At 36.4% G+C, this 57,671-nt stretch carries 56 protein-coding genes (1 of these 56 running past the window's edge); 22 read left to right on the plus strand and 34 right to left on the minus strand.

Annotation, left to right across the window (positions count from 1 at the left end):
• Nucleotides 1-881: 881 nt before the first annotated feature.
• Nucleotides 882-3,749 (plus strand): M16 family metallopeptidase, encoded by a 2,868-nt coding sequence (locus FW781_RS15625; protein WP_149388294.1) that lies wholly within the window; start codon nucleotides 882-884, stop codon nucleotides 3,747-3,749.
• An 86-nt stretch (nucleotides 3,750-3,835) separates the two neighbouring features.
• On the opposite strand, the gene FW781_RS15630 is transcribed toward FW781_RS15625, so the two are convergent.
• The 3 genes from FW781_RS15630 to FW781_RS15640 all read right to left on the minus strand — a co-directional run bounded on the left by FW781_RS15630 (nucleotide 3,836) and on the right by FW781_RS15640 (nucleotide 8,121).
• On the minus strand, nucleotides 3,836-4,912 hold the full coding sequence (locus tag FW781_RS15630; RefSeq protein ID WP_149388295.1) for a GNAT family N-acetyltransferase: 1,077 nt from the start codon (nucleotides 4,910-4,912) through the stop codon (nucleotides 3,836-3,838).
• Nucleotides 4,909-5,910: a polysaccharide deacetylase family protein gene (locus tag FW781_RS15635; RefSeq protein ID WP_149388296.1), complete on the minus strand. Its 1,002-nt coding sequence runs from the start codon at nucleotides 5,908-5,910 to the stop codon at nucleotides 4,909-4,911. The genes FW781_RS15630 and FW781_RS15635 overlap by 4 nt, the downstream gene beginning before the upstream one ends.
• A gap of 72 nt (nucleotides 5,911-5,982) precedes the next feature.
• Nucleotides 5,983-8,121, minus strand: a complete 2,139-nt coding sequence (locus FW781_RS15640) for a S46 family peptidase (protein ID WP_149388297.1) — start codon at nucleotides 8,119-8,121, stop codon at nucleotides 5,983-5,985.
• 276 nt (nucleotides 8,122-8,397) lie between these two features.
• On the opposite strand from FW781_RS15640, the gene FW781_RS15645 reads away from it, so the two are divergent.
• Complete coding sequence (locus FW781_RS15645; RefSeq protein WP_228720213.1) at nucleotides 8,398-8,886, plus strand: copper resistance protein NlpE; 489 nt, start codon at nucleotides 8,398-8,400, stop codon at nucleotides 8,884-8,886.
• 41 nt (nucleotides 8,887-8,927) lie between these two features.
• On the opposite strand, the gene FW781_RS15650 is transcribed toward FW781_RS15645, so the two are convergent.
• Nucleotides 8,928-9,575: an MgtC/SapB family protein gene (locus tag FW781_RS15650; protein ID WP_149388298.1), complete on the minus strand. Its 648-nt coding sequence runs from the start codon at nucleotides 9,573-9,575 to the stop codon at nucleotides 8,928-8,930.
• A gap of 147 nt (nucleotides 9,576-9,722) precedes the next feature.
• Here FW781_RS15650 and FW781_RS15655 point away from each other — a divergent pair, with 147 nt between their 5' ends.
• The 3 genes from FW781_RS15655 to FW781_RS15665 are packed head-to-tail and all read left to right on the plus strand — an operon-like array spanning nucleotide 9,723 to nucleotide 11,256.
• Nucleotides 9,723-10,280, plus strand: a complete 558-nt coding sequence (locus tag FW781_RS15655; protein WP_149388299.1) for a YdeI/OmpD-associated family protein — start codon at nucleotides 9,723-9,725, stop codon at nucleotides 10,278-10,280.
• Nucleotides 10,281-10,290: 10 nt separating this feature from the next.
• Nucleotides 10,291-10,689 carry an immunity 22 family protein gene (locus FW781_RS15660; protein ID WP_149388300.1) on the plus strand — a complete coding sequence of 133 codons (399 nt, stop codon included), beginning with the start codon at nucleotides 10,291-10,293 and terminating at the stop codon, nucleotides 10,687-10,689.
• Nucleotides 10,690-10,695: 6 nt separating this feature from the next.
• Complete coding sequence (locus FW781_RS15665) at nucleotides 10,696-11,256, plus strand: hypothetical protein (RefSeq protein ID WP_149388301.1); 561 nt, start codon at nucleotides 10,696-10,698, stop codon at nucleotides 11,254-11,256.
• Between the two features lie 159 nt (nucleotides 11,257-11,415).
• Here the strand turns inward: FW781_RS15665 and polA are convergent, their stop codons facing one another.
• The 16 genes from polA to tssO all read right to left on the minus strand — a co-directional run bounded on the left by polA (nucleotide 11,416) and on the right by tssO (nucleotide 30,267).
• The gene (gene polA / locus FW781_RS15670) at nucleotides 11,416-14,250 is read right to left on the minus strand and encodes a DNA polymerase I (protein WP_149388302.1); all 2,835 of its coding nucleotides are present in this window, start codon (nucleotides 14,248-14,250) and stop codon (nucleotides 11,416-11,418) included.
• Nucleotides 14,251-14,528: 278 nt separating this feature from the next.
• Nucleotides 14,529-14,936 carry a type VI secretion system tube protein TssD gene (gene tssD, locus FW781_RS15675; protein WP_047424456.1) on the minus strand — a complete coding sequence of 136 codons (408 nt, stop codon included), beginning with the start codon at nucleotides 14,934-14,936 and terminating at the stop codon, nucleotides 14,529-14,531.
• 469 nt (nucleotides 14,937-15,405) lie between these two features.
• Nucleotides 15,406-15,822 carry a type VI secretion system tube protein TssD gene (gene tssD / locus FW781_RS15680; protein ID WP_149388303.1) on the minus strand — a complete coding sequence of 139 codons (417 nt, stop codon included), beginning with the start codon at nucleotides 15,820-15,822 and terminating at the stop codon, nucleotides 15,406-15,408.
• A 348-nt stretch (nucleotides 15,823-16,170) separates the two neighbouring features.
• Nucleotides 16,171-17,037, minus strand: a complete 867-nt coding sequence (locus FW781_RS15685) for a lytic transglycosylase domain-containing protein (RefSeq protein WP_149388304.1) — start codon at nucleotides 17,035-17,037, stop codon at nucleotides 16,171-16,173.
• A 57-nt stretch (nucleotides 17,038-17,094) separates the two neighbouring features.
• Complete coding sequence (locus FW781_RS15690; protein ID WP_149388305.1) at nucleotides 17,095-19,590, minus strand: ATP-dependent Clp protease ATP-binding subunit; 2,496 nt, start codon at nucleotides 19,588-19,590, stop codon at nucleotides 17,095-17,097.
• Between the two features lie 264 nt (nucleotides 19,591-19,854).
• On the minus strand, nucleotides 19,855-20,526 hold the full coding sequence (locus FW781_RS15695; RefSeq protein WP_149388306.1) for a hypothetical protein: 672 nt from the start codon (nucleotides 20,524-20,526) through the stop codon (nucleotides 19,855-19,857).
• A gap of 96 nt (nucleotides 20,527-20,622) precedes the next feature.
• Nucleotides 20,623-20,952 carry a hypothetical protein gene (locus FW781_RS15700; protein WP_149388307.1) on the minus strand — a complete coding sequence of 110 codons (330 nt, stop codon included), beginning with the start codon at nucleotides 20,950-20,952 and terminating at the stop codon, nucleotides 20,623-20,625.
• Between the two features lie 63 nt (nucleotides 20,953-21,015).
• Nucleotides 21,016-21,636, minus strand: a complete 621-nt coding sequence (locus FW781_RS15705; protein WP_149388308.1) for a DKNYY domain-containing protein — start codon at nucleotides 21,634-21,636, stop codon at nucleotides 21,016-21,018.
• Nucleotides 21,615-22,700 carry a hypothetical protein gene (locus FW781_RS15710; protein ID WP_149388309.1) on the minus strand — a complete coding sequence of 362 codons (1,086 nt, stop codon included), beginning with the start codon at nucleotides 22,698-22,700 and terminating at the stop codon, nucleotides 21,615-21,617. Before FW781_RS15710 ends, FW781_RS15705 begins: the two co-directional genes overlap by 22 nt.
• Nucleotides 22,684-22,830, minus strand: a complete 147-nt coding sequence (locus tag FW781_RS22500; RefSeq protein ID WP_172625742.1) for a hypothetical protein — start codon at nucleotides 22,828-22,830, stop codon at nucleotides 22,684-22,686. The genes FW781_RS15710 and FW781_RS22500 overlap by 17 nt, the downstream gene beginning before the upstream one ends.
• A gap of 28 nt (nucleotides 22,831-22,858) precedes the next feature.
• Nucleotides 22,859-24,784 (minus strand): type VI secretion system Vgr family protein, encoded by a 1,926-nt coding sequence (locus FW781_RS15715; RefSeq protein WP_149388310.1) that lies wholly within the window; start codon nucleotides 24,782-24,784, stop codon nucleotides 22,859-22,861.
• Nucleotides 24,785-24,958: 174 nt separating this feature from the next.
• Complete coding sequence (tssD, locus tag FW781_RS15720; protein WP_034697144.1) at nucleotides 24,959-25,366, minus strand: type VI secretion system tube protein TssD; 408 nt, start codon at nucleotides 25,364-25,366, stop codon at nucleotides 24,959-24,961.
• Nucleotides 25,367-25,782: 416 nt separating this feature from the next.
• Nucleotides 25,783-28,188 carry a VWA domain-containing protein gene (tssR, locus tag FW781_RS15725; RefSeq protein WP_149388311.1) on the minus strand — a complete coding sequence of 802 codons (2,406 nt, stop codon included), beginning with the start codon at nucleotides 28,186-28,188 and terminating at the stop codon, nucleotides 25,783-25,785.
• 46 nt (nucleotides 28,189-28,234) lie between these two features.
• Complete coding sequence (locus FW781_RS15730) at nucleotides 28,235-29,146, minus strand: PKD domain-containing protein (RefSeq protein WP_149388312.1); 912 nt, start codon at nucleotides 29,144-29,146, stop codon at nucleotides 28,235-28,237.
• A 48-nt stretch (nucleotides 29,147-29,194) separates the two neighbouring features.
• A complete protein-coding gene (locus FW781_RS15735; protein WP_047382771.1) occupies nucleotides 29,195-29,719 on the minus strand; it encodes a type VI secretion system transmembrane protein TssO in 525 nt (174 codons plus the stop codon).
• A gap of 11 nt (nucleotides 29,720-29,730) precedes the next feature.
• Nucleotides 29,731-30,267 carry a type VI secretion system TssO gene (gene tssO, locus FW781_RS15740; RefSeq protein WP_149388313.1) on the minus strand — a complete coding sequence of 179 codons (537 nt, stop codon included), beginning with the start codon at nucleotides 30,265-30,267 and terminating at the stop codon, nucleotides 29,731-29,733.
• 179 nt (nucleotides 30,268-30,446) lie between these two features.
• Here tssO and FW781_RS15745 point away from each other — a divergent pair, with 179 nt between their 5' ends.
• The 5 genes from FW781_RS15745 (at nucleotide 30,447) to FW781_RS15765 (ending at nucleotide 35,117) form a co-directional block, all read left to right on the plus strand.
• Nucleotides 30,447-31,118 (plus strand): response regulator transcription factor, encoded by a 672-nt coding sequence (locus FW781_RS15745; RefSeq protein ID WP_149388314.1) that lies wholly within the window; start codon nucleotides 30,447-30,449, stop codon nucleotides 31,116-31,118.
• Nucleotides 31,119-31,434: 316 nt separating this feature from the next.
• Nucleotides 31,435-31,725 (plus strand): HU family DNA-binding protein, encoded by a 291-nt coding sequence (locus FW781_RS15750; protein ID WP_002984212.1) that lies wholly within the window; start codon nucleotides 31,435-31,437, stop codon nucleotides 31,723-31,725.
• Nucleotides 31,726-32,092: 367 nt separating this feature from the next.
• On the plus strand, nucleotides 32,093-33,652 hold the full coding sequence (locus FW781_RS15755; protein WP_149388315.1) for an Rne/Rng family ribonuclease: 1,560 nt from the start codon (nucleotides 32,093-32,095) through the stop codon (nucleotides 33,650-33,652).
• A 133-nt stretch (nucleotides 33,653-33,785) separates the two neighbouring features.
• The gene (locus FW781_RS15760) at nucleotides 33,786-34,253 is read left to right on the plus strand and encodes an OsmC family protein (protein WP_149388316.1); all 468 of its coding nucleotides are present in this window, start codon (nucleotides 33,786-33,788) and stop codon (nucleotides 34,251-34,253) included.
• Nucleotides 34,254-34,466: 213 nt separating this feature from the next.
• Nucleotides 34,467-35,117, plus strand: a complete 651-nt coding sequence (locus FW781_RS15765) for a response regulator transcription factor (RefSeq protein ID WP_228720214.1) — start codon at nucleotides 34,467-34,469, stop codon at nucleotides 35,115-35,117.
• Nucleotides 35,118-35,485: 368 nt separating this feature from the next.
• On the opposite strand, the gene FW781_RS15770 is transcribed toward FW781_RS15765, so the two are convergent.
• From FW781_RS15770 to FW781_RS15795, 6 genes are all read right to left on the minus strand, one after another.
• Nucleotides 35,486-36,997: a carboxypeptidase-like regulatory domain-containing protein gene (locus FW781_RS15770; RefSeq protein ID WP_149388317.1), complete on the minus strand. Its 1,512-nt coding sequence runs from the start codon at nucleotides 36,995-36,997 to the stop codon at nucleotides 35,486-35,488.
• An 11-nt stretch (nucleotides 36,998-37,008) separates the two neighbouring features.
• On the minus strand, nucleotides 37,009-38,376 hold the full coding sequence (locus FW781_RS15775; protein ID WP_149388318.1) for a CsgG/HfaB family protein: 1,368 nt from the start codon (nucleotides 38,374-38,376) through the stop codon (nucleotides 37,009-37,011).
• 23 nt (nucleotides 38,377-38,399) lie between these two features.
• Entirely contained in the window at nucleotides 38,400-38,810 is a 411-nt protein-coding gene (locus FW781_RS15780; RefSeq protein WP_149388319.1) for a curli production assembly/transport component CsgF, read from the minus strand.
• An 11-nt stretch (nucleotides 38,811-38,821) separates the two neighbouring features.
• A complete protein-coding gene (locus FW781_RS15785) occupies nucleotides 38,822-39,556 on the minus strand; it encodes a curli production assembly/transport protein CsgE (protein ID WP_228720215.1) in 735 nt (244 codons plus the stop codon).
• Between the two features lie 7 nt (nucleotides 39,557-39,563).
• The gene (locus FW781_RS15790) at nucleotides 39,564-39,962 is read right to left on the minus strand and encodes a hypothetical protein (RefSeq protein ID WP_149388320.1); all 399 of its coding nucleotides are present in this window, start codon (nucleotides 39,960-39,962) and stop codon (nucleotides 39,564-39,566) included.
• 115 nt (nucleotides 39,963-40,077) lie between these two features.
• Nucleotides 40,078-40,896 (minus strand): RIP homotypic interaction motif-containing protein, encoded by an 819-nt coding sequence (locus FW781_RS15795; protein ID WP_149388321.1) that lies wholly within the window; start codon nucleotides 40,894-40,896, stop codon nucleotides 40,078-40,080.
• A 425-nt stretch (nucleotides 40,897-41,321) separates the two neighbouring features.
• Here FW781_RS15795 and FW781_RS15800 point away from each other — a divergent pair, with 425 nt between their 5' ends.
• From FW781_RS15800 to FW781_RS15815, 4 genes are read left to right on the plus strand one after another with little or no spacing between them, the layout of a single operon-like run.
• Nucleotides 41,322-41,951 (plus strand): NUDIX hydrolase, encoded by a 630-nt coding sequence (locus tag FW781_RS15800; protein ID WP_047373747.1) that lies wholly within the window; start codon nucleotides 41,322-41,324, stop codon nucleotides 41,949-41,951.
• A gap of 27 nt (nucleotides 41,952-41,978) precedes the next feature.
• Complete coding sequence (locus FW781_RS15805; protein ID WP_047373745.1) at nucleotides 41,979-42,785, plus strand: lysophospholipid acyltransferase family protein; 807 nt, start codon at nucleotides 41,979-41,981, stop codon at nucleotides 42,783-42,785.
• A 16-nt stretch (nucleotides 42,786-42,801) separates the two neighbouring features.
• Nucleotides 42,802-43,239, plus strand: a complete 438-nt coding sequence (locus FW781_RS15810) for a hypothetical protein (protein ID WP_149388322.1) — start codon at nucleotides 42,802-42,804, stop codon at nucleotides 43,237-43,239.
• Nucleotides 43,240-43,245: 6 nt separating this feature from the next.
• Nucleotides 43,246-44,583 carry a UDP-N-acetylmuramate--L-alanine ligase gene (locus FW781_RS15815; protein WP_149388323.1) on the plus strand — a complete coding sequence of 446 codons (1,338 nt, stop codon included), beginning with the start codon at nucleotides 43,246-43,248 and terminating at the stop codon, nucleotides 44,581-44,583.
• A 50-nt stretch (nucleotides 44,584-44,633) separates the two neighbouring features.
• Here FW781_RS15815 and FW781_RS15820 read toward each other — a convergent pair whose 3' ends face one another.
• The 4 genes from FW781_RS15820 to FW781_RS15835 all read right to left on the minus strand — a co-directional run bounded on the left by FW781_RS15820 (nucleotide 44,634) and on the right by FW781_RS15835 (nucleotide 48,209).
• Nucleotides 44,634-45,245 carry a hypothetical protein gene (locus tag FW781_RS15820; RefSeq protein WP_149388324.1) on the minus strand — a complete coding sequence of 204 codons (612 nt, stop codon included), beginning with the start codon at nucleotides 45,243-45,245 and terminating at the stop codon, nucleotides 44,634-44,636.
• 74 nt (nucleotides 45,246-45,319) lie between these two features.
• Nucleotides 45,320-46,378 (minus strand): NAD(P)H-dependent flavin oxidoreductase, encoded by a 1,059-nt coding sequence (locus FW781_RS15825; protein ID WP_149388325.1) that lies wholly within the window; start codon nucleotides 46,376-46,378, stop codon nucleotides 45,320-45,322.
• A gap of 146 nt (nucleotides 46,379-46,524) precedes the next feature.
• Complete coding sequence (locus tag FW781_RS15830; protein ID WP_149388326.1) at nucleotides 46,525-47,229, minus strand: DNA alkylation repair protein; 705 nt, start codon at nucleotides 47,227-47,229, stop codon at nucleotides 46,525-46,527.
• Nucleotides 47,230-47,333: 104 nt separating this feature from the next.
• Complete coding sequence (locus FW781_RS15835) at nucleotides 47,334-48,209, minus strand: aldo/keto reductase (protein ID WP_149388327.1); 876 nt, start codon at nucleotides 48,207-48,209, stop codon at nucleotides 47,334-47,336.
• Between the two features lie 210 nt (nucleotides 48,210-48,419).
• On the opposite strand from FW781_RS15835, the gene FW781_RS15840 reads away from it, so the two are divergent.
• Both FW781_RS15840 and FW781_RS15845 read left to right on the plus strand, forming a co-directional pair.
• Nucleotides 48,420-48,854 carry a GNAT family N-acetyltransferase gene (locus tag FW781_RS15840; RefSeq protein WP_149388328.1) on the plus strand — a complete coding sequence of 145 codons (435 nt, stop codon included), beginning with the start codon at nucleotides 48,420-48,422 and terminating at the stop codon, nucleotides 48,852-48,854.
• 1 nt (nucleotide 48,855) lies between these two features.
• Complete coding sequence (locus tag FW781_RS15845; protein WP_149388329.1) at nucleotides 48,856-49,323, plus strand: GNAT family N-acetyltransferase; 468 nt, start codon at nucleotides 48,856-48,858, stop codon at nucleotides 49,321-49,323.
• On the opposite strand, the gene FW781_RS15850 is transcribed toward FW781_RS15845, so the two are convergent.
• Both FW781_RS15850 and FW781_RS15855 read right to left on the minus strand, forming a co-directional pair.
• The gene (locus FW781_RS15850) at nucleotides 49,300-50,196 is read right to left on the minus strand and encodes a LysR family transcriptional regulator (protein WP_149388330.1); all 897 of its coding nucleotides are present in this window, start codon (nucleotides 50,194-50,196) and stop codon (nucleotides 49,300-49,302) included. The two genes, FW781_RS15845 and FW781_RS15850, sit on opposite strands and share 24 nt — an antisense overlap.
• A 40-nt stretch (nucleotides 50,197-50,236) precedes the next feature.
• Nucleotides 50,237-50,983, minus strand: coding sequence for a metallophosphoesterase family protein (locus FW781_RS15855; RefSeq protein WP_149388331.1), 747 nt, complete (start codon nucleotides 50,981-50,983; stop codon nucleotides 50,237-50,239).
• A gap of 630 nt (nucleotides 50,984-51,613) precedes the next feature.
• On the opposite strand from FW781_RS15855, the gene FW781_RS15860 reads away from it, so the two are divergent.
• The 6 genes from FW781_RS15860 (at nucleotide 51,614) to FW781_RS15885 (ending at nucleotide 56,601) form a co-directional block, all read left to right on the plus strand.
• The gene (locus FW781_RS15860) at nucleotides 51,614-52,231 is read left to right on the plus strand and encodes an NAD(P)H-dependent oxidoreductase (protein WP_149388332.1); all 618 of its coding nucleotides are present in this window, start codon (nucleotides 51,614-51,616) and stop codon (nucleotides 52,229-52,231) included.
• The gene (locus tag FW781_RS15865) at nucleotides 52,228-53,112 is read left to right on the plus strand and encodes an NAD-dependent epimerase/dehydratase family protein (RefSeq protein ID WP_149388333.1); all 885 of its coding nucleotides are present in this window, start codon (nucleotides 52,228-52,230) and stop codon (nucleotides 53,110-53,112) included. The genes FW781_RS15860 and FW781_RS15865 overlap by 4 nt, the downstream gene beginning before the upstream one ends.
• Before the next feature lies 1 nt (nucleotide 53,113).
• A complete protein-coding gene (locus FW781_RS15870; RefSeq protein ID WP_047382718.1) occupies nucleotides 53,114-53,401 on the plus strand; it encodes a putative quinol monooxygenase in 288 nt (95 codons plus the stop codon).
• 80 nt (nucleotides 53,402-53,481) lie between these two features.
• Nucleotides 53,482-54,159, plus strand: coding sequence for a type 1 glutamine amidotransferase domain-containing protein (locus FW781_RS15875; RefSeq protein ID WP_149388334.1), 678 nt, complete (start codon nucleotides 53,482-53,484; stop codon nucleotides 54,157-54,159).
• A gap of 255 nt (nucleotides 54,160-54,414) precedes the next feature.
• Nucleotides 54,415-55,398 carry an aldo/keto reductase gene (locus FW781_RS15880; RefSeq protein ID WP_149388335.1) on the plus strand — a complete coding sequence of 328 codons (984 nt, stop codon included), beginning with the start codon at nucleotides 54,415-54,417 and terminating at the stop codon, nucleotides 55,396-55,398.
• A gap of 234 nt (nucleotides 55,399-55,632) precedes the next feature.
• Entirely contained in the window at nucleotides 55,633-56,601 is a 969-nt protein-coding gene (locus tag FW781_RS15885) for a cyclase family protein (RefSeq protein WP_149388336.1), read from the plus strand.
• A gap of 236 nt (nucleotides 56,602-56,837) precedes the next feature.
• On the opposite strand, the gene FW781_RS15890 is transcribed toward FW781_RS15885, so the two are convergent.
• Together FW781_RS15890 and FW781_RS15895 are read right to left on the minus strand one after the other, a co-directional pair.
• Nucleotides 56,838-57,281 carry a carboxymuconolactone decarboxylase family protein gene (locus tag FW781_RS15890; RefSeq protein WP_149388337.1) on the minus strand — a complete coding sequence of 148 codons (444 nt, stop codon included), beginning with the start codon at nucleotides 57,279-57,281 and terminating at the stop codon, nucleotides 56,838-56,840.
• Nucleotides 57,282-57,288: 7 nt separating this feature from the next.
• On the minus strand, nucleotides 57,289-57,671 hold the 3' portion of the coding sequence (locus tag FW781_RS15895) for a DoxX family protein (protein ID WP_228720216.1). The gene runs 49 nt beyond the window's last position; only the last 383 of its 432 coding nucleotides appear in the window; its start codon lies beyond the right edge, outside the window; the stop codon is at nucleotides 57,289-57,291.

The raw sequence follows: 57,671 nt of genomic DNA on the forward strand, positions 1-57,671 counted from the left end.
TACTGAATCTCTCTCGTTTTTCAGTGGGGCAAAGATAGCAACTTATAACAACGCAAAACAACTTTATTTAACATAAATTTTACCTTTACGTAATATTAATCCCTAATCCGCTGGAACGCAGGGAGAAAAATTTTAAACAAATGTTTGGGATTCCGAGTAAGAGAGTTGGAGAGTGGGAGAATTTGAGGGTTTGAGCGTGAAGGGAATCATGGGTAATGGGTAATGGGTAATGAAAGATACATTCTACTATATAGGATGAAAAATAAGTTGGGCTAAAGCCGGAGGAAGGGGGAATGCTTGATGAAAACGGGCTAAAGCCCGTTCCTATTGAATAATATTGGTTTAACCACAGAGGACACGGATTTTCACAGATGATCATGGAGAACTTTTGATGAAAAAGGGTAAAATCATTTCTATTGAACATAATGAGCTTGTTTTTATAATACAAACCCCAGAACACGCAACTCGAACCTCGGAGCTCACAACTCATAATTCATAACTCATAATTTATAATTCGTCTCACCCCTAGCCCTGATAGAAATGGGTACCCCGCAGCTTGTCTTTGAAAGGAATGGGGTTGGATGTGGGAAAGCACGGGCGCGAGGAGTATGAATGGATAGCAGGAAAATGCTCCTGAAAAAGATCATATATATAATAATGTATAGTAAAGGTATACCTATTATATAGTATGAAAGATATTCTATAAAAATAAATTACAAGTAGCAGCCTTCATTTCCTTTCTACAATGGGTATTTCATTCTTATGATTTACCTTTTCAACTACAACAATAGATGTAATAGTGATAAAAAGCGGCTAACATTTTTTTTGATTTCATACATTTGTAGTGCATTCCGGATTCTAAGGAGTGAAATGAGTTTTATATGACAGACAGAAAATATAAGGAAACGGTTCATACTGATAAAAACCACTACGAATATATTACGATAACACATGACGAAAATAACGTCAGAATTTATACTTTGAAAAATGGGTTGAAAGTTTTTCTTGCTCAAAACTTCGATGCTCCGAGGATACAGACTTTTATTCCTGTAAGAACCGGAAGCAATAATGACCCGGCTGATAATACAGGATTGGCCCATTATCTTGAGCATATGATGTTTAAAGGGACTTCACAAATCGGGACTCAAAACTGGGAAAAGGAAAAAGTACTTCTGGACCAGATCTCAGCGTTGTATGAAGAGCATAAAGCACAACAGGATTCTGAAAAGAAAAAGGAGATCTATAAAAAGATTGATGAAGTTTCTCAGGAAGCCAGTCAATATGCTATTGCCAATGAATATGACAAAGCCATTTCTTCTTTGGGAGCTACCGGAACGAATGCGCATACCTGGTTTGATGAAACAGTATATAAGAACAATATCCCGAACAACGAACTTGAAAAGTGGCTGAAAATAGAAAAGGAAAGGTTTTCTGAGATTGTGCTTCGCCTTTTTCATACGGAATTGGAATCTGTATATGAAGAATTCAACAGAGCTCAGGATAATGACACAAGACTTGTAAGCTATGAATTGATGGATGCTCTTTTCCCTACGCATCCTAACGGCCAACAGACAACTCTGGGAAGACCCGAGCATTTGAAAAACCCTTCTATGAAGGCTATTCACAAGTACTTTGATGAGTATTATGTTCCTAATAACTACGCTATGGTGTTGGTTGGTGATCTTGATTTTGAAGAGACCATTCAATTAGTAGATCAATATTTCGGCACTTTACCTTATAAAGAGCTTCCACAAAAGACACCGATTATTGAACAACCTATTACAGAAATTGTAACAAGAACAGTGAAAAGCCCTACTACTCCACGTACTCAACTGGCATGGAGAACAGAAAGCTACGGAACAAGGGATGCCATGCTTGCAGATGTTGTTGCCAATATCCTTAGTAACAGAGGTGAAGCCGGATTACTGGATCTGCATATCAATCAGACTCAAAAAATGCTTTGGGCTCAGGCATTTTCTGTAGGGTTAAGACAATATGGCTATTTTTCTATTGTAGCGGTTCCTAAGGAAACACAAACTCTTGAGGAGGTAAAGAACATGGTCCTGGAGGAAATTGAACTGATAAAGAAAGGCGATTTCCCGGACTGGATGCTGCCAGCCATCATCAATGATTTCAAAATTCAGAGAATGAAAGGCCTTGAAACAGCAGAAGGGCTTGCTACCACTCTGTATGATTCTTATATAAAAGGGATAACGTGGGAGCAGGAACTGAATGAGATGGATGAATACGCAGCTTTTACAAAAGAAGATGTAGTGAATTTTGCCAAGGATTTTTTCAAGGAAAATTATGTTGTTGTCAATAAAGAAAAAGGCGTTAATGACACGTTGATCAGAGTTGAGAATCCAGGTATTACACCCGTTAAAATTAACCGTGATACCCAGTCTGAGTTTTTAAAAGAGATTTTAACGGATAAAACGGAGGATATTAAGCCTGAATTTATCGATTATCAGAAAGAGATTGCCACTGATCAGCTTAACGGAAAGAAATTAAGCTTCGTCAAGAATAAGTATAATGATATTGCACAGCTGCATTTCATTTTTCCTTTTGGAAGTGACAATGACAGAGATTTAGGAATTTCCACTCAATTGCTGCAATACCTGGGTACGGATACTCTTTCGCCTGAAGATTTAAAAAAGGAATTTTTTAAAATCGGCATCAGTAATGATTTCAAAACCACGAATAACCAGTTGATCATTTCTCTGAGCGGACTGGAAGAAAATATAGAAAAAGGGATTGCTCTTCTGCAGCACTGGATGCATGATGTAAAACCAGACCAGGAAATTTATAATCAGTTTGTAGAAACTGTACTGGAAAACCGCCAGGCCATCAAGAAAGACAAAAACCGTATTATGACAGCCCTGACCAATTATACAAAATTGGGTGCTCACTCACGTTTTACAGATATTATTTCCAAAGAGGAACTTGAAGGCAGCAATTCTGAAGTTTTCACTGACAGAATGAAAAAGCTTTTCAAATACCCTTATCAGGTATTTTTCTATGGTAAAAACTTTGAGAATTTCAAGGGGTATATTGGTCAGTATATAGAAACTGAAAGTCTTCAGATCCCTGAAGCCAAACAATATCCGGAGCCTGCCACCGGAGGAAATGTAAATTTCATCAATTATGATATGGTTCAGATGGAAATGAGTAAGATTGGAAAAGGAAATATGGTGAACCCCCTTCATTTTGGAAAGATCAATGTATTCAATGAATATTTTGGGCGGGGATTATCTTCAATTGTTTTCCAGGAAATCCGTGAAAGTAAAAGTCTTGCTTATTCTGCTTATGTTTCTTACGCGGCCAACTCGGAACTCAACCATCCGGATTATGTAACGACTTATATCGGGACTCAGCCTGACAAACTCATGATTGCTGTGGATACGCTGAATGAACTGATGAATGAACTTCCCGAAGTGCCTATTCAGTTTGAGAACGCCAGAAATGCTGCAATGAAACAGATCGCCTCAACAAGGGTCACCAGAAATAATATATTTTTCAACACCTTAAGATTGAAGAAGCTGAATATTTATCATGATTTCAGGAAAGATATTTACACGCAGATCCAGGGTCTGAAATTTGAAGATATCAGACATTTTTATCAGACAGAAGTCAAATCCATAGATTTTAACACCGCCATTATCGGTAAAAAAGAAAATCTGAATATGGAAGCCGTCAATAAAATGGGAACATTTAAAGAAGTAAGTCTGAAAGATATTTTTGGACATTAAAAAACAAGCCGCCCGATAGAATTATCGGGCGGCTTGTTTTTTATAAATGATAAATAATAATGGATCAATGCCCCTTCATCATTTACTTATGTCATCATACAATCTCCGTCTCCATCCTGATAATTGGGATTAAAATTGTCAGGAAGCAATTCCAACAGCTGTTGATGAAACAAATATTCTCTTTTAAAATCGCGTTTATAGATATAAGAAAATATTTTTGATTGTTGTATTGCCTCATTCAGTCTGGTTTGATAACTTGTAAATCCTTTCACTTTATTGGTAACGATGAAATAATTTAAAAACCGGACAACCTCAGCTAAATCAGAAGCTGAAAAGAGGTAAGGTATTTTGAGGTATCCATCGCGAAGCTGCAACAGGAAGCAGGCTTTGATTTGATTATTCTGATCGAAAATCTTAATCCAAAAGTATGTAAATGTATCCGCAAAGCTTGAAAAGAAATACTTTTCATCTTTTTTTCCTTCCAACACCCATGGATTATCTATAAAAGTATTGATTTCATCTGCATTACGCACCCCTGAAAATTCAGTCATGAAATCAGCACTTTCTTTATCAATACAATGAAGGACTTCATATTTGAAATCCGGTTTCTGTACCGGTAAGTTTTTTATGGAGAGTAACAAATTGGCAGCCGTATCCAAAGACTGAAAAAGCGGCTTCAATGGTTGTGTTCCCGGTTTTTTTTCAGGAATCATTTTAGCAGCATCCGTTCTGAAGTAATATCTCCTCCCTTTTTTAGGAAAAACATATTCAAAAACACCCATAATATTGTAAAGGGCTTCTGCTTCTTTGGTAAATTCGGTAATGGCAATTCGCCCTTCGTATTCTTCAAAAACCTTTTTCAACAATGCTTTTGCAGGTCTTTTTTTTCTGTATTCAGGATTTGCATATAGAGTGCTTAGCCAGGCATACTGGATTTCTTTTCCATCAATAGTAATACTGTCCGGGAAACACCCAACATAACCAATAAGTTTTTCTTCAAAGAATGCCAGAATAAGAAGAGTATCTTCTTCTGATGCTTTAGGGTTCTGAATATGTGACAGCGCACGATGTTTTGTAATAGGAAGAAAATCATACTGCAGAAATGTTCCGGATGATATAAAATCTTCCAGTTCTTTTCTGTTGAATGTTTTCAGCGCTATCATTTTCTCAGAATGGTATTTTTATTAATCAGTCTTTTCAGTTTGAAGTAAGCCGTTTCTTTTTTTAATATTTGTTCTCCGCTCTCCCCCATCTCCATTGGAATTCTTTGAAAATTTCTCTTCACACTATCCAGTTTTACCCCTGCGCAGCCAAAGCTGCAGTAGATCTCTTCATTTTTAAAGAGTTCATCAAAAAAGTCTTTCCGAACTTCAAAATCAGTAAACGGAAATGCAAAACTTTCATAGAGGAAATTATTGTCTTTCAAATAAGCAAAAGTTTTATTTGTAGTTTCCATCTGTTCTTTCAAAGACAGATCTCCATATTTAGGGTGATCCCAGCTGTGAGAAGAGATTCCGAAACCTTTCCTGGTAAGTTCTTTTAGCTCTTCTGTACTTAAATAGGGTTTATATTCTTTTGAATAAGCATTAAAATCCACTTCAAGCTTTTCAGCAAGCCCTTCCAGAAGATCTTTTCCCCGATAATTTACCTGTAAAATATTCTTTTGCAAAGTTTCTCTCTCTGCGTGGCTGCCAAGAGAAAACATGCGGTAAACCTCAGGATGTATAGTTTTGTTCTTTTCAACGGCATCCGCAAGAAGGCTGGCCTTGCATCTGAACATCATATCTTTATTATCTATGAAAGCAGGGTTTACAAAATTACAGGCATAAATTCCTTTTCGTTCCAGAATAGGAGCAGCAACATCATAAAATTCTCTGAAACCGTCATCAAAAGTAAGCAGGGCGATTTTTTTCTCAGGCTTAAAATCCCCGGATATATAATCCTTAAACTCCTGCCAGCTTACAAACCGGAAGTTCTTTGCAAGATGATCCAGATCTTCTTCAAACTGTTTTGTATTCTTATAACGGATCACATGTTTTATATGGGGAAGCTCTCTGTCTGAGACACTGTGATAAAGCGGCAAACAGTAATCCAGCGGAAAAGATTTCCCGATATCACCAGATTCAAAAGCTGCCAAAACATTGATAATCCTGTCTTTCATCTTATTTAAAATAAAAAAGAACCTATTCAAAACTCAGTTTAAATAGATTCTTAAAGGTATAACTTTTAAAAATTATTTTATAATCTTCATTTCATCAATAAGCCACTTTGAATCAGCGAACTTTTCGATGATGAAAAGGATATATTTTGTATCTACCATGATGTTTCTGCTGAAACGCGGATCATAGTTGATATCACTCATTGTACCTTCCCACTGTCTGTCAAAATTCAGTCCTACAAGATTTCCGTTGGCATCAAGAGCAGGGCTTCCTGAGTTTCCTCCTGTTGTGTGGTTGGTTGCAGTAAATCCTACAGGGACGTCACCAGTTTTATCTTTATAATTTCCGAAATCTTTTTTGTTGTAAAGATCAATCAGTTTCTTTGGAACATCAAATTCGTAATCTCCTGGAACATATTTCTCCATTACACCAGCCAGGTGAGTCTGGTATCCGTAAGAAACAGCATCTCTTGGCGCAGATCCTTTTACTTTACCATACGTTACACGAAGCGTTGAGTTAGCATCCGGGAAGAATTTTCTGTCTTTATCCGTCTGCATCTGCTGTGCCATGAATTTTTTCTGTAAAGCATCAATTTTTGTCTGCATTGAGATATACTGAGGATCTGCAGTTTTCATATACGTTTCTTTCATAGAAACATACAGCTGGTAAATAGGATCTTTCTTTAAAGTTTTGATCAATTTATCCTGGTTAGAAAACGCTTTATCAATATCAGCCGTTAATGTTCCTCCATTCACAGCAGTTCTTCCTGTAATGATAGAGTTTTTAGACATATCTTCTATTACAGGGATATTCGGGCTTTCATCTTTGTATTTGCTGAACCCTGCCGGTAAAAACTGCGGCGCTGTTTTATTAACGTATAAAGCCAATAATTTGGCGGTTACTTTAGCATCAAGCTCTGCACTGTAATCTTTGTAGAAAGAGGTTAATTTTGTTTTTAACTTTGTAAGTTCCTTTTCATCCATTCTTCCCGCTTCTACAGAAGCTACAAAGTCATAATAATCACCAGCCAGCTTCAAAGTCTCAGCATTTCTTACCACTTCTGTAAAATAAGCATTGTTTAATGCATAAGGAGCCTGATCATTATAAAGTTTATTCAACTGGTCTAAAGTATTCTTGATCTCCGGATTTTTAGCCACTAAAGAACCTTCATACATTACTTTCTTCTCTACAGCATTGGATTTTTTCAATCCTTCTACTTCACCGATCCATTTTTTCCAGTAGTTTGCTACAGAAGCATATTTTGAAGCATATTTGATACGTGTTTCGTTATCAACACGCATTTTTTCGTCTAATGTTTTTAAAGCAACGTCACGTACCGCAATTCTTGCAGGATCAATATCCTTCATGATTTTTTCTACTCCTACCGCAGGAAGATATTCTGTAGTTCTTCCCGGAAAACCGAATACAAAAGTAAAATCGTTTTCATTTTTATCTTTTATAGAAACCGGTAAGTAGTGTTTCGGAACGTAAGGAACATTATCTTTTGAATATTCCGCAGGTCTGTTGTTCTTATCTGCATAGATTCTGAACATAGAGAAATCTCCTGTATGTCTAGGCCAAACCCAGTTGTCTGTATCACTTCCGAATTTCCCGATGCTTTGAGGCGGAGCTCCTACCAAACGGATATCTTTATACGTTTCGATGGTGTAAGCATAGTATTTGTTTCCATAATACATAGGCTTTACCATGATCGACTGGTAAGATTCAATTTTCTGAGAGTTTTTGTACACCTCAATATTGTTGTTGATCCTTTTAGTCAATTCAGGTTCTGTAAGATTATCTGTCCCTTCTAAAATCTGATCAGTAACTTCTTTTATATCTACAATAAAATCTACTTTCACTCCCGGATTAGGAAGTTCTCCCTGTGTATTTTTTGCCCAGAATCCGTTTGAAAGTAAATCATTCTGAACAGTAGAATGCGCCTGGATCTGACCAAAACCACAGTGATGATTGGTTAAAAGCAGTCCTTTAGGCGAAATAATTTCTGCAGTACATCCGCCGTTAAACTGTACTACCGCATCCTTTATACTTGGTTTCTGAGGGTTGAAAATATCTTTTGCAGAAATCTTCATTCCCAAATCCTTCATTTCCTTTTCATTCAGCTCTGTAGGAATCCACATTCCTCCATATTGTTGTGCAAATGCCATTGCAGCCGGCAAAAGAAATACAGATAAAAGTATCTTTTTTGTCATAATCAAAATTTTGCCCGAATTTACAAAGAAAAATAAGAATAGACCTTATAAAATGGCCGGAAAAGTTGTTCTGAGGTCTTTTTTGAAAACATTGACCGGGAATAGTCAATTTTGCTTCGCAAGTGAATGGTGAATGTTTATGACGAGACGGAACTAAATACATTAAAATTGACAAGCGAAGCAAATTAACATTGACCCTTCACTATTTCCCCTCTGGCTTAGTTTTTGTTGATTGGAAGTAACTTTACTATTAAAAACCTATTTAAATTAATTATTATGATGAAAAGCAAAATGCTTGTGTTGGGAATGGGAGCAGCCTTGTTTCTTGCTTCATGTTCTAAAAAAGAAACCACTGAAACAACCGCTACAATCACAGATTCTGCTACAGCTGTTCAACCCGTTGCTACAGACAGTATCACTAAAGCGACGCCGACAGCAGCTGGTGACACTTCTGAAAATGCACTGGACTGGGCCGGTACTTATGAAGCGACAGTTCCCTGCGCTGACTGTCCGGGAATCAAGACTTCTTTAACATTGAATAATGATAAAACATTCAGCATTTCTGAAGAATATCTTGACAGAAATTCAAAGAATCAGGATAAAGGCTCTTTCACATGGGATTCTACGGGAAGCATGATCACTTTAAAAGGAAAATCTGCCAGCTATAAATACAAAGTGGGTGAAAATATGCTGATCCAGCTGGATATGGAAGGAAAAGAAATTGATGGTCCCAACAAGGATCTCTATATATTCAAGAAAAAATAAAAATAAAGGCTTCGGCCTTTATTTTTTTGCTTTTATATCTTCTAAAACTGATAGGCTTTGATTTTCGGATCATCTACCAGACGTCTGATGACTTCTTCATGATGGGTGTTTTTTCCGGTTAGCCGCCAGATAACAGTTAGACTTTCCGGCGAATACTGCTGTTTGATCATCAGATATTTCAGGTGATGTTCTTTAAAGATGTTTTCACAATATTGAATATCAGCGGAATCCGTCAACGCAATTTTATATTCCCTTACTTTATTATAATTATCAATGAAATTCTGAAGATAAGTCAATACACTCAAAATAATTAATACCAAAGCAGTTCCCAACAATGCAATATAGACATATCCGGAACCCACTGCCATTCCAATAGAGGCCGTTGCCCAAATAGTAGTTGCTGTGGTAATTCCTTCAATTTTATTATCTCCTTTGAAAATCACCCCTGCTCCGAGAAATCCGATTCCTGTAATAATATTGGCAGCAAGACGATCCGGATTTTCAACACCTATTTTTATAGAAAGAATTGTAAAGAGACAGGCCCCAAAACAAACCAGTATAAAGGTTCTGAGCCCGGCAGATTTATTACGATATTCGCGTTCAGCACCAATGAACAGTCCTAAAATAACAGAAATAAGGATAAGCAGCAATTCATTTTTGACAGCGTAATGGTCCTGAAGAAAATCCATTTTTTATAATTTAAATGTAGAATAAAATTACAATAAAAAATTTATCTTAGGGATTATCATTGAACTTTGTTAAGGGCAGGAAGGTTTTATTTGACTGAAAACTTTCGTAATATTACAGATTAAATGTAAACGGCAGGTAAAGGAGCTATGGAACCTACATTTTTTCCGACAAAAGAAGCATTCAGAAAATGGCTTGAGAAGCACCATGAAGATGAGAAAGAACTCTTAACGGGATTCTACAAAACCGGAAGTGGGAAACCTTCTATGAGCTGGTCTGAATCGGTAGACCAGGCTTTATGTTTTGGCTGGATAGACGGTGTGAGAAAATCAATAGATCACGAAAGTTATTCTATACGTTTTACGCCAAGAAAATCTTCCAGTATCTGGAGCAATATCAATATAAAGAAAGTTGAAGAGCTCACCAAAGCAGGGCTGATGACTCCTGCAGGACAAAAAGCATTTGATCTCAGAAAAGAGAACAAATCCGGAATTTATTCCCATGAAAAAGCAGAAGTTACTCTTGATCCTGTTTATCAAAAACAGTTTACGGATCATCAGGCTGCCTGGGAATTTTTTGAAAGCCAGGCTCCTTCCTATAAAAAGGTGATCATACACTGGATTATGAGTGCCAAACAGGAAAAGACAAGGCTTTCACGGCTTGAAAAAGCTATTGATACAAGTAAACAATCAAAAAGATTAGAATAAAAAGATTATTATGGATAAAGAAATTTCACACTTCTGGTTAGGGTATTTCAAGAATGAAGAAGATTTTTATAGTTTCGTAGAAGAGGATGAAAATTATTATATAGAGGAAGAAACCGACGATCAGTATGTTTCAAAATTCGCAGAATCACAAAACATCAAATGGTTTGATGATGACTTTATAGAATACGGCTTTGAGGATGAAAATCTTGGACTTTATGACAAGTTTGCAGAATACTCTTATGCTGACCAATGGCTTCCAATCCTGGAAAATAAACTGAATGAGCTAAGTCTGGATACTCCAGTGAATGCCATCATTTTTGCAACAAGATTTGTAATTCCTAATCCTGTTTCTGTAGAAAATGACGATTTTTCGCTGCATTATGTGGGTGAAATAGAATATAGTATTTAGCCTTCAATGAAAAGAGCTTCAATAAAGGATTACGGGAATCTGCTGAAGGTTTTTGTAATCCTTTTAGATTATGGTGTGATCAGAAAAGAGAAGGTCATTAGCTGGGTCGATTCTATATTGGCATCTGAGAATGAATCTGAATATGTATTCATTGAACTTTCCACTTGTGCAAATACACACGATATCATACAGATCTTAAACAAGAATGTCCTTAATTCAGATTCAGAAATCACATCCAGAGCTGTATTAGGAATTTTATATCATCTGCTGCATGAGGATAAAGTTGTTTTAAAAAATATCTTTGAAACTGCCACCCATATTTCTTACGAAGAACAGCTTACCACTGAAGAACAGTTTCTTCTTTACCGGTTTGATGAATATACTGAACTTTTCGAAAACGGAATACTTGAGAAATTAAATCTTTTTAAAGCTAATTTTGAGGAATTACTAGGTGTATACAAAGACTTCAAACTTGATAATTCTCATCAATGGGTAACGATTAATGAGAAGATAAAACAGGATCTGCAAATAAAACTTGAAGCTTTCAAAAGTGATTATCTCTATTAAGGAATATTGAATATCAATACGTATATTGGGCCAAACGGCAATCAATTCATAATGCATATAATTTTGTAGAAAAATAGAGGTATCCTAATTCTAATAAAAAATAAAACTTCCGCCCAAAAGACGGAAGTTTTTTATTTAAGGTATGATTGACAGTATTGATTAATGTGCCTCCAGCCAGTTGTCTCCTACTCCAATTTCTACTAACAACGGAACCTGTGTTTTTAAGGCATTTTCCATTTCAGTTTTGATGAGTTTTGAAGCGGCTTCAATTTCATCTGCCGGTGATTCAAATATCAATTCGTCATGTACCTGAAGCAGCATTTTTGTTTTTAACTGCTGCTCAATGATTTCTCTGTCTATTTTAATCATTGCAAGCTTTACAACATCCGCAGCACTTCCCTGAACCGGTGCATTTACAGCATTTCTTTCTGCATGACCTCTTACCACGAAATTATTGGAATTGATATCTTTTAAATGACGTTTTCTTCCTAAAATAGTTTCCACATAGCCCATCTGACGTGCTTTATTCACCTGTTCAGCCATGTATTCCTTCAGTTTTGGATAGGTTTCAAAATAAGCTTCAATCATCTGCTTAGCCTCTGTACGGGATAATCCGGTCTGTTCTGCCAATGCAAAAGCTCCCTGTCCGTAGATAATACCAAAATTTACAGTCTTAGCCTGGCTTCTCTGAGTTTTGGAAACTTCTTCCAAAGGAATTTTAAAGAGTTTCGCTGCGGTGGAAGCGTGAATATCTTCTCCGTCCTGGAACGCTTTGATCATATTATCTTCTCCCGAGATTTCAGCGATTAAACGAAGTTCAATCTGCGAATAATCGGCAGAAATAATCTTTTTCCCTTCTCCTGAAACAAAAGCTCCACGAATCTGCTGTCCTCTTAAGGTTCGGATCGGGATATTCTGCAGGTTTGGATTTACACTCGCCAAACGGCCTGTAGCGGCTGTAGTCTGTGAGAAATTGGTGTGTACTCTGTTATCGTCTTTATCAATCTGTGATGGCAGAGCATCTACATAGGTTGATTTTAATTTCTGATAGGTTCTGTATTCCAGAATATGCTTGATGATCTCATGTTTTGAACTGAGTTTCTGAAGAACATCTTCTGAAGTTGCATATTGCCCCGTCTTTGTTTTTTTGGCTTTCGGATCCAGCTGCATCTTTTCAAACAGGATTTCTCCCAGCTGTTTTGGCGAATTCATATTGAATTCCTCGCCCGAAAGCTCAAAAATTGTGGCTTCTAACTGCTTCAGGTCATTTTCAAGATCTATACTTTCCTGCGCCAGCCATTTTTCATCCAGAGAAATACCTGCCAATTCCATTTTTGCCAGTACTTCCATCAGAGGCATTTCAATATTGTAGAAAAGGTCTTCGAGGTTCTCTTTTTTCAGCTGTGGTGCAAAAAGCTCATACAATTGGAAAGTGATGTCCGCATCTTCTGCGGCGTAATCTGTCTGTGTTCTCAGATCTGCATCTCTGAAGCTGCCCTGTTTCTTACCTTTTTTTCCGATGATGGTTTCTATAGATACCGGTTTATAGTTCAGGTATACTTCTGAAAGGTAATCCATACCGTGTCTTCCGTCCGGATTCAGCAGGTAATGGGCGATCATGGTATCAAACATTGCACCTTTTACAGTAATGTCGTATTGTTTTAAAACTTTATAATCGTATTTCAGATTGTGAGCAATTTTCAGCAGATCTTCTTTTTCAAAAAACGGTCTGAAAATCTCTAACGTCTGCAACACTTCGGCTCTGTCTTCAGAAAGCGGAATATAATAAGCAAGCCCTTTTTTATAAGAGAAACTCATTCCCACCAATTCTGCTTCCAGTTCATTTAATGAAGTAGTTTCCGTATCAAAACAAACAACCTTTTGCTTCAACAGATTATCAACTAATTTTTTCTGAGCTTTCGGATTGTCGATGAACTGATAAAGATGATCGTTCTGCTCAATAGTAGATTTTGTAGAAGTAGCCTGTTCCAGCTCTTCAAAATTGGCAAAAAGATCAAGCTGCATCACCTGTCCTTTTATTTCTGTGCCGGCTGGAGTCTGCTTTACTTCTACCTCGCTCACCACCACTGTTTCTGTTGGAGCAGGTGCAAAAGCTCTGTAAAGATTTTCATAAAGTCTTCTGAATTCTATTTCATCGAAGACTTCTTTTACTTTTTCAAAATCCGGAGTTTCAAGGTCATATTGTTCCTGATGAAATTCTACAGGAGCGTCACAGATAATGGTTGCTAATTTTTTAGATAAAATACCACGTTCTGCGGAAGCTTCTACTTTTTCTTTCAGTTTCCCTTTCAGCTTATCGGTATTGGCCAGTAAAGTTTCAATATTTCCGAATTCTTTAAGGAATTTCATTGCAGTTTTCTCCCCTACCCCTTCCAGTCCGGGGATATTATCTACCGCATCACCCATCATGGCAAGAAAATCAATAACCTGTTTTGGGTCTTCAATCTCATATTTTGCCTTTACCTCATCAACGCCCAGAATTTCAATATCACCCCCTTTTAAGCCTGGCTTATAAATTTTAATTTTATCGGTAACCAGCTGTGCAAAATCCTTATCGGGGGTTACCATAAAAGTGGTATACCCTTCTCTTTCTGCTTTGCACGCAATGGTACCTATTACATCATCTGCTTCATATCCTTCCACTCCCAGGCGTGGAATATGCATAGCTTCAAGAATTCTGTGGATGTATGGAACAGCAATTTTAATCGCCTCAGGGGTTTCACTTCTGTTGGCTTTGTAGTCTGAATAGTCATCAGTTCTTACACTAGCCTGTCCTACATCAAAAACTACTGCCAGGTGGGTAGGCTTCTCTCTTCTGATCAATTCGATCAAAGAGTTGGTAAAACCAAAGATAGCAGAAGTATCCAATCCTTTGCTGGTGAGTCTCGGATTCCTGATTAATGCGTAATATCCTCTGAAAATCATCGCATAGGCATCGATGAGAAACAGCCTTTTATCTTGTGTTGCGTCCATATTTTGAATAATGAACAAATATAAGAAAATAGGAGTAAAAGTTGGTAGTCCGGGGAAGGGATTCGGGGTTCAGATGATGAATTGTGAGTCGTCAATTTGCTTCGCTGGAGAATTTTTTTGTAATGGTATTTACTTTTGAAGCAATATTCAGCATTTGGCAGATAGAATTTGTCTGAACTTTTTTATTTTTTATAGATGGTTATTAATTATATTATGGATAAAAAAAGGAACAGCATACCAATGGTATACTGTTCCTTTTTTCTTTAAGTTGTATTGGATTATTTACCTGGCCATAATCCAGCATACTGAGAAGTACCGTAGTCAATTGTTTCGGCACTTACTACAAAACTGATCAGCATACTGTTGCTGTCTACTGCGTCGAAATCTACTTCGTGCTGGATTACATATCCGTTCTCCCATTTCAAAGTAATTAATGTTCCTTCTTCGTGAGATTTGTTAAAAGTGATTTCTCCTACTGTTGGCTTGTATTTACCGTTTAACAAGCTTTCAAGGATGTCAGATTTTTCAGTAGCTTCTACAGTTACTTTAATCAATGCGTTAGAAGGATCTGATGCTACACGTCCTGATACATCTGTAGATCTTGATACACTGTAGTTCATTTTTAACAGTTTCTGTCCTTCACCGTTGTTGAATTTTAAGATTCCTCTTGAATTTCTTTCTGCCATGATTGTAAATTTTAATCGTTAGTAATAAATTGTTTATTCAATAATTATATAACAAAGATAGCTCCCCTGGTTTTGAAAAAAAAGCATTTGAACAGAAATATGAAAAAGTGTAGTAATTATACGATTTGGTGTAGTAGTTCTACGATTTCATGTCGTAATTCTACGATAAAAGATTTAAAACAAAACATAATGCATTATAAATAAATGGATTAAATATCATCAGGAAAAAAGAAAATTTTATCAATTATTACACCAACAAGAGAAATAAAATGCTAAAAAGATGACTTTACGGATATCAAAAAGGTTCTATTTATTCAGCATAAATATGCGCAGGTTGAGACTAGAAAATATTTATGATTTCATTGCGGTTTCATAAACGGCTTGATCTTATATAAAAAAACAGAACAGTATACCCGGATGAGTGTACTGTTCTGTACCAATTTTATTTTTACTAAGATGATGAATAGGCTTAATTAGTACCTGCTGAAGGCCATAGTCCAGCGTACTGAGAAGTACCGTAGTCAATGGTTTCAGCACTGATTACGAAGCTGATCAGCATACTGTTGCTGTCTACTGCATCGAAGTCTACTTCGTGCTGGATTACGTATCCGTTTTCCCAGTTCAAAGTAATTAATGTTCCTTCTTCATGAGATTTGTTGAACGTAATTTCTCCTTTTGTAGGCTTGTATTTACCGTTTAACAAGCTTTCAAGGATGTCAGATTTTTCAGTAGCTTCTACTGTAACCTTGATCAATGCGTTAGAAGGGTCTGATGCTACACGTCCTGATACGTCTGTAGATCTGGATACACTGTAATTCATTTTTAACAGCTTCTGTCCTTCTCCTCCGTTGAATTTTAAGATTCCTCTTGAATTTCTTTCTGCCATGATTGTAAATTTTGATCGTTAATATTTTGTGATTCGGTGATTGTTTAGCAAAGATAGAAGCTCTTTTCTGCTAAAAAAAGCTTTTGAATAGAAATCTGAAAATTTGTAGTAGTTCTACGATTTCTTGTCGTAATTCTACGACATTGGATTTAAAACTCCTGCTTAAAACTTTACCAGCAAAGGATTTCAACTTATTGAAAAATAATATCAAAAAAGAAAATTTTCCACCTGAGTGAGAAATATTAAGATTTGTTTAATATAAAATTAGCTTTTTTTAACAGATCTGTTATTGTATAAAAAAACAACCAACTGAACATTGATTGCTTTTCTATTTGTATTTGAGGTGATTTACTGCTGGGTACTTGCTCCTTCTTTGATGGAACGAACCAATATTTTATTTTTTCTTAACAGAAAATCCGGCATAAGGTCAACCGGAAGATAGAAAGGACTTTCTCCTTTTCTCTGCAGTTCTTCTACGATACCGGGATTCCAGGTGAGGATTTTATCCATGTCTACATTAAGTTCATCAGCAACAACTTTCAGGTTGAATCCTGCATTGATTTCCGTTTCTGAAAGCGCAGCAGTCATCTCTCTTCTGTTTCCGTCCTCAAAGAAAATTTTGTTGATCCTTGAAGAATTGTAGTTACTTAAAACACTCTGAAGTTCTCCGGTAGCATAGCATGCATTGAGATATTTCTTCACATGGTTAATGGTTTCACCAGGAAGGTATTTAGAGAATTCGTGATATTGAGTGGAGCCTGCGGCCTCCATGGCTTTGGCAATATTTCCTTCACCGCAGTTATAAGCTGCTACAACGGTTACCCAATTGTTATATTTCTTATAGAGATTTGCTAATGAGATAACAGCTGTTTTTGTACTTTTATAAACATCGGTACGATTTTGTTCCGTAAGTCCGTATTGATTAGCATGGGCTGTCATGAATTGCCATATTCCTACTGCTCCGGCTCCGGAAGTGATATTTCTGTCGAAATGAGATTCTATCAGTGCAAGGTTTCTTAAATGTTTGGGAAGCCCTTTCTGAAGAAGTAACTGTTCAATAAATTCTACAAGATCTTTGTTGGCATTAATAATACCTTTATATTTTTTCACACTGCTTTCCGAAGTATCGGAAGCGGCAAGAAACTGCCCGTTTACACTCATAACAGTTCCTAACAATAGTAAGCCTGTAAAAATATTTCTGACAATGGTTTTCATTTTATTTGTATTTATAAGCAAAAAGGCAAATATATTTTTTGCCCTTCCGCTTCCTAATTAATCTACTTTCCAGCTTGGTTTTTCTTCATCTTTATTCCAATCTACATGAATGGTCTGGCCGGATTTTACTTCTTCTCTAACAATCATTTTAGAGATCGGTCTGGCAAGCTGTGCACGGATGACTCCTGAGATCTGTCTTGCTCCATATTTGCTGCTGAATCCACCTAATGCAAGGTTTCTTACTGCATCATCGCTGATCTTTAAGGTAATTCCCAATCTTGTTAATGAAGTATGAAGTGATTTCAACTGAATATTAAAGATTCTTTCTGCAATAGATTCTGTAATCGGTGCAAAAGGAATGATCTCTGTAATTCTTGCTAAAAACTCAGGTCTGAATCGTCCTGAATTTGACATAATCTGCATCAGTGAAGATGATTCCGGAATTTTTCCTTCTTCAAACTGTTTTACAATTTCTTCACTTCCGATATTGGAGGTAAAAAGGATCAATGCATTGCTGAAATCTCCTTCTTTACCCAGTTTATCGTGAACTTTTCCTTCGTCCATAATCTGAAGGAATACGTCAAAAACCGAATGGTGGGCTTTCTCAATTTCGTCAAATAAAACAACGGTATAGGGCTGTTGTCTGATTTTATTGACAAGCATACCTCCTTCTTCGTATCCCACATATCCTGGAGGCGCTCCGTATAATAAAGCTGCGGAATGTTCTTCTTTAAATTCTGACATATCAAAGCGCACCATTGCCTTTTCGTCATTGAAAAGTAATTCTGCCATTGATTTTGCCAGCTCTGTTTTACCGGTTCCGGTAGGCCCCAAAAGGAAGAATGATCCAATGGGCTGCCCTGGTTTATTCAACCCGCTTCGGTTTTCAACAATAGCGTCGGAAAGGATTTTTAATGCATGGTCCTGTCCTACTACTCTGTTCAGCAGAAGTGATTCCATATTCAGGAGTTTTTCTTTTTCCTGAGCCTGGATCTTTCCGATTGGTATATTGGTTTTAGCGGCCATTACGGCTGCAAGCTCAAGCCGGTCTACTTTTTCTCTTTTCTTCGCAGCATGCTGCAGAAGTTCGGCATAAGTATCTTCAATAATCTGCTGAATCTGATCTACCGGCATAGAATTGTCAATGGCAGGCTGCTCACTCAGCGATCCCCAAAGGATTGGGCTTATTTTGTCTCTTAGAAGATTATAAGTCCAGATCAATTCGTCTGCTTTATCTTTACTGTCTGCATATTCTTCTTCTAAAATAGCATCATAGCTTTCTTTCCAGCTGCTGAGTTCTTTTTCAGACAATTCATCAAGCATTTTGATCGCTGCCATTGTTCTGTCTAATAAATCAATAGCTGCATCGGGTAATTTTTTACCTTTTGCATATCTTTTAGCCAAACGTACACATTCCGGAATTGCTGTTTTTTCGACTTCAATACCATGGTGTTTTTTGTAACCTTCAAGAAGTACATCAATCATTTTCACGCAGGTCTTTTCATCCGGCTCATGTACGGTTAATACTTCAAAACGACGATTGAAAGCCTGTTCCGGCTCTATAATTTTTCTATACTCTTCCTGGGTTGTAGCTCCAATTACGGTAATTTCACCTCTGGCAAGCTCTGGTTTCAAAAGATTGGCAACATTTCCGATGCTTCCTTTAGGGTCTAAAAGGGTATGAATTTCATCAATGAAAAGAATGGCTTTTTCAATTTTCTTACATTCATTGATGACTTTTTTCAGGCGGTCTTCAATTTCACCTTTATAGGAAGTTCCGGCAAGTAATGCTCCTGTGTCCAGTTCTAAAAGGGTCCCGTTTTTAAGCATTTCAGGAACATTTCCTTTGATAATTTCAGTAGCAAATCCTTCTACCAATGCTGTCTTCCCTACTCCCGGTTCCCCGATGATGATTACATTGGGTTTGCTTCTGCGGCAAAGAATCTCTACCAGCATTCTGAGTTCTTTATCTCTACCGATGATATTTTCAATTTCTCCTTTTCTCGCCTGTGCCGTTCTGTCTACACAATAGCTTTTAATGGAAGGAAAGGAAGAATCTGAATAGTCTGAACCATTTGAAAATAATGAGGAGAAATCACCATCTTCTGAAACGGTAAACGGTGTATCTTTTCTATACAGATTAAATATCTCATGTTCTCTCAGCGGAAGTGATTTCAGCTGCTGAAGGGAGAATACCACCTGTGGTTTTACAATTGCCGTAAGAATACAGATGGGAGTAATCTCATCTAATCCCAATTTTAAACGGATATCGTCTGCTTCTTCGATAAGGGTATCTATGGCATCATCCTGACCAACTTCATCAGGAAGGTGATTTGTCTTAGGGTATTCTTCAATACGGACATCTGCCCATTCATAAAAATAACCGGGATCTTTATCTATGCTTTTCAGAAATTCATTAAGTCCGATATCTTTATGCATTAAAGCCTGCAGAATATGCGGGCCTCCATAGGTTCCATTATAATTTTCCTTCGCTATCGACTGAGCAATGTGAAATAGTTGCTTTACGGTTTCGTTGGTTACTAGTACTCCCATTTATAATTTTCTTATATTAATATATTTGCGTTCTGTGTTAATGTACAGATCTGATGGTATTGATCCGTATTTTTCATCCCTGTTTATCAGAGAATCAAAAGTTCTTCATTTTGTGTAGCTAAAATTAATTATTTTATTCTAAACGAGATAAAGATAGTTAATTCTTCAATTAGAGAAGTAACAACAGTGTTTTTTTGTTTTTTAACCTGATTCTGGTGGTTAAATTTTATAACAAATTACTGTTCTAAGCCTTCTTTTGCTTTTTTATATATTCAAAAAATATAATAAAATCAAACTGATCCACTGAAGTCCGATATAGATATAGAATAACATCGCTGAGGGTTCTGCCAGTTCATGCAATTTATCAATCAATGTAGTTTTGATAATTTCGGAAAAGTCTGCATTATCATCACCCAGGTTCAGTTCGTCGAACTTTATTTTATTTAAAGCATAGCCTAAAATTCGTTTGAGTATTTTGTTTTCGGAACTATTTTTAAACTCATTCAGAAGTTTAACTTTAGCGATTGCAAAATCAGCACTCGTACGGATTACCGTTGGCTGTTTCGCTTTAAAAATCCCAATTACTTTATCTATAAACGGAATTACAATTGTTTTGGAATGATCCTGAAGGAGTTTGCTGATCACTACAGACATCGCGTATTTTGTAGCAAAAACAACAGTAAAAAATGGAGCAATAATAGTCAATACATAAAAAAGACCTGCTGAAACCGGTTTAGCTTTTATGGTTGTTATTAAAAATGCAACAGCTCCGGTATGTCCCAATGATGGACCTAAACGATCAGATAAAATATAAATTCCCAATATCAGGGTAACAATGGTGGAAATAAGTCCTATTGCATAAATTTTAAATATACTTAGGATGAATGCTGCGGATAGTTTGGAAAAATATTTTAAATGATCCGTGATTTTGTTCATTGATATTCAGGGTTAATTAGTTTAAGTGCTTTTACAAAAAGCAGGTTGGTGTTAATCTTTTTCAATAATCAGATATTTAAAACCGCTGTAAGATATTCAATACTTTTGAGGTAAAAAATATTTGAAATGATTAATCTCCAGCAAATCATCCGTATTAAGAAACTTTGAATGCTGTAGATCAAAAACATGCGATTTCAGGTCAACTTTTGCAAACATTTCATGTTGCTTGCCAGAAAGATAAAACAATACCATATCTCCATTTTTTTCATAAGCACTCTTCTGGTTGGGGTAAAGTTCCTGAGTATTAAACTTTTCAACTTCTTTATTATATTCCTGCATATTTTGACTATTTGAATGACAACTTATTACTATGCCAATAAAAACTAACATCTTAAAGATGATGGACTTCTTATTTTTCAGTTTCATTTTTTGTCCTTTTCAAAAGTAAATATATCTTTTTCAGTAGCCTCTTGGAGTTGGTTATACTTTTTATTCAACTATATATTCTTTTATTTTTGAGTAAGAAATTGATTTCCCTTCATTGTAATAAGCATTATTATCTCTAGCATAAGAAGTATTTCCATTCCCATCCTTTTGCTCTAATATTCTAAAAGATTTACTATCAGCATTTTTTATTACATTTCCTTTATAGTAACAATTTTTCATATCCGAAGCATAGTAACTATCTCCTAAGCCTTTAAAAGTTTTACAATCGGCACCAGTAATAATGCTAAAAGTTGAGCCATACGCCATAGGATTTTCTACAAAAACGAGATTATTATCTTTATAGTAGATATAATTAAGTCTTTTAAATGAAATTGTATCAATAATGCTTTTTAATTTTTCTGTTTTACCATTATCAAGAGCTATTTCATCTATATAGATGTCTTCTGGTTTAATACCTTCAGATATGTCACCATGTGAAACTGTTTTAAAATAAATATTTCCTTCATCGTCTCTATAAAGAATATCTTTTATTTGAGTATATTTTTGTAAATTCTGTATTTTAGAATTTTCTTCTTTAGTCCGATCTTTCTTAATACAACTAATTGAAGAGAAAAGAATGAGCAAACAGATTATACTTACTATTATTTTTTTTGAATTTTCCATACTTTGGTTATAATTGAATCCCAATGTTTTGTTTTTCCAATACTATATCTATTTAAACAAGAATTTGCAAAATTATGGCTTGTTTGTGCCCTAAGTCCTTCCCCTATTTCTTTTAAATCACCTTGCCCTTTTTTCTTTTCGCCGTGTTGATCATACATAATATAAGTCGAGCTACAAATGCCTTTTGTTGCATCAATAACTAATAATAATGTATGAAAGCCTCCTGCTACTGTAAAATAATAGACATGATAACCTATTTCAAGAATATCTTTTAAAAATAGTTGATATAGTTGATCTTTTCCTTTATCAGATATTGAAATAATAGTTTGGTCGACTTCGTAAAACTTTTTTTCTGCTTCCTTATAATCTTTAGAACTATTTATTTTCTCTCTGTCTGATTGATTAATCTTATAATTCTCAAATTCCCAACTTAATTTTACAAATCCATTTTTTTTCATATTATCTCCCCTATCGAATGCTGTTTTGCGGAAAAAAGACACTTCATTTCTTCTTTTATGTGTTCCTCTTTCAACACTATAAACACTTTTATACTCTAATAATAATTCTGATATTCCTCTTTCTGCAGCCCCCATACAATAATTTCCCGCATATTCTGAATGTCCGGTTTTACTATCAACTTGGTTAGAAACATATTTATTCTCACTTATTAACCTATTTCTCTCCGTATTATTAAAAATATCTTTTCCCTTTACATTATTAAAACTTATATAAATCGTATTACTTTCAACACCATCAATATACATTTTTAAATAAGCATTGGTAATTGTTTCATTACATTCTACATATGTTTTTAATAACCAACCTTCTTCTATTTTGTCATATTTTGATGTAGAAAGTTTTATATTGGGACTTGAGGGTTTAATAATAAGTGAATAATTCCCACCCCAATCTTTTTTACTCTCTCCACTTACACGTAAGTATAAAAGTGTTTTTGTTTTAGTAGGGAGTACTTTAATTTTTTCGCAAGCCATAGAAATTGTTGGAATAATTTTCAAACTAGGTTTTCCTGGGCTATATTCTCCTACACTATTTCCTGTTCCCATGAGAATGTATTTTTTTAGGACTACTCAATACTAATTTTCCATCCATCGCTTCTACCCATTTAGATGTAGTTGTTTCTTCTAACTTCTTTCCACAAATAACAGTTTCTTTATTTGTGGTCTTGAGAATCATATTTTTTGATCTTTTAATAATTGCCATACTAAAAAAGATTTGATTTCTCTCCACTATTCCACTCAATGGTTTTAGCACTCTGCATAGTCATATTATCCTGAGTTGTACTGATATCAATAGATCCGGCAAAAGTTTCTGATTTATTAGACTGTCTAAGAAGTGTATTATCAACCATTTCCGTTCTATTATCAGACATCTCCATTCTGTTTCCCGTAGCTGTTTCCATAATATCATTTCCTGCAGAAACTGTAATATTATTTCCTACACTCGTATTTTGGTTTCTCCCCACCGTTGTCGTCATATTCTCACCTACATTAATATTCATATTCTTACAGTTCAAGGTCATGGTTTCCGGAGCAGTGATGTTAATATTGCTTCCGGTAGTATCCAGATGAATTTCATTACCGCTTTTATCTGTAATAATGATGCTTTCATCTTCTGTGAAAACGATTCTGTGTCCACTTCGTGTCTGGATGGATTTTACACGGTTGTCTGCACCACCTCCAAGACCAATTCCTCCATGGAACATTCCTCCCATCACAAAAGGTCTGTCTGGGTGACTGTGAACAAAATTGACCATCACCTGATCTCCTACTTCAGGAATGGCCACATAACCGCGGTTTTGGGTGATCTGATCTGTTCCTCCCGCATCAGGGCTCATTACACGGACAAAGTGGGTGGTATCATTCATCTGCCAGTCAAATCTCACCTGAACTCTTCCCTGCCCTTCCGGATCAGTATTTGAAATTACGGTTGCAATCTGTGGCTGTGCAGCAGGTACATTAAATTCCGGTTTAGGTAAAAAACCAGTATCTGCCGCAATAGATTCAAAAGTTCCTGAATAATGTCCGATCGTATCAATTTCGTGAACGGCTTCTGTTACCATCACTTTGGTAAAATACGAAGTTTTGTTGCTGTCCGGCTTTCTCATGTGAATATCCACAATACATCCCGGATGTAAAAACGGAACTGTGGTAGATCCGGAAACAGAAAATACATTTACTGCTTCGCTTCCTGAAGTACTTCTTTGGGAATGTTCTACATCCAGGTGGGTTGTTGCTTTAATAGGAGCAACCTGAAGCGCCGGAGTTTTATATATTTTATCATTATGGCTGTATGCTGTACGGGCAAGATCACCCAGATGACTTACAGGAGTTTCCCCGGAAGTCAGTTTTTCATTTTTACTGCTGTTATAGCCATAGTATTGAGGTTTTGTATGTACAGCTTTTAATTCTACCCTAACGTTATCTGCGTTGCTTCCGTAGAGCAGTTTGATAGGCTTATTCTGTGGTGGAAGCTTTCCGAAATGCAGTACCTCTCCATCATAATAAAATTGTTCCCCGTAAGCTTCTGCCATTCTTGCCAGATAATTGTAATGGGTTTCATTGTATTGACTGCTGTAAATGATCTGAGAATAATCATTGGTGTCTACCCGTATATCAAACCGTTCTTTATCAATTCCCTGTTTGATTACTTCTTCAGCTATGATACCCATATTAACAGGCTGTCCACCGCCAAAACTTTGGATATGCGGAGCCCCGTCCAGTAAAATTGTTGGACTGTATCCGGAAATCACGATATTTCCAAGACTCATTTTTTCCTGACTGAAACCTACTTTGGTAATGATTCCGACAAAGTTCCGTTCAGGGCTTTTCTCAATATCTTTGTAGGAAATAACGGCAGTAAGGCGCTTTCCCAAAAATTTATTAGCTTCTTCAAGGGTGTGGCTCTGCCTGTCTCCCAATGCGTCATGGGCAAGGATAAGACTGAATTCGTGGTGGTGGCTAGCTTTTTGTTTAAGAGTGAAATGTTTGTAGTACTTAATAATTTTACCTTCCACAACCAGCGACAATTTAACCAGCCGGTTGATTCCTGCATGATGATTCTCGGATATTCCGTCTGCATTTTGTGACGGACGGAAGGAAGATCCTTTTGTCTTTGATTCGGTTTTCATATGCTTTGTGTTTGTGTTTTGTATTAAAGATAACACTATTTTATATAACAGACACTATATAAATAGGTTATGAAGTAATATTTCCTGGTATAAGTTTTTCATTCAGGCAAAAAAAGACCGCCTTAAATTAGGGACAGTCTTTTTTCTTATGAATGTTGATAATGTGTGTAAATTTTAGCTTGAAGGCCAAAGTCCAGCATACTGAGAAGTACCATAGTCAATGGTTTCAGCACTTATTACGAAGCTGATAAGCATGCTATTGCTGTCGATTGCATCAAAATCAACCTGATGTTGAATTACATATCCGTTCTGCCAGTTCAAAGTAATCAATGTTCCTTCTTCGTGAGATTTGTTGAATGTAATTTCTCCCACTGTAGGTTTGTATTTACCATTCAGTAAGCTTTCAAGAATATCAGATTTCTCAGTAGCTTCTACTGTTACTTTGATAAGAGCATTGGAAGGGTCTGATGCTACACGTCCTGACACGTCTGTAGATCTGGATACGCTGTAGTTCATTTTTAACAGCTTCTGTCCTTCACCGTTGTTAAATTTTAAGATTCCTCTTGAATTTCTTTCGGCCATGATTAGTAAATTTTAATCGTTAGTAATATTTTGTGATTCAGTGATTGTTTAGCAAATATAGAGGCTCTTTTTCGCTAAAAAAAACTTTTCAATATAAATCTGAGAAATTGTAGTAGTTCTACGATTTCTTGTCGTAATTCTACGACAATAGATTTAAACACCACACCGCAACACTCATCAATACAGCATTTTAAATTAAATCCCATTTTTAAGATAAAAACCAATTTTGCACTATAAAGAGAAATAATTGAGAAATTACAGTCAGATAATAGATAGTCAATTCGCTTCGCTGTGAATTTTGGATTTAAAATTTAAGGTTTAAAGTTAATACGATTCGACTTTCCGCTTCCGGTTTTTGGACACAAAAAAAGCAGAAGTATGTACTCCTGCTTTTTGATATTATAAAAATGAATTTCTTAATGCTTTGTATATTCCGGTTGTTCTGTCGGAATTCTTGAAGGGGTAAAGTATTCATTAAGCCAGTAGAAAGTCTGCCCGTTCTGCTGGATCTTCACAGCTGGATTATTTCTGTTGGCAAGCATTCTGTCTGCTAAATTTTTGTAGTGATAGAAATAATTTTTCACGGTCTCACTAGGAACAACCTTGGATTTTTTCCAACCTTTCAGTTTGTACTTAGCCATCAGTTCTTCTTCGGAAAGATCAAATCCTGTACTCATTCCAATAGCATAAGACATTGGCTGCTCATAAAGTGCTCCTTTATCCAGGAATTTTATAGTTGGGTTATATTTCTTCAGCAGCTTTACATATTCTTTCACTGCTTTCGCCTGATTAAAGCTTGGACGGTCTGCCTCAGTATTTCTGTATACTTCGGTATAGAAAGCTTTTAAGTTGTCATATTCCGATTCAGAAATAAGGATTCCTTTTTCTATTCCAGGAGTATAATCTTTCAGATCTTTTGGAATATATCCTTTTACAAGGAATGGGCTTCCGTAGTTGATCAGCTGTGCTGCAATTCCTGCAGATACCGGATTGGTAAGGCCCGGATACAGATATTTGTATTTTACATCAACATCTGTTTTTCCTGCTCCCACTGATGAATGGAAATATTCATTAAGTGATTTATCAATATTCTGATTATCTAAAGTAACCTGTGAAATAAGGCTGTCAACAGATTTTTTCAGGAATCCCGGAGTTGTAATATCACCTTTTTTAGGAAAGATAACAAATCCCTGAGACATACTCTGTTTAGGGTAAGCCAGTGAGAAGAATCCTGCATCACCTTCTACCAGACTGAAGTTATTCTTAGTAAGAACATCATACTGGTTGATGATCTTTTGTTTTTTAAGTTCAGCAATATTTTTGGCTGTATTGGTCACAACATTTTCTGCCATCAATACGAAATCGTTGTAGGTATCTGATGATCTTGCACTCGTCTGGAACATGATCAGTCTTGCCTGAGCCTGAGTAAGTGAGCTGATCACACTGTACATATTTCCGCTTTGATTGGCAGAAGTTCCTACAGTGACCACAATATTGGTTTCATCAGATACGTTTGAAAGAAGGTTCCCTGCTGCAGTAAGAGCTTCACCTACCGGCTGATAACCGCTAGTGCTTGCACAGTTCATCTCATTCGTTTTCTGATCAATAAACGCTGTCATTTTGCTGTAGTCCGCACTTAAGTTTGATACAGAAATATTTTCCCCACAAGGATTATTTTTATATAAAACCACTCCATATTTAACATTGTTAAAATAAGATGGTTTTTCAAATCTAAGCTGAAGATCCTGCAGTAGTGATTTTACAATAGGTGCATAAGGAGCATTTCCTGCACTTACATCCAATGCAAAAACAATATTAATATTTTTATCTCTTTCTGTGATCTCTCTGTAACGGTCAAAATAAATAGGCTCACCCAATACGTTCGATACAAAGTTTTTGCTGTAATCTAAAATATTGGTAAAATATTTTGTTTTTGAATCCGGAGTTGGAGCCTGGTCCAATGGAAGATTTACAGGAAAGATATTCTCAAGCTGTGTTCTTTTGTTAACATCTGTAAGAAGAATTGCTTTTTTATTTTCAGCATCTGATCCGGATCCTCCCGGATATCCTTCATAGATTCCTAATGTAGAATCGTTGATTCCTGTTGTATTTTTCAGCTTAATGGCAGAACGCTCTCCCCAGCTGGAAATCACATTAGAACTTACCCATCCGTAAAGTCCTTTGCCGATGCTGTCTATATCAATTGAAGGTTTTTTACCTACTAAAAATCGTTTGTTGTTTTCAGCCTGTTTGTAAACATATACAATTTGTCCGTTTGGAATCTTTACATTGGCTGTCTCAATAAGACTTGGTGAATTGAACACCATAATAGAGTCATTCTTATAGTACCTTTCGGCATTTTTGATGACTTCGCTGTTACTTGGCACTACAGCTACTCTTACAGGATATCCTGTTTTTTCACTTTTTAAAGCATTGTTCCAGAGAAGAAGGTCAGATTCCGGAATCCATCCATAAGTTTTGATGGATTTTGACGAAACTTTTTTCATTAAAGCATCCGGAACATATTCCGCTACTTTTACCATTCCGTCTCTATGTTTTAAAACCATTAAAGGTTCAAGGAATTTTACTTCTTTGTAAGATTTCTCATCATCTTTATCCAGATAAGCGGTATTTCTCGATCTGTCTGAAATAACGATCCATGGAGCCGACTTTTTAGGATATCCGTTAACGACAGGGGAAGCATCCACCTGCCCGTACTGTGACGGTTCCGGGGTTTTCTTTGACGGCAGTTTTACCTGGCAACTCGTCAATAATACTGATAACCCTATATAATATGCTGCTAGAGGAAATTTATTTTTCATCCTATTTTATCTTTAATGATTGGCGCATCCGTACAACCGGATGATATTATTTGCTTTGGTTGATTTCTACTTTGGTTACACACTCCTGCTTATCATCCAGGTTCACTTTCACAGTCTGAATCACTGTGTTTTTGTCAAACTGAAGACCGGCACAATACATGTAGAAGTTGTTCACTTTGCTGTCATTTACCTTTACTACTGTGTTTTCATTGTTACACAGATAGGTTCTCAACAGGTAATTGTAATGCATATTGAAACTGTTTCCATTCGCAATCTGCTGCAGGTGATATTTGAAATCACTATCTACCCTTGCATAAGAATCTTCTACTGAAACTTCTTCTTCTGCAAGAGCATCATAAGCCGGAAGAATCTTGATATGGTGATAGATAGGCTCCTGAGATTCTTCAGTGTACAGCGTTACCACATAGTCTCCGGGTTTTTTGTAGGAATAGATCGTAAACTTATCTTTAGAATCTGTATTTCCTGTTTCTCCGAATTTCCAAGCAAACACTTTCGCATCAGAAATGGCACGGAAAGATACGCTTTCATTTTGCATAGCCTGAGCCACAGCCTCAATGGTCGTTGCATTTTTTGCTGTATCTTTTGCTTTCTGAATGCCTCTTGCGCTTACCATTACAGGGAAAGATTTCGTATACTTATTGTCAACGATCAAACTCACCTGATAGTACCCCGGTTTATTATAGAAGTGAATCCCACTGTTTTTATCTGAAGTTGTACCGTCTCCGAAATTCCATCTTTTGGTTTTCGCAAACTGGGTTTTATCTTCGAATAAAAGTGTGTCTCCTACCGCCAGTGAAGACGGATAAACTACCCCAACAATATCATCGGCTGAATGGATGACTTTTTTCTGCAGCCATAGCGCAACCAATGCTGCGATGAGCAAAGTTGCAACAACACCGATAATAATGTTTTTCTTGTTCTTTTGAAAATAATTCATAGTTAGTAATTGTGATGTGTTTTATGTAAAGTTCCTGGTATTTATTACTTATTGTACTCTCGCTTTCAGATCCTGCTCACGCTGATAAAGCTTATTTTGCTTATCCTTAAACCCGATTCTGCATTCATCTACCTGCTTCTGAAAGATTTTAATGTCTTCTGAGGTAGTTGAAATCACTTTTTTGTCATCATAGTACATTTTATAGAATTTTGCAATCTGAGGATAAGCATCTTTTCTGATATCAACAACATCGGTACTGTTAAAATAGCTGTTAATATCATTAACCCCTAACTGAATATTATTTTCTATAAATGGCTGAGGACCGTCATCGGTAAGCTTTGTGATCATCGTATAGGTACTATCCATGATAGGAATAACAATTTTTTGATGACGCTCAAATTCGGCTTTCTGTTCAAGATTCTGAATTCCTCTTACATCTTCATCAGAAAATGGAGATACAAAACCTTTTAAAAAGATGACTCCCAAAAATAACATGGCAGTCACAAGCATCAGTATTAAATAAAAAAACTGATAATGCCTTTCTTTCTTTGATAATGTGATTTGTCCTTGCATATCTTTCTTTTTTATCTTCTTCTTTTACTTCCTGTGAAATTTCTTGTAGGGTCTTTTCTAAGCTCGTTATTGGTTACCTTTATTTTACCCATACATTCATCCAGATCCCTTAGAACTGTTTTTTTCTTATACTCTACCTCAGTGATCTTGGCCTTTAAGGTCAGCATAGGCACAATCTGCTTCATCAGTATAGCATAATGCTTAAAGCTCTGCGCACTGTCTTTACCCATAATATTCTTGGCATCTCTCACATTATCCATAATACTGGTTCTAAGGAACACTTCATTCTCCACCTTATTAATACTAAGCTGGTTCATTTTGTCATAAATATCATCAATGTGATCTTTAAGAACGTCACTTCGAAGCATCAGTTCTTTATAGGCTTCAGCATCCCGGCTGATTCCCTCACGTTGTATATCATAACTCTTAAAGAAGAGAAATAAGCACGTAAAAGTTACAACCGACAAAACGACAAAAGACAGAATAAACTTCCAAATGCCTATTCTGACGTCAGATTTGTTTAATTTTTTTTCCCTGTTAGAAGACATAATTTGCGATTTGTTTGGCCTGTGAAAATATAAAAAAAAAAATTCATGCACAATACGTAGTTTCCCCAGACCTGTTTCGTGAAAACCCTGATTAAATTAATATTAATTTCCACTTTGATAAGTTTTTCATAAATTAGACCTCTAAATTTTAAATATCATTCGCCAAATCGATATTAAGAATGAGTAAAATATTATCTAATACCGTACGTTTTTCTATTGCTGACAGTGATTTTTATTTTAAAAAAATAATGATCAAAACACTCATGGAGAACCCTTTCTATATGCTTCTGAATGACTGTAACAATGGACACGAGCTGGTAAACAGAATCTACAGAAGGCAGGAGGATGTCTTCATCATTGAGCTATTTATGCCCGTATTAAGCGGAATTGAAGCTATCAAATACATCCGGAAAAACAACTCAGAAACGCCTATTATTACCTATTCCGGCACTTATCAGGAAGATATGGCTGAAATTCTTTCAAAAATTCCCAATATCTATTACTGCCAGAAAAAAAGCACCATTATAAAGGATATTATTAAAGGAAGCATTGCTTCTGAAGACTTTGATTATCAAACCTATTCCAAAGAATGGGAACAGCAGCCCCTTGCCGTACAGGAATATATGGACAGACAGAAAAAGGGACAGGAAGAGCTTTCTCCCGCTGAAATACAGCTGATGAGATTCTGCTATGAAGGCTTCAGTAATAAAGAAATTGCAGAAAAACTTAACCTGAGCACAAGAACTATTGATACTTATATCAACCGGCTTACAGAAAAGCTGGGCCTGAAAACCAAGCTTCATCTTATACGTTTCTGCGTAGAAAACGGATATTATAATTCCAGTTTATAAAAATTCTGATTTCTAATTAAAATTTAAAATTCCGGATAACCGGTGGAGACTGAAAAGGGTTCGTGAATACTTAATATAAAGTAAGAAAACCCTGCAGGACCCATCCTACCGGCATTTATTAAATTTTGTTCATTATTTTTTTTGTACCTTTATACCGTTAGATTATTTTATTGTTAAATTATTATAATCCTGCCTTAATATAGCATATACATTAAGAGCTCAACGATTTGAATAAAAATATTTTGCCACTAATTTGCTAGTATTCAATTTTTTTAACTAAATTTGCACACCTAAAATTTAAAATTAAAATAAGGAAATGACAAAGGCAGAATTGGTAAACACCATCTCAAATAAGTTGGGAACAGAAAAGAATGAAACACAGAAAGTTGTAGAAGCTTTTATGCAGGAGATCAGAACTTCTATGTATAATGGGGATAACGTTTATCTAAGAGGTTTTGGATCTTTTATCATTAAAACAAGAGCTGCTAAAACAGGAAGAAATATTTCTAAGAACACTGCAATTGAGATTCCTGCTCATAACATTCCTGCTTTCAAACCTTCAAAATCTTTTGTTGAGAAAGTAAAAACTAAAGTTGCAGTAAAATAAGAACATTAACTGAATATTAACTAGTTACTAAAAAATTAAAATTATGCCAAGCGGAAAGAAAAGAAAAAGACACAAGGTTGCGACTCACAAAAGAAAGAAAAGAAGAAGAGCAAACAGACATAAGAAAAAATAATCTCTCCTTCTAGAGATTTACAATATAATAATATAGTTGGTGGATTTAAATTTTTAAAGTTCACTAACTATATTTTTGTTTGCAACTATAAGATTCCGCGGAAAACGGAGGGTTTCAAATATTATTTTAATAAACATATAATGGTTTTCATTCAAAATCCTTATATTTAATAGATGAATTAATCGAGAAAAACATCCACTTCCTATAATCTTAACAATTTTATCTTATTAAAAAATGAAGAAAGAACTAATAGTTTCGCATGAAGATGATCTTACAAAGATTGCATTACTGGAAGACGGAAGACTATGTGAACTTCATGAGCAAGAGGACAAAAGCGATTTTATAGTTGGAGATCTGTTTATAGGAAAAGTCAAAAAACTAGCCCCCAACCTGAATGCAGCATTCGTTAATATCGGATATGACAAGGATGCATTTCTGCATTATCAGGATCTGGGACCTCAGTATCTTACATACAGAAAGTTTTTAAAAGATACTATTTCTAAAAAACAAAGCACTTCAAGCTTAAAGAATTTCGAGATACAACCCGAAATAGACAAAAATGGAACGGTAGATAAAGTGATCGCCAAGGACGACATAGTTCTTCTGCAAATCACGAAGGAGCCAATTTCTACAAAAGGCCCAAGAATCTCTACCCAAATCTCTCTGACAGGACGCTTTCTGGTTCTGATCCCTTTCGACAATAAAGTTTCTATTTCTAAAAAGATCAGAAGTTTTGAAGAAAAGGAAAGACTGAGAACCCTTATCGACAGCATCAAACCTGAAGGTTTCGGAGTTATCATCAGAACAGTAGCCGAAGGAAAAAAAGTAGCGGATCTTCATAACGACATGAACCAGCTGGTTCAGAAATGGGAAAGCACTTTTAAAAATATTCAGAGAAATAAAGTTCCGTCCAAAGTTTTAAGCGAAGAAGACAAAGCTTCAGCTATTTTAAGAGACAATTTTAATCAGGATTTCGTCAATATCATCTGCGATGATGAGCAAATGGTAAACGAAATGACAAATTACGTGGAAGTAATTGCCCCTGAAAAGAAAAATATTGTCCAGTTTTATGATTCCCATATTCCTCTTCTGGAATATTACAATGTTGAAAAACAGCTTAAACAGAGCTTCGGAAAACACGTTAACATTCCAAGTTCCAAAGGCGCCTATCTTGTTATTGAACACACAGAAGCACTTCACGTCGTTGATGTGAACTCCGGCAACAATATTACTACCGGAGCCGCTGTCAATAAAGAACATGCACTGAAAGTGAACAAAATGGCTGCCACTGAAATCGCAAGACAACTTCGCCTCCGCGATATGGGAGGGATCATCGTTATTGATTTCATAGACATGCCGAATTCTGATCACAGAAGAGATCTTTACGAGCATCTGAAAGAGGAAATGAAGCGCGACAAAGCACGCCATAAAATACTTCCTCCAAGTAAATTTGGATTGATCCAGATCACCAGACAAAGAAATCGTCCGGAAAAACAGATCGATACCAAAGAAGAAAACCCGAACAAAGACGGAGAAATTGTAGCTCCTATTGTTATCGTGGAAAGAATGGGTGAAACCTTAAGAAATATCCTGCAGAAAGAAAAAGGAAAAATATACCTGCATGTACACCCGTTTGTGGAAGCCTACCTTACAAAAGGCATCAAAAGCATCCAGATGAAATGGTTTATCAAATACAAAAAATGGGTAACCATCGTTCCAAGGGATTCTTTTAAATACCTAGAATACAAAATCTACAATGCTAAAAAAGAAGAATTAATAGAATTCTCTAATTAAAAAATTTAAAACCTTCAGTTGTACTGGAGGTTTTTTTATTGCTATTTAGTATCGAAGTTGACTAAAGCCACCCTATTGAATTTTAATAACAACATCTTTTATCTTTTATCTTTTATCTTTTTATCTTTAAACTATGAAAAACCACCATTATAAAATAGCCGTCCAGTGGACAGGCAACCAGGGAACAGGAACCAGCGGATATAGAGATTACGAAAGAAGCCACACTATTTCAGCACAAAATAAAGTTTTAATTGAAGGTTCGTCTGATCCCGCATTCCGAGGAGACAGAAAGAAGTATAATCCTGAAGAAATGTTTTTATCTTCTCTTTCCTCCTGTCATATGCTTTGGTATCTCCATTTCTGTTCTGAAGCCGGCATTGTTGTAACAGAATATACTGATGAAGCTACTGGTATAATGGAAGAAACAACCAGTGGAAGCGGCCATTTTACGGAAGCAACCTTACATCCCAAAGTAACAGTTGCAGAAGAATCAATGGTTGAAAAAGCACAACAGCTTCATCATAAAGCCAACGAATTTTGTTTCATTGCCAACTCGGTCAATTTTCAGGTGAAGCATATCCCTACCACGTTATTTAAATAACACAACATCTTAAATTAAATTCATGAAACAATGATGAACAGTACATTTTAACAGTAATAACTCTAAAAAACTCCACTAAAAGAGAATTATTTAATAAAAAATCAATAAAAATAATGTTTTACCATCAATAAAAATACAATAATTTCAAAATATTTGTCAATTTTATCTAAAATGTAAAGTTTTTTTACTATTTTTATATAAACAAAACAGACCATGATGAAACCAAGATTGACAATTTTTGATGAACCCATGCTGTATACAGAGGGATTATCAAGACTGCTTTCACAAAGCAAAATTTTTAGTACCATTGACATTTGTAATTCTTTAGAAACCCTCTCCAAACATTTAAAAGAAGAACCATCGGAAATGCTTATCATGAGCTCCAATATGCTCATGCTTACAGAAATCTGCAAGTTGGTAGAAAGCATTATTTCCCAATATAAAAACATCAAAATCATTGTCATAGGAAGCTCTTATGATGTGATAGATATGCGGAAGCTCTTCAACAAAGGCATCAAAGGCTATCTGGACAAAAACTGCACCTATGATGAGTTTCTGAAATCCATTAATGTTTTACTCCTTAATGAGATCTATATCTGTGATCATGCAAAGGAAAAAATGATGAATTTCATCAGCAGCGAACAGGAAAAACAAAGCCCACACATCAAAGAACCCCTCACCCGCCGTGAAATGGAAATCCTTAAACTGATCTGTGACGGATGCAGCAGCAAAGATATCTCTGAAAAACTTTTTATCAGCATCAATACGGTAGAAACACACCGAAAAAGAATTCTTTTGAAACTCAATGCGAAAAACTCAGTCGGAATTGTAAAATATGCTATTGAGAATCATATTATCGACTGAAATTCCCCCATGAAAAACTCAAAAAATTCCAAACTTTACAGTCTGGAATTTTTTTTTGCCTGAATTCATTTCTTATTGCTAAAATCAGGCGCAACTTATTATTAATCCAAATTCACTGTAAGATCATCAGAAGTGAGACATAGAGATCAGAAATTGAGCTATGAAAAAGTTTCTCTACACTTTTTACCTTATTGCTTATCTGCAAACAACTCAAATCTCTAATCTCTGAGCTCACAACTTGGAACTTTAAACTTTAAAACCCTGGCTTTTAATATCTTTAGCCAATTTGTTTTGCAAAGCCCATCATTGATAATGAAAAGCAGCCAAACAAGATTAAACTCAAACTTAAAAGCCTTGAACTTTGAACCTTATTCATAATCCGGCATCTCCCCGTTACTGAAAAGCGCCGTCCGGGTAAGATCTGTCATACTGCTATTAAGGTCAATAACCATCACATTTCTTTGCGAAATATTATCATTGGAAGTGTTCATAAAAATAATCTGCGCATTATTCGGTGAGAATCTTGGGTCAAGATCATTGGTTCCCATCACTTTTTCGCTTTCGGCGGAAATATCACTTATAACATCTGTGACGAGATTATAGATGAAAATATGCGAATCCAATTGTCTGTAATTTCCACTTCCGTCCAGATATCCTGAGACATCACGGGTAAAAAGAAGAAGCTGTCCGTCTACAGAGAAATTCAGTCCACCGCTGGCTCCCGGAGAACCGGACAATACGGTTTTAAGGACAGTTCCCGTCATGTCTATAACATAAACCTTGGTATTATAACCATTATAATCGTTGGTTTTCAAAGCTATTTTACTACCATCATAACTCCAGTCGCATTCCGATATCATACTTCCGTCAGGAGTAGTGTATACCAGACTCAGGCCGCTGCCGTCTTTATTGATCCTGTATAGTTTATTGAAGTTAGAATAAATAAGCTCCTTACCGTTTGTACTCCATGCAAAATCCATTTCATAATTATTAAAACCCGCCACTGCCACAGTTGTTACTTTAAAAGGATTGGAACCGTCAGGATTGGCTGTATAAATATGAGTACTTCCGCCTTCTGTACGAAGGAAAGCAATGAGACCCGCATTATTATTCTTACGTGGCCGCCAGCTGTTGTAGGAAGAATTGGTAAACTGGAAATTATTTCCCTGATCATCACTGGAGATGATAACGAAGTTTCCATTCTGCTTTTGGGCATAATGGTACCTGTTGGCCGGCACCGTATTGGTAGTAAATTTACTGATAGAGCTTAAAACTGGCTGGTGAATGCCGTCCGAAACAGACACCTGCCAGAAGTAACTTACACCAAACTTCAGATTTGAAAGCGTATAATGATTAGCTGTCAAATCATTAACCTGAATCACATTAGTGTCAAGATTATTTTTAATTGCCAAACTGTATTTTAAAACATCCGCTGTATCCGGATCTGTTGCGCTCCAGGTTAATTCGACGCTCAAAGGTTGATTTACTGCGTTATCTATCGGACTTAGCAACTGTGGTGTAGCGGGAGGAGAATTCAATGATGTATCATCATCCATTTCAAAAACTGCTGTTACCACTTGATTTTGATTCTGTATATTGACGGACTGAAAACTGGTAATATATCCTGAAAGCTCTGCTTTTACAGAATAATTGCCTACCGGCATAGCTGCGATTTCAAAAGAACCGTCTGTACCGCTAAAAACCGTCTGTGTTGTAGGGTTGGTAAAGATTTTCACATTTGAAAGCGGTACATTACTGCCTCTTTTTACAACTTTTCCTTTTAGAGTTCCTGTTTGAGCCTGTTCTACAAGGTCTTCATTGCATGAAAACAGACAAAAAGCAAAGATGAATATGCTGAGTATTTTAATTAAAGTTTTCATAATTCGTGTTTTTATTTGTTTCCGAAGTAAAAATTGATTCCTATACCGAAGCGTAAAGCCTGATCTTTCCTTTTTCCATTCACAAGGCCTTCCCAGTTATCTTTAAAGCCCAGGTCATATTGAGCCGAAGCTCTCAGTGAAACATTCCGGCTGATCATATATTCCAGACCTCCTCCGAACTGTGCTTTATATTGGGGTTTGTATTTTGATGAATACATTGCTCCTGCCCCGCCGTATATGTATGGACTGAATCTGTATTTAGGAAAAAGCAGATACTCCAGGTTCACTTCGGGGCCGAAATAGTTTCTTTTCACAATATTTGAATTTTCCAGCGTAAAATAACTGCCATTCAATTCAACATTCAGGTAAGGAGTAAGGAAATATTTGAATCCTATTTTGCCTCCTGCATTCATTTTTGGGCCTACGTAGTCATCTTTCACTTTTTGCCCTTCAACATTGGCAAATACAGAAACTTTCTGTCTGTAGTTCTCCGGATATTTGCCGCCCACTGCCCTTCCGTTATTTTGCTCCTGCTCTCTGTTATATTCATTAATTAAAGCCTCGTATCCTCCATTGGAATCTACCGCTTTCCCCCAGATTTTATCTCTTATTCCTTCTACAATAAGAGATTTTACTGCTTTTTCAATAGCCTCGGTTACAGCAAGCTGAACGGGCTCATTCTGGGTGAGTCCCACCTCAGCTTCCAGCAGTCTTTCTGTATCAATATATCTGAAAAAACTTCCGTTGACGCTGGTTGAAAGAATGGTTTTAGAGGTATAAACTGTTTTAAGAATTTCTCCGTTAAGGGTAGAAACAGCACGAAGGTAAATAGTAATTCTGTCCTGGCGGTATTGTGTAGAAGCACCGATTCCGAAATACCTTGCTCCAAGCCCTCCGGTGAGAATATTGCTGTCATAGGAGATGACGCCGCCTTCAAGAAGAATTCCGGCATATAAAAGAGGAGGAAGTGCCTGACTGTTTTTATCTGCATCCTTTATATATTCCTGTCGTGTGGAACGGATGATTTGTCTTTCATTGAGAAGATTGGCAATATTTTCCCTTTCAATAGGGATAAACCAATGGCTGTCTTCTAATGCCTTGATAAGAATGGTAGTGGTTCCCTGAGGGACTGCCGTGCTCCAGTTGTTTCCGTTTTCGGAAGGTTTGTACTGGCCGGTCTGATCCCGGAATTTGTAGACCCCTATTACAATTTTTTCTTTGGGAAGGGGAAGATTTTTCAATTCTGCGGTAGAGGAAGTAACCTCACCCATTGTTGGTTTTTCGGGATCCGAAGGTAAACCAAATATTGAACTGCAAGCCTGCAGAATGCATAGCAGGAAACTACAGAAAAAGATTCTGGTGTAAGTGTAGGTTGTCATGGTAAGTTTATTTTTAGTTATTCCTATTTCGGAATTACGATCTCGGACTGATCGCCATTACTGGTATCCAAAATATTGATTAAAAGTCCCTGATTAGTATTGGTAATCTGTAAGTAGAGCGATCCGAAAAGATAATTTCCGGGCTTTATACTTCCATCACCAAACTGTTCATCAAACAGTTTTCTTGAAAGCTCACTGAGAATCTGTCTGTTGAGACTCTGGGTAAAGCTGTCAAGAGAATTTACACGATCCAGCAGATCGCTAAAATCATTTTTTTCATCAAATTGATTTTGTGCATTAGCAGAGCTCAAAAGCCACTGATAATTAAACGTATCTCCTCCGAAAGCCGGATTCACCGGTTTATAGACGAGCTGCTGAGATTTTCCGTAGAAAATACCCGCGATAAAGGTCAAAATAATGATAAGGGTTTTCATGACGGACATTTTTAATAGATAAATTCATTTTTAATAAGGTTTTTCTTAGCATTAAATTCTTTGATATATTTTAAGCTGTAGACCAGCTGCTCTTTTAAATAATCTTCTGCAGGATTGGTCATAAAACTGTATATAATTTTATCCTCAATCTGAATATTAATCTGGCCGCTTGTTCCGCGAAGGGGGAGTTCTGTAATCGTTATAGCACTGCTGCTTTTATCCGGAAGCTGGCTGTATTGCATATAAAACAGATCATAAAAATCTTTTCCGACTTTGGTTTTTGTTTCATCAATGGTCAATCCTCTCAGCTCATAAGCCGCATCTTCTTCTACCTTTGCCGTTTTCTTTTTAAAAAGATCGCTGTTGAGCTCCAGACTGTCTTTGGCGACCAGCTTTTGTGTTTCTTCATCCCTGATATAAAGAAAAGCCTTCAAGGCGTCTTTTGATTCAAGGTTGACACTGATCTCCGATAATATTTTAACTTCATTGGGATTCACAGAGAATTTACCACTCTGCTGATTGTTTGAAAGATTCCCACCGTTTCCTTTTTTAATCGAAACCAAAAGGTAGTTCAGTTCCTTATAAACAGTGGTATTGTTCATGACAATGGCTTTCAGTATAATCTGATTTTCAAGGAGGCTGCTCTCTATTCTTGCATTTATTTTTTTATCTTCCTGCCCATAGGTCCATACGGACAGGAAGCTAAAAAATGTGCTCAGGCTAAGGGAATATAAAAGTTTCATCATTTGTGTTTTAATAATTTCTCATGAAAACTGTTTTATTGTCTCCCTTTACATTGATCTGAATTCCATCCGAAATACTGTTGCTTCCTGTGACATCAATAATATTATTGTTTCCTTCTGCGGTAATGGCAGCTTTAGATTCTTTATCTGTAAATGAATTGATAAAATAAAGCGTATTAAAGTCTCCCAATTGTTGTACAGCAATATTAGTTCTGGCATTAAGAGAAAGCTCGGCATTGTTATAATCACCCATCTGAATGATATGGGTACCGTATGAAGTCTGATCAATCTGCTGCCTGGCTATAAGATTAAAGATTGTATTGCTGTTGATCTTATCCCAGTCTATTTCCTGTGCCTGTAATGGCAATAATATGAAAAGAGCAAAAACACTCCATCTTAAGGTAAACATGGCCTCTATGTATTAAAGATACTGACGCAAACCGAAGAAAACCGGAGGTAAAAAAGGAGAAACCCTGTAGTTTCTCCTTTACAATTTCTAAGATTTACAGTATGTGTTATAGGGCTTAATTGGATTGATTCACAATCATTGAGTTTCCGTTACCCACCTGAGTTCCTACGTGAATATGACTATCACCACTCTGAGCTACCCAGGTAAAGTTACCATTACCGATCTGAAGGTCAATAGCTGTGTTGGAATCTCCTACCTGGAACTGATAAAGCTGGTTGGCATTACCAATCTGTAATCCAGCAGATGTATTATCATCTCCTACCTGAACTGAAGCGGCAATATTACCTGTTCCTGCTTGTACATGATTAGCGCTGTTATCATTACCATCCTGATACTGAACAAGGATATTATCGGCTCCTACCTGAAGTCCGCTGGCATCATTTCTTCTTCCCAGCTGAACTTGAAATGCTTCATTACCACTACCTAACTGAATAGCTGAAGCATCATTTCTTCTTCCGTCCTGGTATTGAACGACAGAGTTACCTAACCCTACCTGTATCGAAGAAGCATCATTTCTTCTTCCGATCTGAGTTTGTTCTGTAGAGTTAAGAACTCCAAGCTGCCATGTTGAAGCAGAGTTTCTGTTTCCCAGCTGCATGACTTCGTTTGAGTTTCCAATACCTACCTGATCTACATCTATAGAGTTTCTGTTTCCTATACTCTGTGCAGTATTAACGTTCAAAATACCTACCTGATCAATGTCTGCAGTATTACGATTCCCTGTCTGTGTCAAAGAGTTGATGTTCAAAAGACCAGTCTGATCCACAGTAGCAACATTTAAGTTTCCTGTTTGGGTAGTTACATCAATATTGAATTGTGCAAATCCGAAACTCATGGCAAATAGTGTAAATACACCTGTAAGTAAATTTTTCATCTTAGTAAAAATTAATTGGTTAATAGTAAGGCAAAGGTAACCTCTGGATCAAAATGAAAAACCACCATCAAAGTGTAAATTTCAAAAGTCACTGTTTATAGTTGCAAGGGTCACTATTTGCCGTTGCACGGAGGTCATTGTTTTCAGTTACGGAAAAATACGGGAGTCATTTCAAGAACTATAAGTAGCTCATTCAGTGGTGAATATTGAATATTCTCCGGCCGTGATTTTCACTCATTTTTTCAAATTCACCAGGAGTATTAAAACTTCACAATGCTGGGTTTTAAAATCTTTGCGACATCCAATTATCTGTCTTTCACTTGCAAAGCAAAATTCACAACTACCCATCTTTTCACCTTACAATTGCATAGGTTAATTAATGTTAAGGCCCTTATTTCTTCAAGATATATTGTTAAATTTGAAGTATGGAAAATTTTGGAAAAGATTTATTACGAAAAATAAAAAGTGTAGAACTTCCCGGTGAACACGCCCATGGAGTTTTCTCACCTCCCTCCCGCCCCGTTTTTACTTATGATGAAGTATTGGCAAAGAATCCCAAATTTGCAGCAGTCAATATCGTTTTATATCTGAAAGACAACGAGTGGTATTTTCCATTGATTCAAAGAACGATTAATGAGCACGACAGACACAGCGGGCAGATTTCCTTGCCAGGAGGAAAGCGTGAGGAGATGGACAGAGATTTTGCGGAAACCGCAGTTCGGGAAACTTCTGAAGAAATTGGAATAGACAAACATTATGTAAGGATTATCAGAGAAATGTCTCCTATTTATATCCCACCAAGCAATTTTTATGTATATCCCTATATTTCTTATACTAAAAAGAATCCCGCCTTCGTTCTTCAGCAGACGGAAGCTGTGGAAACCATAGAATTTCCCATCACTTCCTTTCTGAATCTGTCAGATACCCCCGAAATCATGGCGCTGCCTAATGCAAACGGATATGAGGTTCCTGTTATCAATTTCAACGGATACATTATCTGGGGTGCTACAGCGATGATATTAAGCGAATTCAGCCAGTTGCTGAAAAAAATGTAACTTTGCACTACCGTGTTTAATTGAGAGATGGCGAAGAAAAATATTTTCACCGATGCATTCGGAACACCTTATTTTTTGAAAAGGTTTATTATTTTTATTTTAGGAGTTGTATCATACAGAAGATTCAACGGCTTTAATAAGTTAAAGATAACCGGAACAGAACACCTTGTGGATCTTCCGGACTCTAACGTACTTTTTGTATCCAACCATCAGACTTATTTTGCAGATGTGGCAGCAATGTACCATGCTTTCTGTGCTGTAAATAACGGATATCTAAACACGATAAAAAACCCGATCTACCTACTAAACCCTAAGATCGATTTTTACTACGTAGCAGCAGAAGAAACCATGAATAAAGGCATTCTTCCCAAAATTTTCAAAATTGCAGGTGCTGTAACGGTAAAAAGAACATGGAGAGCCGAAGGAAAAAATGTCAACAGAATGGTAGACATGAGTGAGGTAGACAATATTATGAAAGCATTGGACAATGGCTGGGTAGCGACTTTCCCTCAAGGAACTACTTCTGCTTTTGCACAGGGACGAAGAGGAACAGCCAAATTGGTAAAAAATCAGCGCCCTATTGTAATTCCGATCAAAATAAACGGATTCAGAAGAGCTTTTGATAAAAAAGGACTCCGCGTAAAGGTAACCGGTGTAAAACCTACGATGGAATTCAAAGCTCCTTTGGATATTGATTATGATAATGAAAAAGCACCGGAAATCTTATTGAAAATCATGACTGCCATTGAGCAGACAGAAGATTTCAACCTATTACACAGTTATGATGAAGAACTTAAAGCTAAAAAATTAGAACAAAAGGACTCAAATAATTAAAGTAATGACAAAAATTATGAACAAAATACTTGGAATCTTATTCACAATCATAGTATTAGTTTCATGCAACAGCCAAAAGGTATATTCGGATTTTGATATCAGCTATTCGAAAAGTGGAGGCTATGCTCCTGTATATGAAAACATGCTTATAAAAGGGAATAATGTACACTACTCTTTTGAAGGGCAGGGTAAAAAATATAAACAGGATTTTAAAATTTCTCATGAAGATTTAAAAAAACTGGATCAGGTTCTTTCTCAGAACAATTTCAGAAGAATACAGGAAGACCGCAAAAAATTGTACGATAATATTTCAACTTCCATCAACATCAAGAAAGGTTCAAATGAAGGGAGTAAATCGGATGCCAGTATGATTATTCCGAATTACCAGACCAACTGGAACAACATTCTTGAAGCTTTCCAGCAGATCATTAATACTAATGTTAAAAAACAGTAAATACAATTGAAAACCCACTTCATTGCCATTGGCGGAAGCGCCATGCATAATCTTGCGATTGCATTAAAAGACAAAGGATATCAGGTGACAGGTTCTGATGATGCCATTTTTGAGCCTTCAAAATCCCGCCTGGAAAAGAAAGGAATTCTGCCTCAGGAAATGGGCTGGTTCCCGGAAAAAATAACTCCGGATATTGATGCTGTTATTCTTGGGATGCATGCCCACCAGGATAATCCTGAGCTGGCAAGAGCAAAAGAACTGGGGCTGAAAATATATTCTTATCCTGAATTCCTTTACGAACAGTCAAAAAATAAAACAAGAGTTGTGATTGCCGGATCACATGGTAAAACAACCATCACTTCAATGATCCTTCATGTTTTGAATTTCCATCAGAAAGATGTGGATTTCATGGTAGGCGCTCAGCTTGAAGGTTTCGACTGTATGGTAAAACTGACTCAGGATAATGATTTCATGGTGCTGGAAGGTGATGAATACCTTTCTTCTCCTATTGATCTTCGTTCTAAATTTTTACTGTATCAGCCGAATATCGCTTTAATGAGTGGTATTGCATGGGATCATATCAATGTTTTCAAAACATTTGATGATTATATAGATCAGTTCAGAAAGTTTGTAGCGAGTATTACAGCAGGTGGAGTTCTGGTATACAATGAAGAAGATGCTGAAGTGGTGAAAGTAGTGGACAATGCTGAAAACTATTTCAGAAAGATTCCTTATAAAACGCCTGAATACGAAATCAACAATGGTAAAGTGTATTTAAAAACTGAAATGGGAGATGTTCCGCTTTCTGTTTTTGGAGCCCACAACCTGTTGAATATGGAAGGAGCAAGACATATCTGCCGACAGCTTGGTATTATGGATGAAGACTTTTATGAGGCTATCATGAGCTTCAAAGGGGCATCCAAACGCCTTGAAAAAGTAGAAAGAGAAGATAAAGGAACTCTTTATAAAGATTTCGCTCATGCACCAAGCAAAGTGAAGGCAGCTGTAAAAGCATTTACGGAACAATTCAAAAATGATAAGAAATATGGATTTCTGGAACTACACACCTATTCCAGCTTAAATCCGGCCTTCCTTGAGCAATATGACCATGCCATGGATGGTTTGGAAGAAGCTATTGTGTTCTATTCTGAAGATGCTTTAAAGATCAAAAGAATGGAACCTATATCACCAGAATTTATCAAAGAAAAATTCAAGAACGAAAATTTAAAGGTTTTTACAAACACTGAAGATCTTCATGCCTATTGGAATACATTGGATAAAACGGATGGTGTTTATTTAATGATGAGTTCCGGAAATTTTGGCGGACTTGATTTAACAAAATAAATAAAAAGCTTCAGCATATAATCTGAAGCTTTTTTTATTAAGCAATATTTCTAATTATTCAATCTTTTGTTGTTGATCAACTCAATACTTTTGATAGATCCTACCGGTGAAATTTTTATCGTTTTGTTTCCTTTTGCCAGATAGATGTAATACATACTGTTTGAGCCTATCAGATGAACCAGATCAGAACTATCATCACCATAATTTAATTTATAATCATATTTAAGTCTGTTCTCCTTTATTCTTTTCGTTAATGTCATCCCTTCTCCCATGCCTATTCCTACAAAGAAAGACAATAGCATCATGGCCAGAAATCTTACAAACATATTGGTAAAATGATTCTCAATAGCCTCTTTACTCATATTTTCATGTTCTTTAAGAGAAGCCATTTTCAGTGCCCATTTTTTATTCTTATTACTTTGCTTTGATAAATAGGACGGAAAGGCAAATGAAGATACAACGATAACAAGCAGGGCAATCAGTATTACCGGATGAGCAGTCAGAGTAGCAATCGGGCTTATCAAAATATCCATTATGGTTGAATATTTCAGAATATTAATGCCTATCTGGTAGTAGAAGACACTCTCTTTTAGTATTCCCATTACTACAAGAAACAAGTATCCGAACGGGAGTGATTTTTGAATTCCTTCTGAAAACTTCATTTATATTTTCGCTGATTTTAGTTTTTATATTTCACGAAAATAGAAAATTAACCGCAATTTGAAAGCAAATTGATCTATCTTTCACATTCTTTGATCAGATTTTTCAAAATCTCTTCTGTGGAAAGTTCACTATACTGATGAATAGACTGCCCAACCCAGATCCCCACAAATTCCGGATTTTGCAGAGTTTTTGCTGCTTTACGCAATGCATTGGTCAGTTTGTTCTGATAAGGATAGGGTAAAATATATTCTGAATTTTCAACCGTTTCTATAAACTGATTTTTCACTCCTCTGGCATATCTTCCCGAAAAGCTCTTCGTTAAAACAATTTCCTCTTCTGTTACTTTTTTCAGTCTTTCCTTTTCAAAAGGCTGTAAGGCACTTTCCCGGGAAGCTAATAGAAGATTACCCACCTGAAAACCCTTTGCTCCCAAATCTTTAACAGCCTGTAATGTTCTTGCTCCATAGATTCCCCCTGCATAGATCAAAGGAACATTCACATGATCATACACCTGTGACAGCAAAGATAACCCTCCGATATGCGGAATATGCTCTGCCTCAAAACTTCCCCTGTGGCCACCCGCCTCTATTCCCTGAACACAGATCATATCAATCCCCAATTTTTCAAGCTGCAAAGCCTCATTCACAGACGTACAGGTTCCGATAAGGGTAACTCTGTTTTCTTTTAATTTCTGAATACTCTGATCATCCAGATTCCCGAATGTGAAACTCAAGATTTTACAATTTTCCTCTATAATGGCATCCACCTGCTCATGATAGGTGTTTATCTTTATCGCCTCAAGTTCCGGAAGCTCTACTTCAATATTATTTTTTTTGGCCAGCTGCTCAAGAAACTGCTTTGTTTTAGTAAACTTTTCTTTTAAAGCATCCGTCACTTCAGGTATGTGATGTACAAATATATTGGCTGCAAAAGGTTTATCAGTAATTTTTTTCGTTTCTCTTATCAATTCAACAGACTGATCCGCAGAAAGATCTGCCAGCGCCAGTGATCCCAGACAATCTGCTTTTGCAGCAGCTGCCACCATCTGTACTGTACTTACTCCAAACATCGGAGCCTGAATCACAGGATATTGTATCCCTAGTTTTTTACTGATTGTATCCGGCCAAAACATAAGAATTATTTTTATTAAAATTTACGAAGAAAGCAGCAATGAAAGTCATTCAATACTATGATATTACTCAGAATATAGTTTAAAGTTCAAGATTTTGAGTTTAAGGTTGTTGATAAACATCTATTGCATGTTGAACAAAGTAAGACTTATTTTGTTTTCCTTAATTCTTTATAATGTAATTTTGATACTGGATCAAGCTTTTCTGTGGCATAAGAAAATGTAACAGCAGGCATTGTTTTAGCATAAGTAATGAGAAAATCATATAGTTTCTTTTTGTCTTTTTTTCCAGCTTCTCTTACCCAGCTTCCCACCGCTTTATTCACCAGTTCATTGGAATCATGAATAAGGATTTCAGCAATAGCAAAAGTATCCTCCACATCATTTTTCCTGATAAAAGCATGAGTACTTACAATGGCTGTTCTCCTTTCCCACGGGCTTTCGGAATAAGCAAGCTTATATAAAACATCTCTCGATTTGTCAATAAGATATTCCCCAATAATACTTCTGGCTGCCCTGTCTACAAAATCCCAGTTATTCAAACGGTCATGACGATTCAGATACAGATCAAAGAGGTTTTTCTTCTGATCTTCAGTAATTTTTTTACTTCTGGCCTGGAAATCCATGATACTCACTGCCCCCATCCTTACTTCATAAAAATCGCTGTCAAGGAGTTTATTGACCTCACCCAGAGGCATTGCAGAAAACTCTTTAGCCGTAGTAAAGACATCTCCGAATTTCACTCCGAAACTCTTTGTTATCCCATCATTTCCTTTGAAAAACTTCTCCACTTTATCGAGCTCTTTTTCATTCCTGAATAACGAGAGTGTTTCTATAAATTCCTGTGCCGTCATGGGTTATTATTAATTTAAAAATCCCGCAGATCTCATAAATTACACGGATTAAAAATCTGCGTTTTCTGCGAAATCTGCGGGAGTATTCTTACTCTTTATTTCTATTAAATATCCGCTACGGAATTCAGCATTTTTTGTTCCCATTCAGGATCTTTAGGATCAAAGAACAGTCTTTTTCCTGTATCTAAAGAACAGACAACATTCATTTCATCTTCTGTAAGTTCAAAATCAAATACATTAAAGTTTTCTTCAATTCTTGATGGTGTCACAGATTTCGGAATCACTACAAATCCTTCTTGTAAATGCCATCTCAGAATGACCTGAGCTACGGTTTTACCATATTTTTCTGCAATTGCCTGCAGGTCAGGATTGCTCAAAAGCTGGGCATTGCCGTTTCCAAGCGGACTCCATGGCTGGGTTATGATATCATTTTCTCTGTCGTATACCTGCAATTCTTTTTGCTGGAATACCGGATGCAGCTCAATCTGGTTGATTACCGGCAACACTGTTGAATTAGCTTTTAATTCTTCCAGTTTTTCAATTGTAAAATTACATACGCCTATAGCTTTAATCTTTCCTTCCTTGTATAATTCTTCCAAAGCTTTCCAGGTTCCTAAAAAGTCTCCATAAGGCCAGTGGATAAGGTACATATCAAGATAATCCATCTGCAATCTGTCTAATGTTCTCTGAAAAGCACTTTTCGCTTTTTCATACCCATGATCCTGAACCCATACTTTTGATGTGATAAACAATGCTTCTCTGTCTACTTCGCTATTTTTCACCCCAGCACCTACTGCCGTTTCATTCTGATAAATAGCCGCAGTATCAATCATTCTATATCCGCTCTGAATAGCTTTTATTACCGCATTCTCACATTCTTTCAGGTCTTCCATCTGCCATACTCCGAAGCCTAAAGCAGGAATATCCACGCCGTTATTTAAGGTTACCACAGGCTGTCCTGTATAGGTTTTCTTTTGCATAAGTCTTTATTTAATTATTAATATAAAGTGATAAACAAATTTGCAACAAAAATTTGAAAATACAGCCTACCAATTTTACTGTTTACCTTAAAAAATGGTTATATAATGAGGTAATTTCAGCTTTCAGTTTTGATTTTTGGCTGCTGGTTTACAGTCCAGCTAGTACCCCAACGCTATTTTCTTTATTTTTGCTTAAATTAAAAAAAGATCATGTCACAGAATATCAGACTGGCTGCTGTAGAAGATTATCCGGAAATTATGAAAATCTGGGAATCAGCGGTGAAAGCAACTCACAATTTTCTTGCTGAGGAGGATTTTAATTATTTTAAAGAAGTCATTCCAAGAGACTATCTTCCTAACCTGGAAGTTTATTTAATCACTGAAGATCATGAAGCTAAAGGATTTGCCTCCGTAGCAGAAGGTAACCTGGAAATGCTTTTCATTCACAATGATACACGTGGAAAAGGTTATGGTAAAACGCTTTATCAGTTTATGAAAGAGAAAACCGGACTCACCAAAGTAGACGTCAATGAACAGAATTCTCAAGCAATAGGGTTTTATGAAAAAATGGGTTTCAAAAAGATCGGAAGATCAGAAAAAGACGGTTCAGGAAAAGATTATCCACTTATTCATATGAGTCTGTAATATGGAAAATTTTTCATTCAATCAATTAAATTCTGATTCGGAGATACCCTATCATTTACTGCTCCTGGCAGATGAAACCAAAGAAGCTATTGATCAATATATTTTCAAATCTGACATCTATCTTTTACATGACGGCATCGAAGACGTTGCGGTGATGGCATTATTCAAAATCAGCGATACAGAACTGGAAATCAAAAACATTGCAGTGATGGAATGCTACAGAAGCAAAGGAATCGGAAGTATTCTGATGAATAAAGCAAAGGAAATTGCCAAAGAAAATCATTATAAAACGCTGACTGTCGGAACATCGGATACCGGCTTCCAACAGATCAGATTTTATGAGAAAAACGGTTTCATCAAAAGTGGAATTCTGAATGATTTTTTTATTGAGAATTATCCAGTCCCTATCTATGAAAACGGTTTACAAATGCGGGATATGGTTTTACTAACCCATTACCTGACGGAATAAGCCTTTAATATGCTCTATTTCGGTTTGATAATTCGTTTTTTTACGGCATCCGAAGTACAATGTATTTTCAAATTTCTTTTTTCCTTCCCAGATTAACTGAACTTCACCGCTTTCGATATCGCTTCTGCATAGAAAATCGGGAACAACAGCTAATCCTGTTCCACCTTTCAGACAACGGATGATGGAGTTCATGTTGGGAACAATATAATTAGGACGGAAATTGGGTTTATGACCAAAATTCAATATCCAGAACTGGAAAAGGTGTTCCATATCTCCGGTAGTTCCGTACCATTTTTCATTCTTCAGCCATCCTTCAATCTGCTCTATATCTTTTGTTTTTAACACTTTATTGAAAGCAGTTTTATCCACATCTTTCCCTCCTACTAGAACGATCTGCTCGGAAGAGAATGCTTCATGTTCGATATTGGGTGAAGATCCTTTTTTCGGCGTAATGATAAGGTCGAGAATTCCTTTGTCCAGCTGATCCAGCATTTCCGGATATTCTCCAAAACTTATAATCAGGTTAAAAGGCAATGAAGAAACATACTGTTCCAAAGTGGTCTGAAACGTTTCAAAACACATTCCCACACTAATGGTAGGAGTATGTTTTTCAGTAGATTTCTGAAAGTTTTTTTCTACATCTTCCAGTTTGGTAATAGGTTCAGCAACGGCATTAAATAATACTTTCCCTCGTTCTGTAGGGATCATTTTTCTACCGGTCCTGTCAAATAGTTTGTATCCTACATAAGCTTCCAAAGAACTTAAATGCAGGCTCACTCCCGGCTGTGATATGAATAAAGCATCCGCAGCACCCGTCAATGTACCGGTTTTATAGATCGCCTTAAAAGTACGATACCATTCTAAATTGACCATGATTTAATTATTAATATTCTGATGCAAATTTACAAAATAATTATAATATTAATACATTTTCATTCTTTAGAAATGATGCATAATAATCCGGAATCCCGCTTTCTTTTATCTGACGGGCTGTTTCATCAATCGGATATGGTAATTGTACAATTTCCGGAGTAATTTTTTCTTCATCTAAAGTGAATATGACATAAGAAGCCAGCCTGTTTTCTTCTTTAGAGCGGCCCACAGAGCCACAATTGACAGCCCATCCTCCATTTTTAAGCTGTTTTTGAAAAGATAAATGGGTATGTCCCATCACTACCACATCAGCTCGGGAGTCTTTTAGCATATTTTCAAAAACCTCATCATTTTCTGATTCATAAAGATAAGTATCATTACTTTCAAGACTGGAATGAACCAATTGAATGCTCCAGTGCCTTTCCCCTACTTTATAGTTTAATTTTAAATGAAAAGGCAGTTCTGATAAAAACTTTTTATTCTCTTTTGTAATATGTTTTTTAGAGTGATCGATCGCTATGAATCGGGCATTCGTCTCTTCTTCCGAATGTTTAGACAAGGGAACAACAGGAATATCAAAAGCAATTCTTTCATCATGATTTCCCATCAGGCAGAGAATACTCATACTTCTGATTTTTTCAATAACCTCATTTCCCCAAGGAGCAAAATCCACAAGATCTCCTAAACAAAATTTCTGCCTGATTCCTCTCTGCTCAATATCTTTCAACACCACTTCCAGGGCAGGAAGATTTCCATGCACATCACTAAAAACCGCTATCTGTATCATTGTCCTTCAATTTGTTAAACAAATTTACACGACAGAGAGGAATTTCAGTTCAGATATGATATGACATTTTACCATTAGTGCTATCAATAGTCAATTTTTGCTGCGCAAAGTCAATGGTGAATTGGTATACTTACAAAAATTCACAAGCGAAGCGGATTCATTATTGACTATTAACCATTAGTGCCATCAATAGTCAATTTTTGCTGTGCAAAGTCAATGGTGAATTGGTATACTTACAAAAATTCACAAGCAAAGCGGATTCATTATTGACTATTAACCATTAGTGCCATCAATAGTCAATTTTTGCTGTGCAAAGTGAATAGTGAATCAGCATAATTACAAAAATTCACAAGCGAAGCGAATTCATTATCGACTATTAACCATTAGTGCCATCAATAGTCAATTTTTGCTGTGCAAAGTCAATGGTGAATTGGTATACTCACAAAAATTCACAAGCGAAGCGAATTGACTATTGACTATTGACTATTCACTCCCGATCTTCAACTTTAAACCCAAAACCTGAATCAGACGAACTATAATTTTAATAATACTTTCCTATAATTTATATTATTTTTATTATACAAACATCTATCCTAACTTTGCAGAGTAAAATTTAAACAATCATAAAAAATGAAAAAAGTACTAATCATCAACGGAGGACAGAATTTCGGACATTCCGGAGGAAAATATAATCAGACTATTGCAGAAAACACAGTAGCAGCTCTTAAAGAATTTGATAATGTAGAAGTGAAGATCACCAATATAAGTGAAAACTATGATAAAAATGAAGAAGTACAAAAGTTTGTCTGGGCAGATTACATTATTTACCATACTCCGATCTGGTGGTTTCAGCTTCCGAACGGATTGAAAAGATATATTGATGAAGTTTTCACAGCAGGTCATGCAAAAGGAATTTATATGAGCGATGGAAGAAAAGCTGAGAATCCTGAAATCAATTATGGTACAGGAGGAATGCTTGGCGGCAGAAAATATATGCTGACTACAAGCTGGAATGCTCCTGCAACAGCTTTCACACTTCCCGGAGAATTCTTCAGTGAAAGAAGTGTAGATGATGGACCGTTATTTGGTTTCCATAGAATGAATGCCTTTGTGTCGTTAGAAAAAATGGAAAGTTTCCACTTCCATGATGTGGAGAAAAATGCCAATATAGAACGTGATATGAAGCTTTACAGAGAACATGTAAGAAACGTATTTGAAAAAGAATTAAAACCAGAATTAGTATCATGAAAAAAATACTGATAACAGGTATTACCGGCTATATAGGAGGTACTATCGCTAAAAAACTGCTTGACAGAAATTATGAAGTAATTGGGTTAGTTCGTAATGAAAATCATGTACAGGAACTGGAATCATTAGGTATCAAAACCGTTATTGGAAATATCCACAATGAAGATCTTATAAAAACAGCCGTTGCCGGCGTTGATGCAGTAATCCACAATGCTGATTCCGCAGATGATGCCTATGCAGTGGATAATTTTATCAAAGCAATGGAAGGAAACCATAAAACATTTATATTTACTTCAGGATCTGCTATTTTCGGTGGTAAAGAAAATGGCAAAAGAAGTGATTTTGTGTTTACTGAAGATTTCCCTCTGACTCCAAGACTGGAAATGGCTTCAAGGGTACTTATCAACAATCATGTACTTCAATCTGTTCAAAAAGCTATAAGAAGTATCGTTATTGTTCCTACTATGGTTTACGGAGAAGGTTTAGGAATAAAAAAAGACAGTATTCAGATTCCGGCTCTGGTTACTTTTTCCAAGAAAAAAGGGCACGGTGTTTATTTTGGAGAAGGTGAAAATATCTGGTCCAACTTGCATATTGAAGATTTGGCAGATCTTTATGTACTGGCCCTGGAAAAAGCAAAAGGAGGCTCTATCTATTACGCAGAGAATGGTGCTTCATCTTTGAAAAACATTGCAGAAATCATCAGTAAAAAATATAACCTGGCACCGGCCCAATCTTTAAGTATACAGGATGCTGTTGACAATTTCGGACCTGCAGGCGGCTACTTCGGCTTTGCATCCAACAGCAGATGTAGTGCAGACAAAGCCAGAACAGAACTTGAATGGAAACCACTTTATAACTCAATTGAAAATTTTATTTAATATGAAAATTCATCTTACAGCAATTATAAAAGCCAAAGAAGAACATCAGCCAGAGGTATTGGAAGTTCTTCAGAATATGGTAAAAGAAACAAGAAAAGAAGAAGCATGCGAGCTTTACAGCCTCCATCAGGGAATTGAAGACAAAAACGAATTTGTTTTCTACGAAATCTGGAAAAGTAAAGAGGGGCTGGATCAGCACAATCAGCAGCCTTATATTCAGGCTTTCGGAGCTTTAGTAGATGAGAAGCTTCAGGAAAAACCACAAATTTATATCACCAATATTATTTAATAATGAAAAAATTAGCGTTTTTAATGCTGGCGATCTTCACAATAGGATTCGCTCAAGCACAAACAAAAAAATCAAAAAATATGAAAAAGAAAATTTTATTTGTCGTAACCAGCCATGATAAAAAAGGAAGTACTGGTGAAGATACAGGCTATTATTTGGGAGAAGTTTCGCATCCTTGGGAAGTTCTTCACAAAGCAGGATATGAAATTGACTTTGTAAGTCCTAAAGGTGGAACTCCTCCTGTAGACGGATTCGATTTGAAAGATCCGGTAAACAAAGAATTCTGGGAAAATAAAGAATATAAGAATAAGATTGATCATTCTATGACCCCCTCTCAGGTAAACCCGAAAGAATATTCAACCATCTTTTATGCAGGAGGACATGGAGCTATGTGGGATTTTGCAGATAATAAAGACTTAGCAGATATCGCTTCAAAAATCTATGAAAACGGAGGTATTGTAGCAGCTGTATGCCATGGTCCGGCTGGATTGGTAAATATCAAACTGAATAACGGGAAATATCTTGTAGACGGAAAGAGAATCAATGCTTTCACTAATGAAGAGGAAGCTGAAGTAAAATTAACAGATATAGTTCCTTTCTTATTAGAAAACAAACTGAAAGAAAGAGGAGCGCAATTTGAAAAATCAGGACTTTGGCAGAACCATGTAGTTACAGATCAGAGAGTGATCACAGGACAGAATCCACAGTCTGCAAAGAGCGTTGGAGAAGCCATTTTAAAAGAATTAAATAATAAATAATTTTTAACTACAAAAGTCGCAAAAGTTTTAAACACTTAAGTAAAAGCTATAATGCAGACTGTTGATAAGAACACTTAAGTTTTTGAAAATCTCCGATTTTTGCGAATACTACAATTGAAACGGCTAGAATTCCCCTCTTCCGGAGGGATGGCGAAAATTCAAAGAATTTCTGACGGGTGGTTTACAAAACGTCTATCAAAACTTTTGCGTCTTTTATCATTTAACACACAATAACAAATTTCAGCAGTAACAAAAATGGAATATAGAAAATTAGGAAATACAGATTTAGAATTATCAGCAATCACACACGGAGCTTTTGCCATCGGAGGTAATATGTGGGGAGGTAATGAAAAACAGGACTCTATCAACTCTATTCATGCATCATTAGATCACGGAGTAACTTCTATCGACACGGCACCTTTCTACGGTTTCGGATTGAGTGAAGAAATGATTGGAGAGGCAATCAAAGGAAAAGACCGTTCAAAAATCCAGCTTTTAACAAAATTCGGATTGGTATGGGACGGAAGTAATAACGGAAAAGGAGAGTTTTTCTTTGATGCTGAAGACGAAGGAAAAACAATTCCCATATATAAATTAGCTTCCAAAGAAAACATCATCAAAGAAGTTGAGGAAAGCTTACAAAGATTAGGGACGGATTATATCGACCTTTTACAGCTTCACTGGCCGGACAGTACAACGCCTATAGGTGAGACAATGGAAGCCATGGAGCTATTAATTCAGCAAGGAAAAATCCGTACTGCAGGAGTAAGTAACTATAGCGTGGCTCAAATGAAAGAAGCTAACAGAACTTTAAAGCTTGCCAGCAATCAGGTTTCTTACAGTATGCTGAATCGTGCCATTGAAAATGATCTTGTCCCTTATTCTTTGGAAAACAATTCAGGAATTATTGTATACAGCCCAATGGAAAGAGGTCTTTTAACCGGTAAATATTTCAAAGAAACCCAATTAAAAGATAACGATCACAGAAACGGATATTTCTCGCAGTTTGATTTGAATAAAGTGAAAACTTTCTTAGAAAAAATTGAACCTATTGCTCAGGAAAAAGGAGCCAGCCTTTCTCAACTGGTATTAAGATGGACTACGCTGCAGCCGGCAATTACAGTAGTATTGGCAGGAGCAAGAAATGCACAGCAAGCCATCGAAAATGCAAAAGCGATGTCTATTGACCTTTCTCAGGAAGAATTGAACTTCATCAATTCAGCTTTAAGCGAAATTTAATGTAAAAGTGGAAGCTGGAAGAAAGAGGCTGGAAGTTCTATTATTGTATTGATCATTAACACGCTTTTATTGTACTATTCTGAGTATAACAAAGGGATTCTTCCTTCGTCGAAATGACAATTGAAATTAAATTGTGCACAAATCAAATCGATACAACTCCATCTGTTATCAGACTTCAATAACTTCCCTCCCAATCTTCCAGCTTCTCTCCTTTAACTCTCATACCTCATAAAAATGAAAAATAATCTGATCAAAATGTTCGGGTTAGCAACCCTATTGACCATTAACAGCATTACATTAAATGCTCAGACACTTGTCAATCCTGAAGATACATCATGGTATCCTTCTGTTTACGGAGCACAGGACGAAATCGGAGCGGCTAATTTATTGACTCCTGAAGTTGTAAAACAGGCTCTGGGACTGGTAAAGCAGGGAAAAACCTTAGCTCTTGCCGTTCCTATTGATAAAAAACTTCCGGCTTTCAGACACAGAAGCTTCAATTTATATAATATTCAGCCCGGAGAACAGGGCGGAAAAAGCATAGGTCCCAATAAATTTACATTCAATGATGAACTTGTCAACGGATGGACCGGAGTGGGAACCCAGCTGAATGGCATCGGGCACATCGGAATTGACAACACTTACTACAACGGAAATAAAGCGACAGACTTTGTAACTGTAGAAGGTGTAAAAAAACTAGGTGTGGAAAAAGTACCTCCTTTCGTTACCCGTGGTGTAGTCCTTGATATGACCACACATTATGGTAAAGCAATTGTACCCGGAGGAACAGAATTTACGGTAGAAGACATCAAATCTGTTTTAAAGAAACAGGGACTTATCCTGAGAAAAGGAGATATCGTTCTTTTCAATACCGGATGGCTTGAATTGATCGGTAAAAACAATCAACAATTCTTAGAAACTGAACCGGGAATCGGAATGGATGCTGCAAAATGGCTTGCCGATCAGGGAATCGTAGCTTTTGGTGGTGATACCTGGGCTTCTGAAGTCTATCCTAATCCGAAAAGTAAAGAAGAATTTCCCATCAACCAGTTTATGCTGGCTAAAAAAGGAATTTATAATCTGGAACTGATTGACAGCCGTCCTTTGGTGAAGCAAAAAATCTGGGAATTTTTATTCGTGTTGGGGCAGCCTTTATACGTAGGTTCTACTCAGGTGAATGTGAATCCGGTGGCTATTTATTAATCATATCCATTGATTTTTTAAGAGCAGGAAGACAGGGTAATTCGTTTAAAAAATAAAATTAACCTTAGAATTTATTTTTAGAATTAATACTCAAACTGTTTTACATTGTCATTTTGCATCTTATAATAAAACGGCCTTTCAGGTTTGAAAGGCCGTTTTTTAAATAAAGTAAACATCCGTAGATCATGCAGTCTTCATCAACTTCCATCCTGCATCTCCCACACACCCTGATTTCACTATTTTGCAATCGGAAGATGGGTACTTATTGCAATTCTGTTCCATGCATTGATTGTAATGATAGCCATGATGATCTGAGCGATCTGGTTATCATCGAAAAATGACTTTGCTTTTTGATAAGTTTCTTCAGTTAATCCTTTATCACTTATCAGCGTAATTTCCTCTGTCATTGCCAAAAGCACCTGCTCTTCTTCTGTGAAAAATTCTTTTGCTTCCGTCCATCCGTTCAGGATAAAAATTCTCTGAGGCGTTTCACCATACTTAATGGCATCTTTTGTGTGCATATCAAGGCAGAAAGCACATTTATTAATCTGTGAAGCCCTGATTTTAATTAATTCCTTCTGAATGTGGGTTAAAGAAATGGTCTGTAAGTATCCTTCTAATCCCATCATCGCTTTGTAAGCTGCTGAATCTACTGTTGCAATATTTAATCTTGCGCTCATTATATTATTATTTTTTGGTTAATTGATCTATACTTAAAGAATATTGCTGCTGGACCGCCAGTAAGAGAGCTGCGGCACTTCCTACCCATACAGAATAGTTGAGTGGAGCTTTAGGCCCTAAAGCAACGGTCATGGACAGGGCAAAAATCAATAGCAAAATACTGCTTCCATACGCTGCAATCTTGGTTTTAAACCCTGCAATCAGCATCAATGGAAAAAGAATCTCAAAGAAAGTAGAGGCATATGCTGAGAATGTACTCATTGTTTCCGGAAGAAAAAATGTCAGCTGTCTTGTATATTCTTTAAAGCTCTCCATGTTTCCCCATGCTGAATTTTCTTTGCTCCACCATCCCAATCGGTCTGCCACTGCAGAAAGCATGGTTACTGCAA

It is taken from the genome of Chryseobacterium panacisoli (assembly GCF_008274625.1).
GTDB classification, from domain to species: Bacteria; Bacteroidota; Bacteroidia; order Flavobacteriales; family Weeksellaceae; genus Chryseobacterium; species Chryseobacterium panacisoli.

Coding starts and splice junctions, on each gene's coding strand:
- FW781_RS15825 (WP_149388325.1), bottom strand. CDS start 46,378: ATGTTTTGGCCGGATACAATCAGTAAAAAACTAGGGATACAATATCCT.
- FW781_RS15750 (WP_002984212.1), top strand. CDS start 31,435: ATGACAAAGGCAGAATTGGTAAACACCATCTCAAATAAGTTGGGAACA.
- FW781_RS15785 (WP_228720215.1), bottom strand. CDS start 39,556: ATGATGAAACTTTTATATTCCCTTAGCCTGAGCACATTTTTTAGCTTC.
- FW781_RS15780 (WP_149388319.1), bottom strand. CDS start 38,810: ATGAAAACCCTTATCATTATTTTGACCTTTATCGCGGGTATTTTCTAC.
- FW781_RS15660 (WP_149388300.1), top strand. CDS start 10,291: ATGGATAAAGAAATTTCACACTTCTGGTTAGGGTATTTCAAGAATGAA.
- FW781_RS15655 (WP_149388299.1), top strand. CDS start 9,723: ATGGAACCTACATTTTTTCCGACAAAAGAAGCATTCAGAAAATGGCTT.
- tssD (WP_034697144.1), bottom strand. CDS start 25,366: ATGGCCGAAAGAAATTCAAGAGGAATCTTAAAATTTAACAACGGTGAA.
- FW781_RS15840 (WP_149388328.1), top strand. CDS start 48,420: ATGTCACAGAATATCAGACTGGCTGCTGTAGAAGATTATCCGGAAATT.
- FW781_RS15805 (WP_047373745.1), top strand. CDS start 41,979: ATGGCGAAGAAAAATATTTTCACCGATGCATTCGGAACACCTTATTTT.
- FW781_RS15845 (WP_149388329.1), top strand. CDS start 48,856: ATGGAAAATTTTTCATTCAATCAATTAAATTCTGATTCGGAGATACCC.
- FW781_RS22500 (WP_172625742.1), bottom strand. CDS start 22,830: ATGATTCTCAAGACCACAAATAAAGAAACTGTTATTTGTGGAAAGAAG.
- FW781_RS15875 (WP_149388334.1), top strand. CDS start 53,482: ATGAAAAAGAAAATTTTATTTGTCGTAACCAGCCATGATAAAAAAGGA.
- FW781_RS15665 (WP_149388301.1), top strand. CDS start 10,696: ATGAAAAGAGCTTCAATAAAGGATTACGGGAATCTGCTGAAGGTTTTT.
- FW781_RS15690 (WP_149388305.1), bottom strand. CDS start 19,590: ATGGGAGTACTAGTAACCAACGAAACCGTAAAGCAACTATTTCACATT.
- FW781_RS15700 (WP_149388307.1), bottom strand. CDS start 20,952: ATGAAACTGAAAAATAAGAAGTCCATCATCTTTAAGATGTTAGTTTTT.
- FW781_RS15735 (WP_047382771.1), bottom strand. CDS start 29,719: ATGCAAGGACAAATCACATTATCAAAGAAAGAAAGGCATTATCAGTTT.
- FW781_RS15705 (WP_149388308.1), bottom strand. CDS start 21,636: ATGGAAAATTCAAAAAAAATAATAGTAAGTATAATCTGTTTGCTCATT.
- FW781_RS15810 (WP_149388322.1), top strand. CDS start 42,802: ATGAACAAAATACTTGGAATCTTATTCACAATCATAGTATTAGTTTCA.
- FW781_RS15830 (WP_149388326.1), bottom strand. CDS start 47,229: ATGACGGCACAGGAATTTATAGAAACACTCTCGTTATTCAGGAATGAA.
- FW781_RS15630 (WP_149388295.1), bottom strand. CDS start 4,912: ATGATAGCGCTGAAAACATTCAACAGAAAAGAACTGGAAGATTTTATA.
- FW781_RS15865 (WP_149388333.1), top strand. CDS start 52,228: ATGAAAAAAATACTGATAACAGGTATTACCGGCTATATAGGAGGTACT.
- tssO (WP_149388313.1), bottom strand. CDS start 30,267: ATGTCTTCTAACAGGGAAAAAAAATTAAACAAATCTGACGTCAGAATA.
- FW781_RS15775 (WP_149388318.1), bottom strand. CDS start 38,376: ATGACAACCTACACTTACACCAGAATCTTTTTCTGTAGTTTCCTGCTA.
- FW781_RS15715 (WP_149388310.1), bottom strand. CDS start 24,784: ATGAAAACCGAATCAAAGACAAAAGGATCTTCCTTCCGTCCGTCACAA.
- FW781_RS15640 (WP_149388297.1), bottom strand. CDS start 8,121: ATGACAAAAAAGATACTTTTATCTGTATTTCTTTTGCCGGCTGCAATG.
- FW781_RS15770 (WP_149388317.1), bottom strand. CDS start 36,997: ATGAAAACTTTAATTAAAATACTCAGCATATTCATCTTTGCTTTTTGT.
- FW781_RS15790 (WP_149388320.1), bottom strand. CDS start 39,962: ATGTTTACCTTAAGATGGAGTGTTTTTGCTCTTTTCATATTATTGCCA.
- polA (WP_149388302.1), bottom strand. CDS start 14,250: ATGGACGCAACACAAGATAAAAGGCTGTTTCTCATCGATGCCTATGCG.
- FW781_RS15765 (WP_228720214.1), top strand. CDS start 34,467: ATGATGAAACCAAGATTGACAATTTTTGATGAACCCATGCTGTATACA.
- FW781_RS15745 (WP_149388314.1), top strand. CDS start 30,447: ATGAGTAAAATATTATCTAATACCGTACGTTTTTCTATTGCTGACAGT.
- FW781_RS15755 (WP_149388315.1), top strand. CDS start 32,093: ATGAAGAAAGAACTAATAGTTTCGCATGAAGATGATCTTACAAAGATT.
- FW781_RS15800 (WP_047373747.1), top strand. CDS start 41,322: ATGGAAAATTTTGGAAAAGATTTATTACGAAAAATAAAAAGTGTAGAA.
- FW781_RS15820 (WP_149388324.1), bottom strand. CDS start 45,245: ATGAAGTTTTCAGAAGGAATTCAAAAATCACTCCCGTTCGGATACTTG.
- FW781_RS15650 (WP_149388298.1), bottom strand. CDS start 9,575: ATGGATTTTCTTCAGGACCATTACGCTGTCAAAAATGAATTGCTGCTT.
- FW781_RS15645 (WP_228720213.1), top strand. CDS start 8,398: ATGATGAAAAGCAAAATGCTTGTGTTGGGAATGGGAGCAGCCTTGTTT.
- FW781_RS15850 (WP_149388330.1), bottom strand. CDS start 50,196: ATGGTCAATTTAGAATGGTATCGTACTTTTAAGGCGATCTATAAAACC.
- FW781_RS15760 (WP_149388316.1), top strand. CDS start 33,786: ATGAAAAACCACCATTATAAAATAGCCGTCCAGTGGACAGGCAACCAG.
- FW781_RS15890 (WP_149388337.1), bottom strand. CDS start 57,281: ATGAGCGCAAGATTAAATATTGCAACAGTAGATTCAGCAGCTTACAAA.
- FW781_RS15695 (WP_149388306.1), bottom strand. CDS start 20,526: ATGAACAAAATCACGGATCATTTAAAATATTTTTCCAAACTATCCGCA.
- FW781_RS15685 (WP_149388304.1), bottom strand. CDS start 17,037: ATGAAAACCATTGTCAGAAATATTTTTACAGGCTTACTATTGTTAGGA.
- FW781_RS15730 (WP_149388312.1), bottom strand. CDS start 29,146: ATGAATTATTTTCAAAAGAACAAGAAAAACATTATTATCGGTGTTGTT.
- FW781_RS15860 (WP_149388332.1), top strand. CDS start 51,614: ATGAAAAAAGTACTAATCATCAACGGAGGACAGAATTTCGGACATTCC.
- FW781_RS15710 (WP_149388309.1), bottom strand. CDS start 22,700: ATGGGAACAGGAAATAGTGTAGGAGAATATAGCCCAGGAAAACCTAGT.
- tssR (WP_149388311.1), bottom strand. CDS start 28,188: ATGAAAAATAAATTTCCTCTAGCAGCATATTATATAGGGTTATCAGTA.
- tssD (WP_149388303.1), bottom strand. CDS start 15,822: ATGGCAGAAAGAAATTCAAGAGGAATCTTAAAATTCAACGGAGGAGAA.
- FW781_RS15635 (WP_149388296.1), bottom strand. CDS start 5,910: ATGAAAGACAGGATTATCAATGTTTTGGCAGCTTTTGAATCTGGTGAT.
- FW781_RS15835 (WP_149388327.1), bottom strand. CDS start 48,209: ATGCAAAAGAAAACCTATACAGGACAGCCTGTGGTAACCTTAAATAAC.
- FW781_RS15625 (WP_149388294.1), top strand. CDS start 882: ATGACAGACAGAAAATATAAGGAAACGGTTCATACTGATAAAAACCAC.
- FW781_RS15885 (WP_149388336.1), top strand. CDS start 55,633: ATGAAAAATAATCTGATCAAAATGTTCGGGTTAGCAACCCTATTGACC.
- FW781_RS15855 (WP_149388331.1), bottom strand. CDS start 50,983: ATGATACAGATAGCGGTTTTTAGTGATGTGCATGGAAATCTTCCTGCC.
- FW781_RS15795 (WP_149388321.1), bottom strand. CDS start 40,896: ATGAAAAATTTACTTACAGGTGTATTTACACTATTTGCCATGAGTTTC.
- tssD (WP_047424456.1), bottom strand. CDS start 14,936: ATGGCAGAAAGAAATTCAAGAGGAATCTTAAAATTCAACAACGGTGAA.
- FW781_RS15880 (WP_149388335.1), top strand. CDS start 54,415: ATGGAATATAGAAAATTAGGAAATACAGATTTAGAATTATCAGCAATC.
- FW781_RS15870 (WP_047382718.1), top strand. CDS start 53,114: ATGAAAATTCATCTTACAGCAATTATAAAAGCCAAAGAAGAACATCAG.